This window comes from Microcoleus sp. N9_B4 (assembly GCF_036701635.1).
GTDB lineage: Bacteria > Cyanobacteriota > Cyanobacteriia > Cyanobacteriales > Microcoleaceae > Microcoleus.
Genome location: NZ_JAUBRC010000003.1, coordinates 1 through 57,671, shown reverse-complemented (window position 1 = coordinate 57,671; position 57,671 = coordinate 1). Strand labels below are relative to the sequence as shown.

At 45.5% G+C, this 57,671-nt stretch carries 59 protein-coding genes, 1 tRNA gene and 1 other RNA gene (1 of these 61 running past the window's edge); 42 read left to right on the top strand and 19 right to left on the bottom strand.

The window, feature by feature from the left end:
• The 12 genes from QUA43_RS02630 to nuoK all read left to right on the top strand — a co-directional run.
• Positions 1-267 carry the 3' end of a hypothetical protein gene (locus QUA43_RS02630; RefSeq protein ID WP_333370782.1) on the top strand. It extends 312 nt beyond the left edge of the window, so 267 of the gene's 579 nt are visible here — the last part of the coding sequence; its start codon lies off the left edge, out of view; it ends in the stop codon at positions 265-267.
• A gap of 280 nt (positions 268-547) precedes the next feature.
• Positions 548-2,575: a glycosyltransferase family 39 protein gene (locus QUA43_RS02625; protein ID WP_333370780.1), complete on the top strand. Its 2,028-nt coding sequence runs from the start codon at positions 548-550 to the stop codon at positions 2,573-2,575.
• A 42-nt stretch (positions 2,576-2,617) separates the two neighbouring features.
• On the top strand, positions 2,618-3,145 hold the full coding sequence (locus QUA43_RS02620) for a GNAT family N-acetyltransferase (protein ID WP_333370778.1): 528 nt from the start codon (positions 2,618-2,620) through the stop codon (positions 3,143-3,145).
• A 137-nt stretch (positions 3,146-3,282) separates the two neighbouring features.
• A complete protein-coding gene (locus QUA43_RS02615) occupies positions 3,283-3,525 on the top strand; it encodes a hypothetical protein (RefSeq protein WP_333370776.1) in 243 nt (80 codons plus the stop codon).
• Between the two features lie 33 nt (positions 3,526-3,558).
• A complete protein-coding gene (locus QUA43_RS02610; RefSeq protein WP_333370774.1) occupies positions 3,559-4,164 on the top strand; it encodes a hypothetical protein in 606 nt (201 codons plus the stop codon).
• A 109-nt stretch (positions 4,165-4,273) separates the two neighbouring features.
• Positions 4,274-4,513, top strand: coding sequence for a type II toxin-antitoxin system prevent-host-death family antitoxin (locus QUA43_RS02605; RefSeq protein WP_333370772.1), 240 nt, complete (start codon positions 4,274-4,276; stop codon positions 4,511-4,513).
• Positions 4,514-4,573: 60 nt separating this feature from the next.
• Entirely contained in the window at positions 4,574-6,352 is a 1,779-nt protein-coding gene (locus QUA43_RS02600; RefSeq protein WP_333370770.1) for a protein kinase domain-containing protein, read from the top strand.
• Positions 6,353-6,702: 350 nt separating this feature from the next.
• Positions 6,703-7,093: a transfer-messenger RNA gene (gene ssrA / locus QUA43_RS02595) on the top strand.
• A gap of 516 nt (positions 7,094-7,609) precedes the next feature.
• Entirely contained in the window at positions 7,610-8,728 is a 1,119-nt protein-coding gene (nuoH, locus tag QUA43_RS02590; RefSeq protein WP_333370768.1) for an NADH-quinone oxidoreductase subunit NuoH, read from the top strand.
• 103 nt (positions 8,729-8,831) lie between these two features.
• Positions 8,832-9,407, top strand: coding sequence for an NAD(P)H-quinone oxidoreductase subunit I (ndhI, locus tag QUA43_RS02585; RefSeq protein ID WP_333370766.1), 576 nt, complete (start codon positions 8,832-8,834; stop codon positions 9,405-9,407).
• Positions 9,408-9,523: 116 nt separating this feature from the next.
• Positions 9,524-10,147 carry an NADH-quinone oxidoreductase subunit J gene (locus QUA43_RS02580; protein ID WP_333370764.1) on the top strand — a complete coding sequence of 208 codons (624 nt, stop codon included), beginning with the start codon at positions 9,524-9,526 and terminating at the stop codon, positions 10,145-10,147.
• A gap of 136 nt (positions 10,148-10,283) precedes the next feature.
• Entirely contained in the window at positions 10,284-10,589 is a 306-nt protein-coding gene (gene nuoK / locus QUA43_RS02575; protein WP_228042566.1) for an NADH-quinone oxidoreductase subunit NuoK, read from the top strand.
• Between the two features lie 112 nt (positions 10,590-10,701).
• On the opposite strand, the gene folB is transcribed toward nuoK, so the two are convergent.
• The 4 genes from folB to QUA43_RS02555 all read right to left on the bottom strand — a co-directional run bounded on the left by folB (position 10,702) and on the right by QUA43_RS02555 (position 15,322).
• On the bottom strand, positions 10,702-11,058 hold the full coding sequence (folB, locus tag QUA43_RS02570; RefSeq protein WP_333070833.1) for a dihydroneopterin aldolase: 357 nt from the start codon (positions 11,056-11,058) through the stop codon (positions 10,702-10,704).
• Positions 11,059-11,229: 171 nt separating this feature from the next.
• Entirely contained in the window at positions 11,230-12,324 is a 1,095-nt protein-coding gene (locus tag QUA43_RS02565; RefSeq protein ID WP_333370762.1) for an RNA-guided endonuclease TnpB family protein, read from the bottom strand.
• 163 nt (positions 12,325-12,487) lie between these two features.
• Positions 12,488-13,855, bottom strand: coding sequence for a serine/threonine-protein kinase (locus QUA43_RS02560; RefSeq protein WP_333370761.1), 1,368 nt, complete (start codon positions 13,853-13,855; stop codon positions 12,488-12,490).
• 183 nt (positions 13,856-14,038) lie between these two features.
• Positions 14,039-15,322 (bottom strand): glutamate-5-semialdehyde dehydrogenase, encoded by a 1,284-nt coding sequence (locus tag QUA43_RS02555; RefSeq protein ID WP_333370759.1) that lies wholly within the window; start codon positions 15,320-15,322, stop codon positions 14,039-14,041.
• Positions 15,323-15,548: 226 nt separating this feature from the next.
• On the opposite strand from QUA43_RS02555, the gene QUA43_RS02550 reads away from it, so the two are divergent.
• From QUA43_RS02550 to QUA43_RS02510, 9 genes are all read left to right on the top strand, one after another.
• Positions 15,549-17,273 (top strand): zinc metalloprotease HtpX, encoded by a 1,725-nt coding sequence (locus tag QUA43_RS02550; RefSeq protein ID WP_333370757.1) that lies wholly within the window; start codon positions 15,549-15,551, stop codon positions 17,271-17,273.
• A gap of 267 nt (positions 17,274-17,540) precedes the next feature.
• Positions 17,541-18,521: an SMP-30/gluconolactonase/LRE family protein gene (locus QUA43_RS02545; protein WP_333370755.1), complete on the top strand. Its 981-nt coding sequence runs from the start codon at positions 17,541-17,543 to the stop codon at positions 18,519-18,521.
• A 159-nt stretch (positions 18,522-18,680) separates the two neighbouring features.
• Entirely contained in the window at positions 18,681-20,408 is a 1,728-nt protein-coding gene (locus tag QUA43_RS02540) for a hypothetical protein (RefSeq protein ID WP_333370753.1), read from the top strand.
• Between the two features lie 165 nt (positions 20,409-20,573).
• Complete coding sequence (locus QUA43_RS02535; RefSeq protein WP_333370751.1) at positions 20,574-21,170, top strand: Uma2 family endonuclease; 597 nt, start codon at positions 20,574-20,576, stop codon at positions 21,168-21,170.
• Between the two features lie 304 nt (positions 21,171-21,474).
• Entirely contained in the window at positions 21,475-22,938 is a 1,464-nt protein-coding gene (locus tag QUA43_RS02530; protein ID WP_333370749.1) for a DUF1565 domain-containing protein, read from the top strand.
• 353 nt (positions 22,939-23,291) lie between these two features.
• Complete coding sequence (gene psb28, locus QUA43_RS02525) at positions 23,292-23,627, top strand: photosystem II reaction center protein Psb28 (RefSeq protein ID WP_333370747.1); 336 nt, start codon at positions 23,292-23,294, stop codon at positions 23,625-23,627.
• Between the two features lie 179 nt (positions 23,628-23,806).
• Positions 23,807-24,313, top strand: coding sequence for a MogA/MoaB family molybdenum cofactor biosynthesis protein (locus QUA43_RS02520; protein ID WP_333302386.1), 507 nt, complete (start codon positions 23,807-23,809; stop codon positions 24,311-24,313).
• A gap of 280 nt (positions 24,314-24,593) precedes the next feature.
• Complete coding sequence (locus QUA43_RS02515) at positions 24,594-25,463, top strand: methylated-DNA--[protein]-cysteine S-methyltransferase (protein WP_333370745.1); 870 nt, start codon at positions 24,594-24,596, stop codon at positions 25,461-25,463.
• A 104-nt stretch (positions 25,464-25,567) separates the two neighbouring features.
• Positions 25,568-26,920 carry a cytochrome P450 gene (locus tag QUA43_RS02510; protein ID WP_333370743.1) on the top strand — a complete coding sequence of 451 codons (1,353 nt, stop codon included), beginning with the start codon at positions 25,568-25,570 and terminating at the stop codon, positions 26,918-26,920.
• Positions 26,921-26,957: 37 nt separating this feature from the next.
• Here the strand turns inward: QUA43_RS02510 and QUA43_RS02505 are convergent, their stop codons facing one another.
• Positions 26,958-27,281, bottom strand: a complete 324-nt coding sequence (locus tag QUA43_RS02505) for a hypothetical protein (protein ID WP_333370741.1) — start codon at positions 27,279-27,281, stop codon at positions 26,958-26,960.
• A 316-nt stretch (positions 27,282-27,597) separates the two neighbouring features.
• Here QUA43_RS02505 and QUA43_RS02500 point away from each other — a divergent pair, with 316 nt between their 5' ends.
• Positions 27,598-27,897, top strand: a complete 300-nt coding sequence (locus QUA43_RS02500) for a type II toxin-antitoxin system RelE/ParE family toxin (protein WP_333370739.1) — start codon at positions 27,598-27,600, stop codon at positions 27,895-27,897.
• A gap of 49 nt (positions 27,898-27,946) precedes the next feature.
• On the top strand, positions 27,947-28,258 hold the full coding sequence (locus tag QUA43_RS02495; protein WP_333026536.1) for a HigA family addiction module antitoxin: 312 nt from the start codon (positions 27,947-27,949) through the stop codon (positions 28,256-28,258).
• 186 nt (positions 28,259-28,444) lie between these two features.
• Here QUA43_RS02495 and QUA43_RS02490 read toward each other — a convergent pair whose 3' ends face one another.
• From QUA43_RS02490 to QUA43_RS02480, 3 genes are all read right to left on the bottom strand, one after another.
• Positions 28,445-28,819, bottom strand: a complete 375-nt coding sequence (locus QUA43_RS02490; RefSeq protein ID WP_333370737.1) for a DUF433 domain-containing protein — start codon at positions 28,817-28,819, stop codon at positions 28,445-28,447.
• A 335-nt stretch (positions 28,820-29,154) separates the two neighbouring features.
• Entirely contained in the window at positions 29,155-29,670 is a 516-nt protein-coding gene (locus QUA43_RS02485) for an N-acetyltransferase (RefSeq protein ID WP_333370735.1), read from the bottom strand.
• 192 nt (positions 29,671-29,862) lie between these two features.
• Positions 29,863-30,810: a class I SAM-dependent methyltransferase gene (locus QUA43_RS02480; protein ID WP_333370733.1), complete on the bottom strand. Its 948-nt coding sequence runs from the start codon at positions 30,808-30,810 to the stop codon at positions 29,863-29,865.
• A gap of 331 nt (positions 30,811-31,141) precedes the next feature.
• On the opposite strand from QUA43_RS02480, the gene QUA43_RS02475 reads away from it, so the two are divergent.
• Positions 31,142-32,044: a hypothetical protein gene (locus QUA43_RS02475; RefSeq protein ID WP_333370731.1), complete on the top strand. Its 903-nt coding sequence runs from the start codon at positions 31,142-31,144 to the stop codon at positions 32,042-32,044.
• 59 nt (positions 32,045-32,103) lie between these two features.
• On the opposite strand, the gene QUA43_RS02470 is transcribed toward QUA43_RS02475, so the two are convergent.
• Together QUA43_RS02470 and QUA43_RS02465 are read right to left on the bottom strand one after the other, a co-directional pair.
• Positions 32,104-32,400: a type II toxin-antitoxin system RelE/ParE family toxin gene (locus QUA43_RS02470; protein ID WP_333179299.1), complete on the bottom strand. Its 297-nt coding sequence runs from the start codon at positions 32,398-32,400 to the stop codon at positions 32,104-32,106.
• Positions 32,401-32,403: 3 nt separating this feature from the next.
• Positions 32,404-32,628 (bottom strand): addiction module protein, encoded by a 225-nt coding sequence (locus QUA43_RS02465; RefSeq protein ID WP_333160520.1) that lies wholly within the window; start codon positions 32,626-32,628, stop codon positions 32,404-32,406.
• Positions 32,629-32,862: 234 nt separating this feature from the next.
• Here QUA43_RS02465 and QUA43_RS02460 point away from each other — a divergent pair, with 234 nt between their 5' ends.
• On the top strand, positions 32,863-33,807 hold the full coding sequence (locus tag QUA43_RS02460; protein WP_333371031.1) for a glutathione S-transferase C-terminal domain-containing protein: 945 nt from the start codon (positions 32,863-32,865) through the stop codon (positions 33,805-33,807).
• Between the two features lie 22 nt (positions 33,808-33,829).
• Here the strand turns inward: QUA43_RS02460 and QUA43_RS02455 are convergent, their stop codons facing one another.
• The 3 genes from QUA43_RS02455 to QUA43_RS02445 all read right to left on the bottom strand — a co-directional run bounded on the left by QUA43_RS02455 (position 33,830) and on the right by QUA43_RS02445 (position 35,306).
• Positions 33,830-34,480: a Uma2 family endonuclease gene (locus QUA43_RS02455; RefSeq protein WP_333370729.1), complete on the bottom strand. Its 651-nt coding sequence runs from the start codon at positions 34,478-34,480 to the stop codon at positions 33,830-33,832.
• A 76-nt stretch (positions 34,481-34,556) separates the two neighbouring features.
• A complete protein-coding gene (locus tag QUA43_RS02450) occupies positions 34,557-34,925 on the bottom strand; it encodes a hypothetical protein (RefSeq protein ID WP_333370727.1) in 369 nt (122 codons plus the stop codon).
• A 12-nt stretch (positions 34,926-34,937) separates the two neighbouring features.
• Positions 34,938-35,306: a papain fold toxin domain-containing protein gene (locus tag QUA43_RS02445; protein ID WP_333371029.1), complete on the bottom strand. Its 369-nt coding sequence runs from the start codon at positions 35,304-35,306 to the stop codon at positions 34,938-34,940.
• A gap of 646 nt (positions 35,307-35,952) precedes the next feature.
• On the opposite strand from QUA43_RS02445, the gene QUA43_RS02440 reads away from it, so the two are divergent.
• Together QUA43_RS02440 and QUA43_RS02435 are read left to right on the top strand one after the other, a co-directional pair.
• Entirely contained in the window at positions 35,953-38,460 is a 2,508-nt protein-coding gene (locus tag QUA43_RS02440; RefSeq protein WP_333370725.1) for a DEAD/DEAH box helicase family protein, read from the top strand.
• Between the two features lie 128 nt (positions 38,461-38,588).
• Positions 38,589-39,128: an REP-associated tyrosine transposase gene (locus QUA43_RS02435; protein ID WP_333370723.1), complete on the top strand. Its 540-nt coding sequence runs from the start codon at positions 38,589-38,591 to the stop codon at positions 39,126-39,128.
• 199 nt (positions 39,129-39,327) lie between these two features.
• Here QUA43_RS02435 and QUA43_RS02430 read toward each other — a convergent pair whose 3' ends face one another.
• Entirely contained in the window at positions 39,328-40,383 is a 1,056-nt protein-coding gene (locus QUA43_RS02430) for a nucleotidyl transferase AbiEii/AbiGii toxin family protein (RefSeq protein WP_333370721.1), read from the bottom strand.
• 156 nt (positions 40,384-40,539) lie between these two features.
• Positions 40,540-41,466 carry a thylakoid membrane protein ThyD gene (thyD, locus tag QUA43_RS02425; RefSeq protein WP_333370720.1) on the bottom strand — a complete coding sequence of 309 codons (927 nt, stop codon included), beginning with the start codon at positions 41,464-41,466 and terminating at the stop codon, positions 40,540-40,542.
• 148 nt (positions 41,467-41,614) lie between these two features.
• On the opposite strand from thyD, the gene QUA43_RS02420 reads away from it, so the two are divergent.
• On the top strand, positions 41,615-43,246 hold the full coding sequence (locus tag QUA43_RS02420; protein ID WP_333370718.1) for a DUF3352 domain-containing protein: 1,632 nt from the start codon (positions 41,615-41,617) through the stop codon (positions 43,244-43,246).
• A 162-nt stretch (positions 43,247-43,408) separates the two neighbouring features.
• Here QUA43_RS02420 and QUA43_RS02415 read toward each other — a convergent pair whose 3' ends face one another.
• From QUA43_RS02415 to QUA43_RS02405, 3 genes are all read right to left on the bottom strand, one after another.
• Positions 43,409-43,606: a hypothetical protein gene (locus QUA43_RS02415; protein ID WP_006632682.1), complete on the bottom strand. Its 198-nt coding sequence runs from the start codon at positions 43,604-43,606 to the stop codon at positions 43,409-43,411.
• A 196-nt stretch (positions 43,607-43,802) separates the two neighbouring features.
• Positions 43,803-44,219 (bottom strand): tetratricopeptide repeat protein, encoded by a 417-nt coding sequence (locus QUA43_RS02410; protein ID WP_333070877.1) that lies wholly within the window; start codon positions 44,217-44,219, stop codon positions 43,803-43,805.
• Between the two features lie 87 nt (positions 44,220-44,306).
• Positions 44,307-44,660 (bottom strand): iron-sulfur cluster assembly accessory protein, encoded by a 354-nt coding sequence (locus QUA43_RS02405; RefSeq protein ID WP_333370716.1) that lies wholly within the window; start codon positions 44,658-44,660, stop codon positions 44,307-44,309.
• Between the two features lie 245 nt (positions 44,661-44,905).
• Between QUA43_RS02405 and QUA43_RS02400 the strand changes: the two genes are divergently transcribed.
• The 12 genes from QUA43_RS02400 (at position 44,906) to QUA43_RS02345 (ending at position 55,201) form a co-directional block, all read left to right on the top strand.
• Positions 44,906-46,561, top strand: a complete 1,656-nt coding sequence (locus tag QUA43_RS02400; protein ID WP_333370714.1) for a DUF6930 domain-containing protein — start codon at positions 44,906-44,908, stop codon at positions 46,559-46,561.
• Positions 46,562-46,718: 157 nt separating this feature from the next.
• Complete coding sequence (locus QUA43_RS02395) at positions 46,719-46,973, top strand: hypothetical protein (protein WP_333370712.1); 255 nt, start codon at positions 46,719-46,721, stop codon at positions 46,971-46,973.
• 4 nt (positions 46,974-46,977) lie between these two features.
• Positions 46,978-47,178: a type II toxin-antitoxin system PemK/MazF family toxin gene (locus tag QUA43_RS02390; RefSeq protein ID WP_333370711.1), complete on the top strand. Its 201-nt coding sequence runs from the start codon at positions 46,978-46,980 to the stop codon at positions 47,176-47,178.
• Between the two features lie 219 nt (positions 47,179-47,397).
• Positions 47,398-48,834, top strand: coding sequence for a 9,9'-di-cis-zeta-carotene desaturase (zds, locus tag QUA43_RS02380; protein WP_333370709.1), 1,437 nt, complete (start codon positions 47,398-47,400; stop codon positions 48,832-48,834).
• Positions 48,835-49,070: 236 nt separating this feature from the next.
• The gene (locus tag QUA43_RS02375) at positions 49,071-49,517 is read left to right on the top strand and encodes an SRPBCC family protein (RefSeq protein WP_015175311.1); all 447 of its coding nucleotides are present in this window, start codon (positions 49,071-49,073) and stop codon (positions 49,515-49,517) included.
• 106 nt (positions 49,518-49,623) lie between these two features.
• Positions 49,624-51,702, top strand: coding sequence for a serine/threonine-protein kinase (locus QUA43_RS02370; RefSeq protein ID WP_333370706.1), 2,079 nt, complete (start codon positions 49,624-49,626; stop codon positions 51,700-51,702).
• An 86-nt stretch (positions 51,703-51,788) separates the two neighbouring features.
• Positions 51,789-51,862: transfer RNA gene (locus QUA43_RS02365), tRNA-Val, on the top strand.
• A 123-nt stretch (positions 51,863-51,985) separates the two neighbouring features.
• The gene (locus QUA43_RS02360; RefSeq protein ID WP_333370704.1) at positions 51,986-52,414 is read left to right on the top strand and encodes an Arm DNA-binding domain-containing protein; all 429 of its coding nucleotides are present in this window, start codon (positions 51,986-51,988) and stop codon (positions 52,412-52,414) included.
• 13 nt (positions 52,415-52,427) lie between these two features.
• A complete protein-coding gene (locus tag QUA43_RS30750; protein ID WP_445301941.1) occupies positions 52,428-52,913 on the top strand; it encodes a transposase family protein in 486 nt (161 codons plus the stop codon).
• Entirely contained in the window at positions 52,813-53,034 is a 222-nt protein-coding gene (locus tag QUA43_RS02355) for a hypothetical protein (protein WP_333176662.1), read from the top strand. The genes QUA43_RS30750 and QUA43_RS02355 overlap by 101 nt, the downstream gene beginning before the upstream one ends.
• A 20-nt stretch (positions 53,035-53,054) precedes the next feature.
• On the top strand, positions 53,055-53,474 hold the full coding sequence (locus QUA43_RS02350) for an ISAs1 family transposase (RefSeq protein WP_333370702.1): 420 nt from the start codon (positions 53,055-53,057) through the stop codon (positions 53,472-53,474).
• A 437-nt stretch (positions 53,475-53,911) separates the two neighbouring features.
• Positions 53,912-55,201, top strand: coding sequence for a transposase (locus QUA43_RS02345; RefSeq protein ID WP_333370701.1), 1,290 nt, complete (start codon positions 53,912-53,914; stop codon positions 55,199-55,201).
• Here QUA43_RS02345 and QUA43_RS02340 read toward each other — a convergent pair.
• Positions 55,149-55,409 carry a hypothetical protein gene (locus QUA43_RS02340; protein ID WP_333370699.1) on the bottom strand — a complete coding sequence of 87 codons (261 nt, stop codon included), beginning with the start codon at positions 55,407-55,409 and terminating at the stop codon, positions 55,149-55,151. The genes QUA43_RS02345 and QUA43_RS02340 overlap by 53 nt on opposite strands.
• Before the next feature lie 584 nt (positions 55,410-55,993).
• Between QUA43_RS02340 and QUA43_RS02335 the strand changes: the two genes are divergently transcribed.
• The gene (locus QUA43_RS02335; RefSeq protein WP_333370698.1) at positions 55,994-56,149 is read left to right on the top strand and encodes a hypothetical protein; all 156 of its coding nucleotides are present in this window, start codon (positions 55,994-55,996) and stop codon (positions 56,147-56,149) included.
• Positions 56,150-56,367: 218 nt separating this feature from the next.
• Positions 56,368-57,671: DUF4347 domain-containing protein (locus QUA43_RS02330; RefSeq protein WP_333370696.1), on the top strand; the 1,304-nt coding region annotated here is incomplete at its 3' end.

The window sequence follows — 57,671 nt, the reverse complement described above, 5'->3', positions numbered from 1 at the left end:
GTGCGAGTGGCCCTGCTGTCGAAACGGCAAGCCGAGAAATCCTATGGAAAACCCGCGCACTGGGATTTTGCGCCGGGGGAAGGCGGCGGCAAGGGACTGATGCTATCGCTGCCGGAGGGCAAGTTACAAGTCAAACGGGGAGACATTCTGGTGGTTTTTGCTCAGGATGGTTCTCGCCGCTACTGGGGGCCTTTCGTCGCTGGCGAGACAGCCTCGCCCGCTTGGAACAGCACAGCCGGAGAATGGCAATTAATTTTGCAGCCGTGAACACTTAGCTGCAGGTGCGGAGATTTTGGTCGAGAAAGACGGTTGATACGGTTTTATTGAGAATGATGCGGCTATGGGAGGTTAAACTCACATAGCCGCACCCTTCTCAATAACAGGCAAGATGCCTGTTGCACAAAGAGTGAATTTTCGTGTGGGGAGTAGGGGTTGGGCAGGAGAGCCCGCCCATAAAAGCCTTGTTGAGAATGGTGCAACATCTCTGTTTAACCGGATTCGATCGAATTGGGAGTTTCGAGAATGCGAATCTTTCGGTAGACTCTCTATGCGAGCTAAAATTTTAAATCTAAAATCGCAGGAAGTTTGGGTGAAGGAAGTTATTAAAAGTTTGTCAGAGTTTAGAAATCGCCCGTTAGCGAAGCCCTCGAAGAGGATCGCACCTTTGCTGCTATCGCTGTTGTGGCTGTTTGCGATCGCCTGGGTAGGTTTCTTGTGGAATCTCGGCAACATCGGTTTAGTTGACGAAACCGAACCGTTGTTTGCCGAAGCCGCCCGTCAAATGACGGTGACAGGAGATTGGATCACTCCTTATTTCAACGGCGAAACGAGGTTTGACAAGCCGCCGTTGATTTACTGGCTGATGGCGGTGGCTTACCGCACTCTGGGCGTTAACGAATGGGCCGTGCGTCTTCCCTCGGCTTTGTGCGCGATCGGGCTGACTTGCCTCGGATTTTATACCTTATGGAAGGAAGAAGGAAGAAGGAAGAAGGAAGAAGGAAGGAGGAAGGAGGAAGAAGGAAGAAGGAAGGAGGAAGAAGAGCACGACACGGATTCGGACACGGATACACGCATGAATGTAACTGTCTTTCCTCCCTCGCTCTCCCACTCTCCCACTCCCCCACTCTCCCCCTCTCCTAGTATTCCTATTTTTCTTTCTACTCCTTGGATTGGCGCGGCGCTAATAGCTTTAAATCCCCAAACTATTGCCTGGGGACGAACTGGCGTTTCAGATATGCTATTAGTTAGTTGTATGTGTTCGGCACTGCTCGCATTTTTCCTTGGTTACACCCTCGAAGAACAGAGAGAAAAAACAGAATTTTCTAGGGTTTCCGCTGCCCGATTTCCCAATAAGTGGTATCTGACTTTTTACGTACTAATTGCCTTAGCAATTCTGGCGAAGGGGCCTGTGGGAATTGTCTTGCCAGCGCTGATTGTTGGCTGCTTCGGGCTTTATTTGGGAAATTTTCGGCAACTTTGGCGCGAAATGCGTCCGGTGTCGGGAATCTTGATTATTCTGGCGATCGCCCTGCCTTGGTACATTTTCGTTATTTTAGCCAACGGTCAAACTTATATTGACAGTTTTTTTGGCTATCACAATTTCCAGCGTTTTACTGGAGTAGTCAACAAGCACTCGGCGCCTTGGTATTTTTACTTTTTTGTAGTGCTAGTTGGTTTTGCACCTTGGTCGATTTATTTGCCCGTGGCGATCGCCCGTACCCGTTTTTGGCAGCGCAGTTACTGGCGTCGTCAACCGCGATCGGCTCAGTTGAGTTTATTTGCCCTCTTTTGGTTCGGCTGCATCTTTGGCTTTTTCACGATCGCCGTGACAAAATTGCCGAGTTATGTATTGCCTTTAATCCCCGCCGCTGCGATTTTGGTAACGCTGCTGTGGAGCGATATTATTGCAGGCAATGAAGCAGAAAGCAGCCGGGGAAAGTTAGAAAAAAAACCGAATTCTTTACAGCGAGGGCTGTTAGTTACATACATTTTCAATGTCGTATTTTTACTGATTATAGCCGGAGCAACTTTCTACTGCTACAACTGGCTGGGAGATGACCCGGCTATGCCCAATTTTCCCCAAGCAATTCAGCAGTCGGGATTGCTGATTGTCGGCGGTACGATTTGGATAATTACAGCCGTGGCGATCGCACTTTTACTCTGGAAGCGGCAACAGCGCTGGATTTTGGTTGCTAACCTCATCGGGTTAGTAGCATTTATCATCTTTGGTCTTACTCCCGCCTACAAAGTGGTTGATATCAACCGCCAGTTACCTCTGAGACAGTTAGCACAGGTTGCGGTTCAACAAAAACTGCCGGGGGAAGAGTTTATTATGGTTGGTTTCTGGAAACCAAGTCTGGTTTTTTATACCCAAGAGCCGGTGACTTACTACCGAGCTGTCGCAAAGGCGATCGACTACATTAAGCAATCTAAAAACGCAAATTCTCCCTCTATTTTGTTGCTGGGATATCCAGAGAAATTTGTGGAATTAGGATTGCAGCCAAATCAATATCAATTGTTGGAAAGTCGGGGCGCTTACCAACTCGCCAGGGTTCCGAGACAAGCGTTTCGATAGTGCCTATAGTGTGATCTCATACTTGTTAAACAAGGTAGAAAAATGATTACAACTAAGAATCTTCAACTACTTGCCGTCGAAAGGATTCACATAGAAGCTTTCTTACGAAGTAAAAGCGAGCTTGCAGCAATTTTAAATGTCATAGTGCCTAATAGCTGGCCTCTTTTCCCGGAAGCATTTTCCCTCCCGGCTGACGAAGCTTGCGAATCCAATCCGCCTCCAACTGACTGGCACAACTACTTCTTTATTCATCCAAAAAATCAAGTGCTTGTCGGCAATGGAGGTTTCACAGGCTCACCTGATGAGTCGGGGACTATAGAGATAGGTTATGAAATTGCTTCCGAATATTGGAATCGCGGATTTGCAACTGAGGTGGCACAGGGAATGATCGATTATGCTTTCGCTCACGAGGAGGTGAAAGCAGTCATCGCTCACACTTTAGCTGAAAAAAATGCCTCGAATAGCGTGTTGCAAAAAGTGGGAATGAAGTTCATTGCAGAGGTGGACGATCCTGAAGAAGGCAAGATATGGCGATGGCAAATAAGCAGGGATGAATATCATCCGACTTGAACTGTAACGCCGTTTGGCTGTTTAAGTCACTGGTTTTGGCGGTAATTTGAAGGTTATCGGTTGGAGCATTAAATCTGCCAGATTGAATAAAAGCTATAATCTAGTCATTACCTAAAACCCGAAGCTCGGAGCCTACAATGGTTTCAATTCTCAACAAACCCTCCTCGTTAATCCATGAGATTTGCATTGAAAAAGTCGATCGGTGGAAGTTGTTCAAATTTAGTGAATCGCTGCAACAGCGTATGGAAGTCTTGTTAGAGAAGAAAAAGGCCGATCAACTAATGGCAGAAGAGGTAGCGGAACTCGACGCCATTGGGGAATTAGATCGTATCTTTACCCATATCAATGCAATGATGGCGGCTCAAGATGTCAATCAGTGATCGTGAGTTAACTAGCGTTACGGAGTAGATTAGATGAATCCTGAGACAAAACAAGTATCACAGCACATGAAAGAATTTGGGCTTCATATTCTTGGGAGAGCTATTTATGATGCAACGTTTAGCGAGATGACGAGGCCTTTTGCTCATATGTTGTCGGTAGTTCATGCAGCACATGGAGCAGAAATACTTATCAAGGCACGCATTGCTGAAGAGCATCCGCTTTTAATCTTCAAGTCCTACCCTAAATCAAATACTACTAAGGATGTATTGAGTATCAAGGAACTCTTTAAGTACGGTCGAACTTTAATATATTCAGAGTTACCTGAAGTTCTTTGGGCGACAACTGGTTATAGAATCAAGGAATTAGATAGATATCAAAAATTTGGCGATCTGCGAAACATCATTGTCCATTTTTCTGCCGCTCCTGATTGCGAACCTTCCACAGAGACATTAAAATTTGCTTTGGAAGTTTTAGATTATATAGTTCAGGATTTTTGGGGTGAGAGCTTGATTTACTATTCGCAAGAATGGGACGATGCAATCATTTCAGATGGTTATCTGCAAGAACAAATTGATCGATTGAATATTCAGGTGCACCCCGACACACAGAAACAAATAGAAGTCTTGACACTCCCTTAAAATAAAATGGAGATAGAAGTCAGTAAGGGGAACGATCGCTCATAATTAAGGGAGTGTCTACAGCCACCCAACATCATCTAGAAAAGCCTATTTAGACGAGTGGAAGATTATGATTCCAATCAATGAAGCCCAAAAGCAGTTGCAGCAGTCGATCGCTCCCATGAGTCAGTCACTTCAACCGATCGCGATCGCCGGACAAACTAGCAATACAGTATTATTATCTGAATCAGACTCCGCATATGTTGAGGAAACACTGTATCTTCTCTCAGTGCCAGGGATGCGGGAATCGATTCGGGAAGGAATGGCAACGCCGATCGACGAGGATTGCGATCGCCATTTAGACTGGTAACTTGGCCGACCATACGTGCCATAATCAGCCATATTATCTGGTACGCGATCGCCTGAACCTATGGATGCGCTAATCGGCAAAACTTTACAGGGTGGAAAGTACACCCTCGAACAAGAATTGGGCCGCGGCGGCTTTGGAATAACTTTCAGGGCAAATCACCGCTATTTAGGACAGCCTGTAGTCATTAAAACCCTCAACGAATCTCTGCGGCAGCAACCCAATTTTGCTGAGTTCGATCGCAAGTTTCAAGACGAAGCGAGGCGGTTGGCTTCCTGCGTTCATCCGAATATTGTCCGCGTCAGCGATTTCTTTGTCGAAGACGGGCAGCCTTACATGGTGATGGACTACGTTCCGGGTCAGAATTTGGGCGATGTCGTACTCCCAAATCGGCCGCTGCCAGAAGAACTCGCTATTCTCTACATAACTCAAATTGGCGCTGCTTTAAAAGTTGTTCATCAAAAGGGTTTGCTGCACCGAGATGTCAAGCCGCAAAACATTCTGCTGCGCCAAGGTACTCAGGAAGTCGTGCTGATTGATTTTGGCATTGCCCGCGAGTTTACTCTGGGTGCAACTCAATCTCACACTAATATGGTGTCCGACGGCTATGCACCGCCAGAACAGTATTTTGCCCAAGGAAAATATACGCCCGCAACAGATGTTTACGGTCTGGCGGCGACGCTTTATACTTTGCTCACAGGACAAGTGCCGGTGGCTGCAATTTTGCGTACCAGCCAACCGATGCCTTCACCCCGCGACTTGCAGCCTCAGCTAAGTGCGGCTGTCAGCCAAGCCGTGATGCGGGGGATGACGGTAGAAGCTCAAAATCGCCCTGCTAGCGTGGATGAGTGGCTGTCGCTGCTGCATGGGCAGGGGGGTGCTGCGTCGCCGAGCACCGGGCCGACGGTGGCGGTGATGCCGGGACACGGGTCTCAGTCGCCTGCGGGTTCCAGAACAGCGCCTGCTGTGGTGTCTTCTGGGCAAGGCAACCGCAAGATTTGGTGGATTTTGGGGTTCGTGACGATCGCACTTATTGTGGCAGGTTTTGTCGGTATTGCTAGGGTTTTCCTCAACCGGCCGTCTTCGGAACCCGCACCTGTGGCCCAGGACGATCGCACTTCCACCCCTGCAGATCCAGACGCGCGCTCAAACCCCGCACCAATTCCCGCGCTCACACCAACGCCAGCGCCGACTCCCAGAGAAACTCCGCCGCCTGCTGCTGAAACTCCAGCGCCGACTCCCAGAGAAACTCCGCCGCCTGCTGCTGAAACTCCAGCGCCTGCTGCTGAAACTCCAACACCAGCGCCAGCGCCAACACCAGCGCCAACTCCCGAAGCTGTCGAACCCACACCAACCGAAAAACTTGTTGACAAAGAGTTGCCACCAGATCGATCGCCCGCACCCAGCGAACAACCGGGAACCAATGATCAGAAGACTCCCACAATCCCTGGGTATGCCGTTGGTACGCCGGAAAGTCAGATTTTATCCCAATTGGGAGAACCGACTGACTCTCAATCCCGGGGCTATTGGCCGAATACTCGCACCGCACTTTACGAAATATTGCCGAACCGGATTACTCTCGGCTACATTTACGATCGCGATTCGGCCCAGCTAGTACAAACAGAGGGTTCTTTTGCTCAGTCGGTGGACGATTTGGTGGTGCGAACCGCGTTAAACGGGATGGTGGGCGGCGCCAGCCGAGAGATTTTGCAGGGCTTGCGCGACGTGCAGCAGCGCCGGACTACTCGGTTTACGTTTAGGAAGGGTTCGCTCGAAGGGACGATCGAACGCAATGAGCGCGATCGGATTTACATCGGCGTCTGGGACGACAACTTGCATTAATTAGGAATTACGCACGGGTGGTCAGAAACCGGGTTTTTTGGCCAGATACTTCGTTACAGCCCTCATTAACCGCAAAAAACCCGGTTTCTTTAATCCCCAATCGAAAATCTAAAATCCAAAATCTAAAATCGACTTGACCACTGTCAATAAACCTTTCAAGGGCGAACTCTGGGGCCCACCCCAAAAAAACTGGAACTCTTGTGGAACAGGCATCTTGCCTGTTCAAAAAAATGGTGCAAGATGTAAATATTCCCGACTCAGCTTTGTGCCAAAATCGAAAATCTAAAATCCCAAATCTAAAATCTAGTTGACGCAACACGAAATATTGTCTATAATTAGAGAACGCACGAGGGGCTGTAATGGTTTCGACAGGGTGGCGAAAGCTGCTCCGTGATGCAGGTCGAGAGGGAGTCTACTCTCGTTAATATCGGCTCAAAAAAAATAGTAAATGCGAACAACATCGTTCCTTTCGCTCGCAAAGCCGTAGCTGTAGCCTAAAAACTTCTTGAGCTTGGTTTAGAGTGTATGCCACCTCACTCCGTTAAAGGTAGCATAACAACCCCCAACGGATGCCCTAGCTAAACGCTTCTAGTCGGCTAGCTAGGAAAGCAATCACTAGAAAATCCCCCCATTTGGGATAAAGATGGTTCCCGCCCCGAGGATTAGAGGGGATAAACCTGTGAACGATCGGAAGGTTAATACCCATTTTGGACGGCAGTTCGATTCTGCCCAGTTCCATAAAAAAAGTGACGTAAAATCAATGGTTTAAGCCATTTGAAAGCCACTTTAAAGCATAAAAAGGGCAGAGAATTAATTCTCTGCCTTTTTGTTTGGCTCAGATAGATCAACTCATCCGTGTATCCGTGTATCCGTGTCAAAATCCGTGCAGTGTTCTACCTTTTCCCGCGAGGGGACTGAAATATTTGCTGGTCGTTTTTCAATTTGCCTCCTCACCGCCTTGCAACAGTCAACAGCGGTGCCCTGAGCGTAGTCGAAGGGCTCAGGAACCGCGTAGTCGAAGGGCTCAGGGCGACGCAGTTAACAGTCAACCATCAACCATAAGTTAGTAACCCATTAGCTAAGCTGCGGGATCAGATAATTAGAACTTCACGCTGTCCGTGCGTTGTTGGAGCCTGTCGGGCGATATACTATTAGGCGGTAAAGCATTAAAAATCTTTACAAAGACCCCGATTTCTAAGCCTACTCCTACCAAGGACGGGTGAAAAATTATATGCTGAGCGCTCAAAAGCTGGAAAAATGAACCCAGGAATTGACTTACAAGGAAGTTTTGTAGAAGCCCTGATGAATTTGGGCTTACCGACAGACATTGCCCAACTGCTTTGGCTACCGCTGCCAATGCTGCTGATGATTGTCGCTGCCGTCTTCGGGGTACTCACTAGCGTCTGGCTGGAACGGAAAATTTCCGCCGCAGCTCAACAGCGGATCGGCCCGGAATTTATCGGCCCTCTGGGAGTGCTAGCACCCGTTGCTGATGGTCTGAAGTTGGTCTTCAAAGAAGACATTGTACCGGCAAAAGCTGACGCGCTGCTATTTACCCTAGGCCCGGTAATTGTGGTGATTCCAGTTTTTCTCTCCTACTTAATCGTGCCCTTCGGAGAGCATATGCTGATCGCCGATATGGGGACAGCAATATTTCTGTGGATTGCTCTTTCTAGCATTCAGCCGATCGGCTTGCTGATGTCCGGCTATGCTTCAAACAACAAATACGCCCTCCTCGGAGGACTCAGAGCCGCCGCTCAATCCCTCAGCTACGAAATTCCCCTTGCTTTGGCAGTATTGGCAGTTGTAATGATGTCCAACAGCCTCAGTACGATCGACATCGTACATCAACAAGCAGGCTACGGGATTGTCGGCTGGAACGTTTGGCGGCAACCTGCGGGTTTCGTGATTTTTTGGATCGCAGCACTCGCAGAATGCGAACGTTTACCCTTTGACCTTCCAGAAGCAGAAGAAGAATTGGTAGCAGGATATCAGACTGAGTATACAGGCATGAAATTTGCCTTGTACTATATCGCTTCCTACGTTAACCTCGTCCTTTCTTGCCTGCTAGTAGCAGTTTTGTACCTCGGCGGCTGGGAATGCCCGATTCCTGTCGGAGTCCTGACAAATGCCCTGGGATTGAGCGAAACGACTCCTTGGTTGCAGGTAATTACCGGCTTGCTAGGCATTACAATGACGATGCTGAAAGCCTACTTTTTCCTGTTTCTGGCAGTTCTGCTCCGCTGGACTCTGCCCCGAGTTCGGATCGACCAATTGCTAAATTTGGGATGGAAGTTTTTACTTCCAGTTGCTCTAGTTAATTTGCTATTGACCGCAGCTTTGAAACTTGCCTTTCCCTTTGCTTTTGGCGGTTAATTAATAATAGGTAAAGGGCAACAGCTAAACAAAAATAGCTGTTAACCAATTACCTATTATCAATTAGCAATTACCAAAAACTCAAGTACAGAGAGAGAACACGATGCTAAAATTCCTCAATCAAGTAGGCGAATACGCCAAAGAAACTTTTCAAGCTGCTAAGTATATCGGTCAAGGGCTATCTGTTACCTTTGACCACATGAGACGCCGGCCGATTACGGTGCAGTATCCTTACGAAAAATTAATTCCTTCGGAACGTTTCCGGGGCAGAATTCACTTTGAATTTGACAAGTGCATCTCCTGCGAAGTTTGCGTTCGGGTATGTCCGATCAACTTACCTGTAGTGGATTGGGAATTTAACAAAGAAAGTAAGAAGAAACAACTCAAGCACTACAGTATAGATTTCGGTGTTTGTATCTTCTGCGGCAACTGCGTAGAATATTGTCCGACTAATTGTTTGTCCATGACAGAAGAATACGAGTTAGCCGCCTACGAACGTCACGAATTGAATTATGACAACGTGGCCCTCGGACGTTTGCCCTACAAGGTTACAGATGACCCGATGGTGACACCCCTGCGGGAATTCGCTTATTTGCCGAAAGGTGCGATCGACCCCCATGAAGTTTCCTACACCGATCGCCGCGCCGGTCTGCGTCCAGAGGAAATTATCGAAAAGTAAGTAATTAGTCATTAGTCAGCAGTCATCAGTCATTAGTGAAATAACCAATTATTAATGACTGCTAACTAATGAGTAAAAACGAACAATAGAAAACTAATAATTGAGGATAAAAAATTGTGAATCTAGCTGAAGGGGTTCAAATTGTTTCATTTGGAATATTGTCCGTAATGATGATTGCAGGAGCATTAGGAGTAGTGCTGTTCTCCAACATCGTTTACTCAGCATTTTTGCTGTGCGGCGTATTTACCAGCATTGCCGGCTTGTACTTGTTGCTGAATGCCGACTTTGTAGCAGCAGCGCAGGTATTGATTTATGTTGGCGCTGTTAACGTCTTGATTTTGTTTGCGATTATGTTGGTGAACAAACGAGAAGATTTCCGCACTATTCCCAACGCTTGGGTGCGTCAAATAGCAACAGCAGTAGTTTGCGTAGGCTTGTTTGCACTGTTGGGTACGATGGTGGTATCTACTCCTTGGGCTATTGTCGCAACGACAGGAGCACCGGCCGAAAGTTCGATCGTCACAATCGCCAAACATTTCTTCACTGACTATTTGCTACCTTTCGAGTTAGCATCAGTGTTTTTGTTGATGGCAATGGTAGGAGCAATTGTGTTGGCGCGCCGCGATTTCTTCCCGGATGAACTGTCAAAGAAGCTATCCGAAACACCTGCTTTGAGTTTGCCGGAAAGACCTCGCGAATTAGTTTCTGCCGGAGATGTGTCTTCGCCAGAATCTAAGTAACACTCTACTCGTTCCCAGGCTGTGCCTGGGAACGCAGTTCCGGAGGCTGTGCCTCCAATTTTCCCGAAATGGAAACGAGGCAGACCCTAGGAACCAGTTAAATTTCCCTTCTTCCTTCTTCCTTAAATTTATGCAACTGCAACTCCAGTATTTCCTGTTATTAGCTGCTGCACTTTTCTGTATTGGCATTTACGGTTTAATTACCAGCCGAAATGCAGTGCGCGTGTTGATGTCGATCGAGTTGATGCTAAATGCAGTCAATCTCAATTTGATGGGTTTTTCTAACTATCTCGACCCCGTACAAATTAAGGGCCAAGTATTTACCGTGTTTGTAGTTACGGTAGCGGCGGCTGAGGCTGCGGTGGGTTTGGCAATTGTTTTGGCGATTTATCGCAACCGCAATACCGTAGACATGGAAGAATTTAACTTGCTGAAGTGGTAATTAATCAATAGTCATCAGTCATCAGTCATCAGTCATTAGTGAAAAACTAATGCAGATTAAAGACTGATGACTAAGGACTAAGGACTAAGGACTAAGGACTAAGAACTAATGACTAATGACTTCTAGTAATTTCTAGAGTAATTCTACCCCCGAAATCAGGGATGGGGGCAGCAGGTTTCGAGAGTTGTAGTTTAACTTTTTCGACTAACGGTAGTTGTAAAAGCGCTTGAGCAATAGTATCTGCTAGGCGTTCGATTAATAAAAATTTCGACTCTTGGACTAGCTTTTGAATCAGAGTAATTGCGCTGCGGTAGTCAAGAGTATGTTGAATATCATCACTTTTTCCAGCTTGCGATAAATCCAGCCAGAGAGTAACATCCACTTCAAACCACTGCCCCAAAACTTGCTCTTCCGGCAGATAGCCCGTATATCCGTAACAGCGAATTCCTGTAAGTTGAATAGAATCCATTTTGCAATAAACTAAAAGTGCGTTGCCTATACCAATTTGTATTAAACCAGATAAAGTTCTGCTTTGTAAAACTTACTTAAACTTATCTAAACTCATTTTTAGACACAGTTTGTGCTTACTTCCTACGCTGTTGGGTAGACGGCTAATCCCAAGATAAGTAGGCTATCCCCCTCAAGCCGAGGGTTCCCAATTTAAAATGTTTAGACTTGCGTTCCAGTCCCGATCTAAAGATATGCCACAAGCAGGACAGTCAAAAGTCCGAATGCTTAGTGGCATATCTTTTTTGGTGCCACAATTGGAACAAGTCTTGGTACTAGGAAACCACTGGTCTACCAATACTAAATTAGCTCCATACATTTGACACTTGTAGTCAAGTTGACGTTTGAACTCGTAGAATCCAAGGTCAGATATTGCTCCAGCTAACTTGTGATTCGCCATCATTCCATGAACATTCAAGTCTTCAATCTTAATTAGCTTGAAAGTTTTAGCCAAATAAGTGGTCAACTTGTGAAGGAAATCTAAGCGAATACGAGATATTCGGGCGTGGAGCAGACCAATCTTGTTGTAGGTCTTGCGCTGGTTTTGAGAGCCTCGCACCTGCTTTGATGCTTTGCGTTGTAAAGTGGCAAGCTTGGTTTTCGCACTGGCTTTCAACGGCTTTGGTGCGTCAAAAGTTTGCTGGGTTGACAGCGTGGCAAAAGACTTAATACCGAGATCGATTCCTACAGAATTTGCAGGCTGCTGAACAGATAGACGTTCTGCATCAACGCAAAAGGAGACAAACCAGCGATTTCCTTCTTTTGAAATCGTGAAAGTTTGAGAGACCAAGCTACATTCTAGGGGTTCAAAAAGCCTAAAAGTCCCCAATGTAGGAATCTTAATAGTTCTACCAGCAGTTAGCAAAACTTTGCCGTTAGACGAATCGACCGTAAAGGATTGACCGTCTCTGCGACTGGCGAATCTTGGATGACCTGCTTTTCCAGAACGATAGCGGCTAAACGCATCTTTGAGATCAATCAAAGCATTTTGGTAGACTCGGCTAGATAACTGGTTCATCCAATCAAATTCAGGCTTTTTCTTGACATGATTGGTCAGAACTTTTTTGACTTCGTTGAGTACCTTCGAGTCGGTGAATTTCCCCTCGCCATACATTTGAGTCCGCAGGCTCAACCCAAAGTTAAAAACTACGCGCCTAAATCCTGCGTGCTTCGCCATCAAGGTCGCTTCCTTGTTATTTAATTTGAGCGCTCGTTTAATGGCAAACATACTTAAACTTCCTCAATGGCGATTAACTATGGACAAGTTTAACAAACTATTTGACACTTAAGTCTTTCTCTTCCCTCTCTTTTTTTGCCCTTTGCCCTCTTCCTCTTCCCTCTGCGCCCTCTGCGCCCTCTGCGGTTCAATCACTCTTATTCTATCTTAAATTTCATAACTCTCCTCCTTTCTCCAACTTGTCCAGTAAATCCTCAGCAACTTCATACCATTTCCGCCTAATTTCAGCATCTTCTGGCTTTTCTGTCAAGGTACGACCTTGGAATTCGGGATATTTATTGTAATATAATTCATCAACTTTTTGATAAAAGATATCTTGATTAATGTTAAGATTTTTGCGCCGTTTACCAATCTTTTCTTGACGAATTATTTCGGCGTCCTCTAAGGATGTATCGGGAGGTTGCTGGCGCGAAGTAAATTTAGGTAACTCCGGCAGCTTGGGCAAGGTGAAACCAGATTTGACTACACTAAAAGCTAAAATTCCGGGCACCAAAATCACACTTAAACTCCCTAGGGTTTTCCAAGGAATTAACTTGAATGTGCTGTTGTTGTTAACAATTTGAGGATTTTGGTGAACAGGAGTATGATTGCTGGTAGCAGTTTGAGTGGCGTTTTTGAAAGGGCGGCCGACAAAGTTCATTGTCACCATTTGGGAAATTATACTGCCAATTTGAGAGAGTTTTGGATCTTTGAGTGCTTCGCGGACTGCTTTTGCAGATTGGTAGCGATCGCCCGGTTGTTCTGCTAACATCCGATCCAATACCGTGGCTAAATTTGGGCTGACACTGACGTGCGATCGCCAATTCCAAGTTTTATTATTGATATCGTACAATTTTTGAGGCTTTTTGCCGCTTAGCAGTACCAAAGCCGTGACGGCTAAAGCATACAAATCGCTAGCGGCAGAAACTTTGCCCAGCCGCATTTGTTCGGCTGGCGAATAACCCTGTTTGCCGATCGCCGTATCCGATTGTCCGTTAAACTGAAGTACGGCATTGGCTGCGATTTGCTTGACAGAACCGAAATCAATTAAAAATGGTAGTTTGTCAGCATCATGCTGAATAATATTATCCGGGGAAATATCGCGGTGAATTAAATTTTTTGAGTGGATGTATTCTAAAACTGGTAAAAGCTGAAATAGCAGTTGAGTAACTTCGGCTTCGGTAAAATTTTTACCTTGCTGCTGGCGCGATATCAATATTTCTTCATAGGTTTGACCCTTAATATAATCTTGGACTAAAAATAAAGATGGATTACCACCCAAATCGGTTCGCAGTAGTTCTCGAAAGCGCGGGATTTGTGGGTGTTGGAGGTTGTACAGCATACTCGCTTCGCGATCGAACAATTCGGCGGCTTTCGGGCTGTGCACCACCGGAGAAAACTCTTTGAGTACGCAATGTTCGTTGTAGCGGTTGATATCTTCGGCGAGATAAGTACGCCCGAAGCCACCGCGGCCCAATTCGCGGAGGATGCGGTAGCGTTTTTCGAGAGTCGAACCTGGGGCGAGGAGGGAGGAGTTAGACATAAACCACGGCAAATTGTTCGAGTTGGGGAGTCGCCGAGCACAGTATAGCTTATTGTAGCTAAGTTTGTTTGAATGCGAGGGCGATCGCTTTTTTTTGGGATGGATGAAGAAGAAGAGACACTTTGCTTAAGATTCAGTATCTACAGGCTTTTTTAGTGTCTGGTTTGATCGGCTATCGAAGATTTACAAATCCCGATGAGTAAACTCCTTCGCATCCTTCCCTACATAACTCGCAGCAACATGACCATCTCCAACAACTCGATACTTATAGGTAATCAACCCCTCTAAACCAACAGGCCCGCGAGGCGGCATTTGCTGCGTGCTAATCCCCACTTCTGCACCGAAACCGTAGCGGAAACCGTCGGCAAATCGAGTCGAACAATTGTGATAAACTCCGGCCGCATCTACTCCATTTAAAAATGTTTCGGCGGCTTCGCTGTCTTCGGTAACAATGACATCTGTATGTCTGGAACCGTAAGTATTGATATGGCTAATTGCCTCTTCCACAGAATCTACTATTTTGATTGACAAAATTAAATCGCTGTATTCTGTAGACCAATCTGTTTCATTTGCTTCGGCAATATTTTCGAGGATGGCGCGAGTTTTTTCGTCTCCCCGCAGTTCGACTTTTTTCTGCTGCAAAGCTTCGGCAACGGCGGGCAAGAAAACGGGGGCGATCGCACTATGAACTAACAAAGTTTCAATAGCATTGCAGGCGGCGGGATACTGAGTTTTTGCATCGACAGAAATCTCAACTGCTTTCTGAATATCCGCCCCTTTGTCTGCGTACAAATGACAAATTCCGTCGGCGTGTCCCAACACGGGAATCCGCGTGTTTTCCTGCACGAACCGCACGAAGGAATTAGAACCTCTGGGAATAATCAAATCTACATATTCATCCATTTTGAGCAGTTCGATTGTTTCTTCCCGCGTGGTAAGCAATTGCACGACTTCTGGATTAACCGCTGTTTCTGCTAATGCTTGATGAATTACTTTTGTCAAGATTTCGCAGGAACGAACAGCTTCTTTGCCGCCTTTGAGAATGACGCCATTTCCCGATTTGATTGCCAAGGATACTATCTGAATTAAAGCTTCTGGGCGCGCTTCAAAAATAATTCCTAAAACGCCCAAAGGACAGGTGACACGCTTCAGAATTAATCCTGTATCCAATTCACGGTGGATTTGCACGACACCGATCGGCTCAGGGAGTTTCGCAACGTCGCGCACGCCCGCGATCGCACTTTTCAACTTGCTCTCATCCAACTTTAGGCGATCGTACAGCGGTTTCGCAATTCCATCAGCCTCAGCCGCCTTGCAGTCAGCAGCATTCGCCGCCACAATATCCGGCGCAGCAGCTTCTAAAGCTTTCGCAATAGCTTCAATAGCTTGATTTTTGGCATCAGCGGACAAAACTGCCAATTTTCTAGCAGATACGCGCGTTTTTTGGGCAATTTCAATAATAGACATGGCAGTAACTTTTAAATAGTTTTGATTGTTGGGTTTTGGATTTTCAATTTTGCATTGAATCCGCACAAATAAATTTCGGGGCGGTTTTCAGTCTTAACAATTCTAGAGGAAATTCTATATTTTTGTTGAGACCCCTGACAGCAATCCGCATTAACAGGTTAAAACAGTGAAGTATAGATAAAATCCCACGGTCATTTCCATTTGTCAATAACCTTTGGAGATTATTATGTCATCTCATGCCCCTTTACGCAAGGCAGGGCGAGCAGCCAAAGCAGGCGTTAAACTGATACAGAAAACTGGCGGAAATCTCGTTTTAGCTTCCGGCGTCACCCTCAGCCTGCTGTTTGGTATGGTGTTAGCGCTATCTTTAGCCTCAGTTTTGATTCTCAGCAGTCCCGATCCAGTTACCGGATTGGCGATCGCACTTCCCATAACTCTGATTTTTAACATCGCTGCCTTTTTCCTATCGCCTTACTTAATGGACTTAAGCCAAAATTGGCTATATCATACTCGCTGGGTTTCCCTAGCAGAAATTGAAAGCCTAAGTCCCGAAACAGCGAAAGTTATTCAGAAGGTTTGCAAGCAGAAAAAACTCTCTTCTGTGCGTTTAGGAATTATCGACGACCAAAACCCTACTGCTTTTACTTACGGTTCCTTTCCCAACAGCGCTCGCTTAGTCGTCAGTCAAGGTCTTTTCACCTATTTAGACGACGAAGAAATTGCCACTGTTTACGCCCACGAACTAGGTCACATCGTCCACTGGGACTTTGCAGTAATGACTTTAGCTTCGACTTTGGTGCAGATTACTTATTTAATTTACACTACAACTCAAAGAATGGGTCGAAGTGGTGGCGAAAAAGCTAAAGATGCGGCGGGTACGGTAGCTGCTGTTGCTTATTTATTTTACATCGCTGGCACTTATTTATTGCTGTATTTGTCGCGGACGCGAGAATATTTTGCAGACCATTTTGCTGCCGAAACTACTGGCAATCCCAATGCTTTGTCTCGCGCTTTGGTAAAAATTGCTTACGGTATTTTGGAAGAAGGACAAAGGGCAACAGAACCCAGCATTTTGTTAGAAGGAACTCGCGCTTTAGGCATTTACGATGCCAAAGCTGCCACATCTACTGGGACTGCTTACCGGATTTCTTCGGAACCAGAAAAGATTGGGCGAGTGTTTTTGTGGGATATGTTTAATCCGTGGGGTTGGTGGATGGAGTTGAACTCGACTCACCCGCTGACTGGTAAACGAGTTCGCGCTTTGAGCACTTATGCCGAACAATTAGGCTTGGATGTTGAGTTTGACATGGGCCGGATTGTCGGCGAAGGCAACGATTTGAGCAAGCGGAGATTGTACGGCAATTTTGTGTTCGATGTGCTACTGTACAGTGCAGAAACTCTGGGCTTAGCTGTGGGTTTTGCGATCGGCATTTCCCTGTATGCTGTAAACCCGATGATGATGGTTGCTTGTCCTTTAATCGGTTTGGGTACGGGAATTTTGCTCAAGACTCTGGTGATGTTCCCGAATTACCAACAAGCAGAACATTTGGATGTTTTAACCTTAATGTCTGACCCTTATGCAAGTCCTTTACGGGGTCAACCGACGCAACTACAAGGCGAATTAATTGGTCGCGGCGATGCGGGTTATGCGTTTGGTTCAGATTTGAAATTGCAAGACAGAACGGGAATGATTTATCTGCGCTATGCTTCTCGTTTTGGGCCAATTGGTAATTTTATGTTTGGCATGAAACGGGTTGAAAGTTTGATTGGAATGGATGTTAGCGCATTGGGTTGGTTCCGCCGGGGTGTTGCACCTTGGATGGATTTGATTCAGCTTGAAAGCGATAGCGGTACGACGGTTAAGAGTTATCACCGCTTCTGGTCTTTTGTGATGGGTATCGGTGCGATCGTTCTTGGTATCGCGGCGCTATTTGTTTCATTTCCAGCTTGAAAGTTGACAGGTAAAACCTTTTAAGTTAAATATAATTAAGCTCGCATTTTCGAGCTTATTTTTTTTGTTCCATACGGTACTATTGAATTTAATACCGCTCTCAATTATCTTTTTTGCTGACCAAAATAGTGAGTTTACGAACCGCTTTAGATTTGTTAGCGAAGGGGCGCGATAGCGCTTTTGTAGAAAAGAAAGAAGAAAAGAAGAAGTAAAGAAGGAGATAGGTAATCTTATGGTGGGAAGGAAGTAATTCATTTATGAGCAAACATGACAATCAAAATTGCTACAATTAGTTTGTTGTTGATGGTATTAACTTTAGCAGTCAGCAGCCCTAGCCAAAAAGTTAGGGGTAACTTAACAAAATTGACCGCCCAAACGGAAAACCCGGACAAAAAAAACACCATGCAAAGTATTCTCGATGACAGCGCCAAATTAGAAAAACTAGCTGGCGATTTCCAATTTATAGAAGGCCCGATTTGGCATCCAGACGGCTTTTTGCTGTTCAGCGATATTCCCGCCAATATTATCTATAAATTTGGCTCAAATCAGCAAGTTGAGGTATTTCGCCGCCCTTCGGGAAAAGCCAACGGGAATACTTTAGACAAAGAAAATCGCCTACTTACTGGCGAACACGAAAATCGCCGCGTATCCCGCACAGAAAAGGACGGCAAAGTTATCACATTGGCGGATAGATACGAGGGCAAGCGGCTCAACAGTCCGAACGATTTGGTGGTTAAATCCGACGGCAGCATTTATTTTACCGATCCGTCATACGGTGTTAGTAAAGAGCAGGAAGAATTGGGTTTTTACGGTGTTTATAGGCTGGCATCCGACGGAAAATTAACTCTGCTGGTTAAGGATTTGGTGCTGCCCAATGGCATCGCCTTTTCACCAGATGAGCAAAAACTTTATGTCAACAATTCGGAAGCGGGATACATTGCCGTTTTCGATGTAAAACCAGACGGAACTGTTACCAACCAGCGGCTTTTTGCGGAGTTAAAAGATGCCAGTCAAAGCGGAGTACCCGACGGTTTAAAAGTTGATGTAGAGGGGAATGTTTACAGCACCGGGCCGGGGGGAGTGTGGATTTTCTCGCCGGATGGTAAGCTTTTGGGGAAGATTTCTGTGCCTGAGACGGCGACTAATTTGGCATGGGGAGAAAGCGATCGCAAAACGCTTTATATTACGGGAAGTACAAGTCTTTATCGAATTCGCCTTAAAATTCCGGGCGTGCGGGCTGGAAAATGATCTAAAATCGGGCGAAGTTGAAAGTAAAGCGGTTTGTCGTGAGGATTAAAATCCTCACGACAAACTCTTTTTATTAGGGGTAATTGACCGGGCATGATATAATCGTACTTTTGAAAATCAGTCATTCTCAAATCTCAAATCTCAAATCTCACATCTCACATGGTATTAATAGCTCGGTTGCACAAATTTCTGACTGCTACAGTCGATCGCACATCGCGCTCGCACACAATATTTTGGTTGACTCTCAGCCTGACATTTGCCGTTCTTTATGCTATTTTAGGACTCAAGCAAGCCTTCAGCGCCGAGTATATGGTGCAAGACGATGCGAGGCAGCACGTTTTCTGGATGATGCGATTTGTCGATCCTGAATTATTCCCCAACGATTTCATTGCTAATTACTTTCAATCAGTCGCCCCCGCAGGATACAGCACGCTCTACAAATTAGCAGCAACAGTTGGCATTCACCCGCTATTATTTCACAAAATATTGCCGCTATTTCTCGGCTTAATCTCCACTTATTACTGTTTTGGCCTTTGCCTAGAAATGCTGCCAGTGCCGATGACTGGATTTATTGCATCTTTGCTGTTAAATCAGCATATGTGGATGACTGATGATTTGGCTTCCACAACGCCAAGAGCTTTTATATATCCGATATTCCTTGCTTTTTTATATTATTTATCGCGCAGTTCGTTGCTGCCTTGTTTAGGGGCGATCGCCCTGATCGGACTATTCTATCCTCCTTACGCCTTGGTTGCTGCCGGAATTTTAGTTTTGCGCCTGCTATGCTGGAAAAACGGCGGTTTGTGCTTGTCGGGCGATCGAACTAATTACCTATTTTGCACTACAGGTTTGGGAGTAATCTTTTTAGTAATGCTGCCCTATGCCTTAGATAACTCTGGATTTGGCCCAACTTATACCGCAGCAGAAGCGAAGCAAATGGCCGAATTTGCACCAGACGGCAGAAATGCTTTTTTTCGCCCAAATCCCAAAGATTATTGGTTGACAGGGCGGGGTAGCGGGATGTTTCCCAAGTCGCTGTTTACGCCTGTAACTCACTGTGTCGCGCTGTTATTTCCGCTACTGCTGTTTTTGCGATCGGCTTTTCCCTTAGCAAATCAGATTCAACGCCAAATCTGGCTTTTGCTTCAGCTATTTTTAGCATCATCGGCGATGTTTTTTGCAGCTCACGCTACCATTTTCAAGCTATATCAACCAGGTCGCTATACAGCCTATAGCTTGCGATTTATTGTTGTGTTGATAACTGCGATTTCCCTAACTTTAATTATCGATGGAGTCTGTCATTGGGCATTGAAAAACTCAACAACATTTGATGTAAAAAATCTAGTAGCACTAATTACGACAGCGACAATCGCTATCGCCGTTGTCCTTTATCCCTGCTTGGTCGAAAAATTTCCCACAGTCGGGTATGTAGAAGGTAAAATGCCAGATTTATACAAATTTTTTGAGCAACAACCTAAAGATATCTTGATTGCTTCAATCGCGGGAGAGACTGACCATCTGCCAACCTTTAGTCAGCGTTCGGTTCTGGTGGCGAAGGAATATGCAGTGCCGTATCAGAAAGGCTACTACAGCAAATATCAGCAGCGAATTAACGATTTAATTCGCGCTCAATACACTTCAAATCGAACTGTGTTGCAAAATTTTATAAATCAATATGGAGTTGATTTTTGGATGCTCGATCGCAATGCTTTCACTCTTGAGTATATAAAGGATGATGGCTGGCTAAATCAATTTGATTCTACACCGGAGGCGAGCCTTTCTCTAGAACAAGGGAAAATTCCCGCCTTAGCTTCAGCAATGACAAGTTGTGCTGTTTTTCAGAATGAAATTGTAGTGGTTTTGGATGCGTCTTGTATTGTGAAATAGACTGGAATTAAGGCGAGGCAGAGCCTTGGGATATGTGTTCTTAGGAAGAGCCTGGGAAGTAGAAAGAACTATTCGGATTCTGAAGCTACAATTGCTGCATAGATATTCTGTAGGATCGATCGCACAATGCGTTATAATGCCAATAAGAGATAATGGTGCGGGTCAATGACACAAGTTCTCGATCGGGAAACTCTCGATGGGCGAGTGGTGCTCAACGGCACTTGGGAGCAATTCAAGTTAATCCAGAAGGTTTCGGAAGATTCCCCTGGCATAAAGTTGTCTTTTTTTGCAGGGGCGATCGAGATTCTGATGCCGGGATTCCAACACGAAAATTTTTCTGAAATCATTGGTTACTTGGTGACCACTTTTCTGCTGCAACAAGGTATTAAGTTTTACCCTTCTGGTTCAATGACGCAGGAGAAGACGGGAGAAGCTTCAACTCAAGCAGACAAATCGTTTTGTTTGGGAGAACCTAAGTTGATTCCCGATTTGTCGATCGAGGTGGTTTATACTAGCGGTGGACTGAGCAAGTTGCCAAAATATCGAGCTTTGGGCGTGCCTGAAATCTGGTTTTGGGAAGATGGCACGCTGCGGCTGTATCATCTCCGGGAAGATGGCTACGAGCAAGTAATTCAGAGTCAACTGTCAGGATTGGAAACGCTGAATATCGATTTACTAAGACGCTGCATTTTAATGGGTGAAACTGATTTGGCTGAAGCGGTTAAGGTTTTTGGCCAGGGAATTTCGATCGATCGTACATGACAGCAAGACGTTCGATTTTCCGGTGGAGGCGATCGCAATTTTAGTGGTTTTGGCAACATCGGGAAAAAATAGCATCCCTAGATCCCGGACTTCTTAAATAAGGCTGGTTCTCCTGTTGCTGGGAACGAGAAATATAGTCTTTTGTAGGGACAATCCCGCTGCAGTTGCCACTGCTGATGAGTAATGTTGCGGATATCGTGCAATTAAATAATCTCCTAAAAGGTGAATATATATCTGGGGTCTGCTTGGTAGACAATGAAAATTCCACAAAAGCTCGATCGCCAATTATCTCTTGGGCAAAAACATGACAACACTTTACGTCAACCCGCAAACAGGCAGTGATTCCGCAGCGGGAAGCCAATCAGCCCCATTCAAAACTATAGCCCGCGCGATCGTCAGTCGCGCTGCATCGGGAACTACGATTCAGTTATCACCGGGAACTTACAGCACTGCGAGTGGCGAAAAATTTCCCTTGGAAATTCCATCGGGAGTAAAAGTTATTGGCAATGAAACTAACAAAGGTAGAGGCATTCTGATTCAAGGCAGTGGCAAATTTGTAAGTCCCCCCGCTGCGGGTCAAAATATCACTATACTGCTAGCAACTAATTCGGAATTGCGCGGAGTAACTGTCACGAATCTCGATAGTCGCGGCACGGGAGTCTGGATTGAGTCAACTTCTCCGATTGTGGCTAACTGCACTTTCACACTTTGCAAGCGCGAAGGCGTTTTTGCCACGGGAACCGCTAATCCTGCGATTCTAGACAACATATTTGTGGAAAACTCAGCCGCTGGCGTAACTACGGCGGGAACTGCTAAGGGAGTAATACGGCGCAATATTTTTCAAAAGACGGGTTTCGGCATCTCTCTGCAAGCTCAGTCGGCTCCTTTGATTGTTGATAACCAAATTTTGGAAAATCGCTCCGGTATAGCTGTAGCGGGGGAATCTAAGCCGGTTTTACGCAAGAATCGCATTGAAAAAAATACGGAAGACGGTTTGACTGCGGTGGGGAAGTCGGTGCCAGATATTGGTACGGCTCAAGATTTGGGCGGCAATATTTTTCAGAATAACGGCGAATTCGACTTGCAAAACGTGACTGGGGTTAAGATTTCTGCGGTGGGAAATCAGCTCAATTCTTCGCGGGTGAAAGGTTTATTTGAGTTGAGCAATGTGACGCCAACTCCGACTCCTGTCGGGCTAAAGTTTAGCGATATCAGCACGCATTGGGCTAAGGATTTTATCGATCGCTTGGCAAAGATGAATATTGTTAGCGGGTTTCCCAACGGCACTTTTCAAGCTTATGAGATTGTAACTAGAGCTCAGTATGCGGCTATGTTGGCAAAGGCGTTTGAATTGGTGCCGCGCCGTGAGGCGACGGTTTTTAAGGATGTGGCGGCGGATTTTTGGGCCCAGGGAGCGATCGACCAAGCTAATCGAGCTGGCTTTTTGGCTGGATATCCAGACAGCACGTTTCGCCCACAGCAGAATTTGACTAAAGTTCAGGCGATCGTATCTTTGGTAAACGGCTTGCAGTTGGGCGGCGGCAACCCCAATTCTTTGAGCGTTTATGTCGATCGAGCTCAGATTCCCAGTTTTGCCACCGACGAGATAGCAACCGCCACAGAGCGCAAAATCGTGGTCAACTATCCCGCGCGCGAAAAGCTTTCCCCCGCCCACGACATCACCCGTGGCGAGATATCCGCCCTCATCTACCAAACTCTGGTAGCCACAAAGCGGGCCGAGCCCATTAACTCTCCCTACATCGTCTAAGGGAATTGGGAGACAAGAGAGAGGATAACTTGGGGTACAAAGAACTCACATCTTGCACCATTCTTAAGAACAGGCAAGATGCCTGTTCCACAAAGAGTAGATTTTCTTGTGGGGAGTAGGGGTTGAGCAGGAGAGCCCGCCCTGAAAGGATTATTGAGGATGGTGCAATATCTCAGAAGAACCAACCCATATTCCCTCGCCCTTGTCTCCGATTGCCTCACTCTCACTCACTCTCACTCACTCTCACCCACTCCCACTCTCCCAAGTCTTGATTTGCGAGTACCCGAATCGTTTTATGATTAAACATTAAGAAATTAAGTAAGCAATCCTTATTAAGGTTCGACTGTCAGATTATGGCTAAAATTCAATTCTCTCGGGGTATAGACGAAGATGCTGTGCCCGAAGTGCGCCTAACCCGTTCTAAAAGCGGAGCTCAAGGCACTGCCACGTTTATCTTTGAAAATCCCAAAGCTCTCAGCAGCACCAGTACCGAAGACATTACTGGAATGTACATGATCGACGACGAAGGCGAAATCCTCACTCGCGAGGTTAAGGCTAAGTTCATCAACGGTCAGCCTGCGGGTTTGGAAGCTCTTTATCTAATGAAAAGTCCCGAAGAATGGGAGCGATTTATGCGTTTCATGGAACGCTACTCGGAAGCAAACGGCTTAGGATTTAGCAAGGCATAATTGATGGGGAATAGGGCATGGGGCATGGGGTATGGGGCATTGGTTATTGGTTATTAGTTATTTGAGAATGAATAACTAACAACGAACAAATCACAACTAACTAATGACTTCTTCCCTCTTCCCTTTTCCTGATTTCCTCTTCCTTCTTGCTTCTTCCTTTTTCCTTCAACATCTGTTATATGACGCAAATTCCTCACCCCGACTTATCTAAGATAACCGTAAATTGCGCTATCATTACTGTTAGCGACACGCGATCTGCTGAAACAGATAATAGCGGCTTGTTAACTAAGAGGCTGCTAAAAGATGCGGGTCACTCTGTGGTAGCTTACACTGTTGTTAAAGATGATGCGGCCAAAATTGTATTGCAAATGCAGGCGTTTTCCCAGCGTGAAGATGTGGATGCAATCATTTTTAACGGCGGCACGGGCATCGCTCCCCGAGATACGACCTATGATGTGATGGAGAGTTTGCTAGACAGGATTTTACCAGGATTTGGTGAGATATTTCGGTTTTTGAGCTATCAAGAAATTGGTTCGAGGGCGATCGCCTCTCGCGCAGTTGCAGGCGTGTATCAAGGCAAGTTAGTCTTTTCTCTTCCTGGCTCTAGCAATGGTGTGAAACTAGCTGTTGAAAAGCTAATTTTACCCGAATTAGTTCACTTGGTGACGCAGTTGCGCGGTGGGTGAGAGCGAAAGTTCGGTTAATTGACTGACAATCAAGCAATTTGGTTACAAGCCCCCCGATTCATCTGCGGATCGAGAAAAAAGCTCGCTCATCCTCATCCCAAGCCCCCGGTTTGATCGGTGAGGTCGCTTTCTTCAATCTCTTCAATCTCTTCAATCTCTTCAATCTAAAATCTAAAATCGACTAACTGGATTCACCGCAAGAAACGGGTGGCTTTGAGCCTACTCTATGGCTAAAGTGAGGAAACACCCAAATTCCCTTGACTTAGACTAGATGATTTCGATGCAGAATGCGAGTGTCTATGCTAGCGAAGATTATCACCGGATTGCTCGGGCGATCGCCTTTATGCGACAACACCACCTAAACCAGCCCAATCTGGCAACTGTGGCCCAACACATAGGACTGAGTGAATATCATTTTCAACGGCTATTCACTCACTGGGCCGGCATTAGCCCCAAGCGGTTTTTGCAATATCTGACTGTTGAATATGCCAAGTCAAAAATCACTCAGACTAAAAGCCTTCTCGACCTAACATTAGACGTGAGACTATCGAGTCCAGGACGATTACACGATTTATTTGTCACCTTGGAAGCAATGTCACCGGGGGAGTTCAAAGCAGGCGGAGCAGGTTTGCAAATTCGCTATGGTATTCATGATACCCCGTTTGGCACATCTCTAATAGCGACAACTGCCCGTGGTATTTGTAATCTTTATTTCTTGGAGACAACAGACGAACAAACCGCTGAACAAAGACTGCGATTGGCATGGAAAAAAGCTGAAATTATCCGCGATGAGCAAGCCACTCAATCATTGCGTGACCTGATTTTCAATTCAGAAACTCTCAGCGAGCAAAAACCACTAACGCTCTTGGTAAAAGGCACTAACTTTCAGATTCAAGTTTGGCGAGCACTTTTGCAATTGCCCTTTGGTGCGATCGCCACCTATCAGACTATAGCTCAACTGGTAGCTCGTCCAACTGCGGCTAGAGCCGTCGGAAATGCGATCGGTAACAATCCTATCGGCTATTTAATTCCGTGTCACCGAGTCATTCGAGAATCTGGAGAACTCGGTGGCTATGGCTGGGGAGTAGAGCGTAAAACAGTTATGTTAGGTTGGGAAGCTAGCCGTACAATCTGCGATCGATCCCGATAGCATTACTATTTTTGCTACTTGCCTTCGCAATCGATCGCAGATAAATTTCAGGGTGCAAGGTCGATCGATATACACTAGAAACATTGTGTATCGCCAGTTTTTCAATGACGCTGCCTACCGGATCTCGTTCTCCTGCTTTGTTCCAAACGCTTTCGCTGGTAGCTGACCCGATCGCATTTTTTGATCGCTACTCTGCCAAATACGGCGATACATTTACCGCCCGCGTGTTGGGGCCCGCTTCGCCCCCCGTGGTGTTTCTGGGCCGTCCAGAAGCCATTCAGGCGGTGTTTACGACGTTAGCCGATGCCTTTGAGTTTGGCAAAGTGACCAACGTATTTCGCCCGCTGGTGGGAAATGAATCCCTAATTATGAATGAAGGCCCGCGACATCTGCGACAGCGACAGCTATTAATGCCCGCGCTGCATCGGGAACAGTTGCAAAGTCAAGGGCATTTGATTGTTGATTTGACGAAAAAGCAGACGATCGACTGGAAAGCCCCAGATGCGATCGCAGTCCGCGAAGAAATGTCAGAAATTTCACTGCAAGTAATCTTGCAAGTCGTGTTTGGATTAGTGCCAGGAGAGCGCTACGAACGCCTGAAACAATTGCTCAGCAAGCTTTTAGAGGCGATTACCTCTGAGCTGTACTCGATACAATTTTTCTTTGAACCGTTGCAGCAAAATTTGGGTTCTTGGAGCCCGTGGGGGCAGTTTTTGCAGCAGATGGCGGAGATTGACTCGCTGATTTATGCGGAAATTGCCGAGAGGCGATCGCATTCTCTCGATTCGTCTCGCACGGATATTCTGTCGGTGTTGATGATGGCCCGCGACGACACCGGCGAATCGATCGGCGATCGAGAATTGCGCGATCAGTTGATGACGCTGTTGTTATTGGGACATGAAACGACTGGATCGGCGTTGACTTGGGCGTTTTACTGGCTGCATCAGTTTCCCGAATGCCTTGCTAGGTTGCGGAAGGAATTGGATGAATTGGGCGAGAATCCCGATCCGATCGCACTTTCGCAGTCGCCCTACTTAACAGCAGTCTGCAAGGAAGCGCTGCGGGTTTATCCAATTGCCTTAATTTCGCAGCCGCGCAAGGTGAAACGGACGATCGAACTCGAAGGCTATACATATCAACCGGGAACGATTTTAATCCCCTGTGTCTATTTGGCGCACCGTCGCCCTGAAACCTACGAAAATCCGGCCGGGTTCAATCCCGATCGCTTTTTAGATCGCAAGTTTTCCGCCTCTGAATTTTTACCGTTTGGAGGCGGGAGTCGAAGCTGCATCGGGATGGCGTTATCGATGTTTGAAATGAAGCTCGTTTTAGCCACGGTGCTGTCTTCCCGTGAGTTTGTATCGAATCTCGATCGGCCAATTCGTCCGGCGCGCCGGGGAATCACCTTTGTGCCGCCCGATCGATTCCGATTAACGGTTGTGGGCGATCGGCGTTAGATTCATTGCAGTAAAACGCCGTGTCAAGCAAGATATATTATTCGATGAAAATCCCAGCAACTTTGTCTTCATTCATCGTCATGTGTGCCACAAATTCATCTCCACCATCTTCAAAACTCAGCTTCCACAAATAAATCGGAAAATTACCTTGTTTTATCTCACCAAAATAAGTAATTGAATATCCCTTTTGCAGGCGTGAAGCCAGCAGCTCGCTAACATCGTCAAACATTTGTTGTGTAATGCTCGCTTTGTAGCCTGCATCGCCCACTGTGGTAAAAAGCTCGTAATTTTTCGATGCAGTGGCATCCAAAATAACGTGCAAACAATTGATGACGTTTTCAGAGGGGGCTGTCGAGTTCATGATGATGTCCTTCTTTTAGGATTTTATTAAAATGTTCTAGCTCAGACTGCTGTCTAACGCTTAATTGTACCGCAGTTGCGATCGAATCCAGTTTTGGAGCGTCATTGACCGCCAACACCATCCGCTTAGCTCAGCCGCTACGATCACTTTTTCGTTCTCCCAGATCCAGCCCTGTTAGTAGATGGGAGCGATTTTTGATTTTGCAATCCTTTAAGGCTTGACATCTGTAACCTCATAGGTTACATTAGTAAAGTAATCTCAAAGCTTACAAAAACTTTTTATTTATATATAAGTGCTATGAACTGGATATTCAGCCTTGATTGAAGGATTATTTCAAATGATACAAAGTTTTAAAAATAAAGCATTAGAAAGATTATTGAGGGAAGGTAATGCAAAAGGTATTCCTAAAGAATTTGAAAAAAGGACAAGAGCAAGACTTGAAGTAATAGATACAGCAATAATTATAGATGATATTAGAATACCAGGCTATGATTTACACGAGCTTAAAGGTGATAGACAGGGAACTTGGTCAATAAAGGTATCAGGTAACTGGCGTATAACTTTTACATTTGAGGATAACAACGCATACGATATAGATATCGAAGATTATCACTAGCCCATAAAACAAAATCTAAAAATTTAACTTAAACCGAAAGGAGAGTTGCATGAAAGACATACAAAACATTATTCAAGGGAGGAAAGTCAGACCAGTACATCCGGGCGAGGTCATTTCAGATGTGCTTGAAGATATTGAAATGACTCAAACCAGGTTTGCTGAGATACTTGGTGTATCCCGCCGTAGTGTCAACGAAATTGTTTTAGGTCAAAGACCAATTACAGTAGATATGGCAATTCGCATTGGAAAAGCGTTAGGAAATGGCCCTCAACTTTGGCTGAATCTTCAGCAAAAAGTTGATATCTGGGATGCAGTGCAAAAACACAGTGAAGAGTACGAAAAAGTATCTACGGTAGCATAGCGCGATATGTTAATCTGAGATTGCTAACCAAAGTTTAAATTGCGGTCTGCACATCTTACCTCCTCCGGCAAGTGGTCTCACCGCATTTTGCTCAAGATTTTATGAGTTCAAACCAGCCGAGTTTTGTCAAAATTCCGAGAAAAAGAAGAGCATAGCCGTCAAGATTATAGTCAACTAAGAAAGTCATCATTTCTGTGCGGCACGTCTCGCTTTTTGCTCCTCAAGTTTTGCCCATAGAGCTTCTTGTCCGGGCTTGTGCGGCATCATTGCAATGCGATCGAACCGTTCGCGGTTGCGATCTTCCCAATAGGAGCGAATTTCTGCTCTTGTTTGTAATACCTGTTGATACTCAGTTTCGATTTGATCGCGGTTTGCTTCAATATAAGACAGAGCAGCGTTAAGTTGATCGTCTGTCAGGTTAAACTTATTACGAATCAATTTTGGTGAATATTCAGCTTTCAGAAAATCTATGACATCGTATAGAGTCAATCGAGTGGTTGAAATCGTCAGTCCTCGCTCTGTACGGATAATAGTCGCTTGTTTGTCGGATACCGGAGTCATACCTATAACCTTTTAGGCTTCGCTTTTATTGTATCTCATACTAAATCGGGGTTAGTTAAGCTGTTCGGCATTTAAAAGAGGATAGTAGGGTGCGGAGCGTCAATAAGCGTTTCCCATGTATAGTCAGTGTTCTAGCTGACGCACCTTACCTGGATCGTTAATGGTTTAAATGCGTAACAGCTTATTCCCTAGTTATCCTTAAGCCACCTAACGACCAAGCTCACCCGCCGCCGGAAGCCGGAGCTCGTGCCTCGCTCCGGCTTCCGGCGGTCGGGTGCAGCGCCTTGTTGTGCTGCGGTTGGTGACGTTAGATTTGTTTGAATTGAACACATGCTTTAGCCAGTTGCGTGGAATCCCTCATGGAACGCCACGTTACCCTGTGGATAATGGCCATCAAACGAAAGAGCAAAAAATACTTCATCAGGCACGCCAGTAAGAGCAAGCCCGGCTACATTCTCAAATCCAAATTTCTTATAGTACTCTGGATGCCCGACTAAACAGCAACCTTTAGCTCCTCTCTGCTTCAGTCGCGATAGTCCTTCCTGAATCAGAGCTTTACCAATACCTTTGCGCTGATATATAGGCAGCACAGAAATAGGGCCGAGACCATACCAATCATTGGTGCCATTGGAAATGGTTATAGGAGAAAAGGCAACATGACCAACAACACGGCCATCGATTTCTGCGACTAACGATAAGGTCAACACCCCTGCGTCACGAAGGGCCTCTACGATGAAATGCTCGGTGTGATTGCTGATTTCCAGAGACTCGAAGGCTGCAACAGTCACTTCAGTGATGTGGCGAGTATCATCCGCCGTCTCATCTCTTATCAGAATATCTCGTACTGTCATAGCAATCTTTCCATGTGTTGGTTGGGCAGACAAGTACTTTGGTATGCACTATCGCAGCTCTTTTGCTCTATTTTAATTGTTAAGCGCCGCACTTGCAACCAAGCCGCGCGCCGCAGCACAACTATTAATTCTACCGCAGTTGCGGTATAATAGACTTAAAAGTTTTATTATACCGCACACATTTTCTTAACATCAAACTTGACTATTTACTGCTTCCGCAACAATAGTCCGGTGTCGGACTGTATTGCAAGTGATTGTCGGCTGTGCAAAACCGGAATCTACCAAAGCTTGCTCAATATCCAACCCAAAATACTGATCCAAATAAGGCTCCGTACTCTTGAGCAAAGTCAAAATATAAGGAGGCATTTTGGCATAAACTTCCGACTGAGGATTCATATCCATAATTGTCAAATGTCCGCCAACACGCAGCAAACGTCTCGCTTCCCGGAATATTTCTCTAGTAGCTTTCTGCGGCAATTCGTGACAAACTAAACAAATAGAAACTAAATCAAAAGCAGCCGCAGGCAAACCAGTAGATTCAGCAGCAGCGTGAACCCAAGTCGGAGATTTTTGATTTAAAGATTGGGATTCTCGCTGTTGGGAACGGTATTTAGCAACTGCTAAAAAATAAGGCGACAACTCCACCCCAGTCATCTTCGCTTCCGGGTAAACCTCCCCAAGAGCAAACGTACTCATTCCCACACTGCATCCCAAATCAACAATATCTTGCGGTGAAGAACCAATTTGAGATTTGATAATTTCGTGATAGCTAGCACGGAGTTTAGGATCGCCTTCTGCACCCGCTTCCGGCCAAATTGTGGCGTGAACTGTGCGGGCGGCAACTTCAACTTCTGTTGCAGCTTCCCAACTCATATTACCTTTTTCATAAGCGTGAAATGAAGTTAGATAATATTTCGGGTAAACCAGATCGGGATTTTGAACGCTGAGCAATTCTGCATCCCAATTTCGAGCTAAAAGTGCTTGGGATTCTTGTCGCCAATGCACTCCGATTTTTTCTCCTCTTTTTATCATCATTTCCCGCGCTTGGTGCTTGGCTAGATTAGCCAAAGGCTTGATGGAAAGGACGCCATTTACTAAACGCGAGGCTAATCCCGGAGTTTTGTTAACTGCAACAGTCATCTTTTAGGTTTTTCTATTTTGCGCCACCTATTTTAACACAGTGCGAGGATTTTGAGTCGCTCGATATAATGAAACTTAACTTGGTGCTGGCGAGTGAAATGCAAATCTTTTGTGGAAAAGACTTTTTTTAATGAACCGCAGAGGGCGCAGAGAACGCAGAGTTAGAGAACAGAGAAAAGATCAGAGTAGGGCAAAAGTGGATCGGGTGGTATAATATTTATTTGTGCTTACCTACTTAGTTGTGGGGAATTCATCGGGAATCTGGAATCGGATTGGCCGAAGTTGGAGTATTTGGAAGAACACTTTAAATCTGGCTATTCAGGAGTTTGTCGTGAGCAAATCTATTGTGGAATTGGTTGACAATTTGCCGTCTGGTGGCGTCACTGTGATGATGCTCAAATCTCTCGATTTTGTGGTTCCGGGGGAGTGGAACAATCTCACGGGTTTTGATAATACTATTCAAGCGGTGACTGGGGAAACAAAGCGCAAATTAGTTGAGAAAATTCGCGATCGCGCGATCGAGCTTTACGCCAACCCCAACGAGCCATATCAAGGCGTCGTCAGGCTTTACCAGTTAGCAGACAGCGCCGACAGTGCGTTAGGTGCAACGGCTATGGCGAATAAAATCGGCGAAAACATCGGCTTTCTTTCCTTTCTCAACCGCCTCACTCCCAAAGCAGACACAACTCAAACGATCGACTTGTGCGTCAAAGTGGCGATCGAGCTAATTGCCTTCTGCAAACTTAACAATATTTCCCTTGACAATGTGGGAAGCTTTGGTAATTATTTATCTCATTACAAAGGCGAATCTCTGATGCGGATGGCTGCTTTAGTTTGTGCTGACGGTTTAATTCCCCTTGGCCCGGACTTCATTCGAGTAGCACAAAATACCCTAGGCGGATTGAATCCTTCAACCTTGCAGCAAAACTCAACATTTCAAAATATCAGCAACCTAATTCCCGGCGCAAATAATTCACAAAAGTTCGGATTTGTGACAACTACTTTCGCATCAGCGCAAGGTTGGATGAACAATTTAGTACAGTCTCGCGGCTTAACTCCCGCCGTAGTTTTAGGCCATCTGAAGCAATACATTGATATTACCGATGACAAATTGGATTATGTGGCGGCGTTTTTAGACATGACTACTAATTATTACGAACATACGGGAATTCAGACGGTTGCTCGCCGATTGATCGATCGAGCTTATGCTGAAATAGCCTCTGGCAGATCCTAGAAAACTCGTTCTCGGGTGAGGGAACAGAGCGAGGCAGAGCATGGTAACGAGGGAACTTGTTAGGTTCGCGTTTGCCATGCTGTTGAGTCTCTGCGACCATGAAAAATGGCGGTCACTATCACTCGGCTGGATACAATGCGATAATACACAGCATAGGGAAAGCGACGCACCACCGATCGCCGAACATCGCGATAGACAACTGGATAGGACTCCGGCATCTGGCAAATTCGATCGAGCATTTCCTCAATACAGTCTAAAAACTCGTCACCAAGCCCTAGTTGCTGACTTTCATACCAAGTGTATGCTTCATCAACTTCTTCACGAACTTCTGGGCGGAATACTAACGCATAATTCATAGTTTATTTTCGTGCTTTGACTGAAGCTTTAACTTCTTCCCAGGTCAGCACATTATCAGGATTTGCTTCAGTATCATCAATTCGGCGATCGAGTTCCTGCTTTTGAAAGTCTGTCAGATCGGGGTGAACCTGTTCTGCCGCTATACTCTCTAAGATTGCTTGTACAAGACGAATCCGATCTTGAACGCTGAGGGCGACGATCTGATTTAAAGTGCCTGTGAAATCCATAAATTTAAGTTAAGCGCCAAGGACTTAGTAGATTATTATAACTCAAAACCAACATCGAGGCAGAGCCAAAGCATCTGCGTTCCCACGCTCTTCCTGGGAACAAGGGAATAAACCTCGCAATGTGAGTTAAAATAAGCTGATTATGTTTAGCAAACCTCTTTTAATCGCCTTGTGAAAAACAAATCGCTTCCTTCCTCCGTAACAGTCAAGCTCGGCAAATTTGTCTGGACATCAATGTGGCAATTAATGATGTCAAAACTAGCGCCGCCCGATCGCACGGGAGCATACATTCGCCCCAGCAGCAGTTTCCGCAACTTTGTCAGCACTGCACCAGACAACCCTCACGGGCCCGCTGCGGGACGGTATCGCCTCTTTGTGGGTACGGGATGCCCTTGGGCGCACCGCACTCTGGTGACGAGGGCGCTCAAAGGGCTGGAAGATGCGATATCCGTATCTATTGTCTATCCCTCTGAAGGGGGAATGTGGGTGCTGGAGTCGGAGACTTTTGGCTGCAACACGATGCCGGAACTTTACCAGTTGGCTTTACCGGGCTATCAGGGGCGGTGTACGGTGCCGGTGCTGTGGGATGACTCGAAAAAGGCGATCGTCAATAACGAGAGTTCGGAAATTATTGTGATGCTAAACTCGGAGTTTAACGAGTTTGCTAGCAATCCTCAAATGGATCTTTATCCTCTGGATTTGCGCTCGCAAATTGACGACTGGAATGAGAAGATTTACCAATCGGTGAATAACGGCGTTTATCGCTGCGGTTTCGCGCAATCTCAAGCTGCTTATGATTCGGCTTGTAGTGAATTGTTTGGTGTTTTAGACGAGATCGATCGATCGCTCTTGAGGAGTCGTTACCTTTGTGGCGATCGGGTGACATTAGCAGACGTGCGGCTTTTTACTACTCTATTCCGTTTTGATGCAGTTTACTACAGCTTGTTCAAATGCAATGTGCGCCGCATTCAAGATTACGAGCATTTGGGAGCTTATCTGCGCGATTTGTACCAGTTACCGGGAGTTGCTGGCACTTGCGATTTGGAGGCTGTGAAGCGCGATTATTACGGCAATTTGTTCCCGCTGAATCCCGGCTGCATTATCCCCGCTGGGCCCGATCCGGCGAGTTTGCTCAAAGCTCACGATCGAGAAAAAGTGGGACATAAACCAGGTGTTTGAACAAGTTGGCGCAGACTCCATCTTATTCTTGAATTTCACTTGTTGGCTGGTTTAATTCTTCGTCTTCAACTTCAAAATTAATTCGTTCGTAAATCTCTCTCAGCGGCATTTGAAATTCTACGGATTCTAGGGTTAATACAGATTCGTCTGAATCATATTCTGTTAATACCCATTTCCCATTAGAATTTTTAGCAAATTGTTCAATGTGATAGCTGTATTGGTCAATTAAAATGTATTCGCGAAATTCCGGGATTGATCGATAGGCGAGAAATTTACCACCTCGATCGTAGTCTTTGGTTGAATTGGATAAAACCTCGACGATTAGCAGAGGATTTGTGACAATTGTTTTGTTACTTCCTTGATAGACTGGTTCTCCTTGAATGACGATGACATCGGGATAGACGTAGCGGCGAGTTTGGGGTATCCACAGGCGCACATCATTGATAAATGTCTCGTAATCTTGACCATTCACAGTCAAGGGGAATTTGCGACAAAAATTCAGTGCGAGTTTGTTGTGGTTGGTTGTTCCGCCTGTCATTGGTACTATATCCCCATCATGGTATTCACTTTTGTCGATCGCAACTTCTTCTAAGGCCAGATATTCCTCTGGCGTGTAGTAGCGTTTCTCAGTTGGTGGTTGCTTTTCGATTGCTGGTTTTTCTTGGGTTGGCATTGTCATTCCCTTCTGCTCTCAAGTGATTTTATGATAGCATGAAATAACATTGAAGAAATTAAGATCGCGATCGCACTCAAGCATTTTTTTCGGTTTCTGCTACACCGCTATTCAACAAAAATGGGTCAATATCCTGGATGTTACTGCGGTTGCGAAACTTCTCTAAAAGTCGGAAGAAATAGGCAAAAGCAGCTTTTCCATCAACGCACTTGAACAGGATAATTGTGTCCCAGGAATTGGCAGTTTGAATGGAAAAGTTGATTTGTAACCAGGGTTGGAATTCCTGGTAAAAATCCAATTCTTCCTCTGTTGGCATAATTCCCATTTCCTGGCGAGCAAATTTGTACCCGACTAGGAATTGTCGCAACGCGGTAACGGAAGCTGTACCAATATAAAGTCCTGGCTTCTGTTCTATTTTTTCGAGGAGTTCAAAAATATTACTCATGTTCAGATACTTTTATAAATTATCTAATTCTGTCATAACAAATTGATCGCTATGACAATGAAAGTCTTTTAACCAATCCTCTTGGGATAATCCTTGTGAAGAAAGGTTATCGAAGACTTTTTCCCTAACTTCCACAGCAAAGTGTTGACCATTGACTGTGATGGAGTCGTCAATTCCCTGTTGTCCCAGGCGATCGCTGAGAATATAGTCTTCACCATATCGTGTCCTCAGTCTGAAAATCTTTCCCTCAATTCCTTGCTGGCGCAACCACCCGATTACGGCTCTAGCACAGTCAGCACATTCGAGAATGTCAAATTGAGACGTGATTTGCCCAACTTCCCGATAAACTTCCTCGTCAGTCCAGTCGCTGGGATGTTTGATGCTGATAGAACCTCCTCTTCAAAGGCTTGATTCAATAGTCATTATACCAGCCAGATTTTCCATAGGATGCGAAAATTATCGCAGAAACCCGGTTTCTTGGATTATGGGGCGCGCGGGCCTCAGAAACCGGGTTTCTCACCCAAATCTCGGTGAGGATGCCAAAATTATCGCAGAAACCCGGTTTCTTGGATTTACCTCGTTCCCCGGCTCTGCCTGGTAACGCATATCCAGAGGCTCCGCCTCGCCCAAACCCACCAACAAACCCTCCATTCTCTCCTTTACTTAAACCTCACGATCGACAAAATATTGATGTTATTTTGAAGTGAGATTAAGCAATATTCAAAATCAAATCATGTCTGGCGATCGCCCGATTCATCTCAAAAGGCGATCGTACTTATATACAAAAATCTAAACGTCGCCCTCAAAGCCGAAACAGTCTACGCCCTACCCGCCTAAGCAATGCACTTCCTCGCCAACGAAAACTTTCCTGGCGGTAAGTAGAAGCCCTACGACTAGACGGACACGATATTACCTGGATTCGCACTGATGCCCCTGGCATTACCGACATAGAAGCGCTTCCGCGTAAATATACGTACTGTTGCTGTATAATGAGTAATTAGGCTTAAAGAGAATAGGAAATATCATCATGAGCATCGACTTTGGAAAAATTAATAGCGCAAACACAAGTAATACGGCTGTTCATCCTAGAGAAATATTTACAGCTCTACCAGCTAAGAAAGAAGGTAAATTTGAATATCCGAGAGATGTTCAAACACAGGTGTGGGAGCATTGGTTCTTAAGGAGAAATGAGAAAGATCTAGTTCTCAAAATGAATACTGGCAGTGGAAAAACCGTAGTCGGATTACTTATTCTAAAAAGCTGCTTAAATGAAGGTAAAAGTCCGGCAGTTTATGTCGTTCCTGATAACTATCTGATAAAACAGGTTGCTGCGGAAGCAAAAAATATTGGAATTGAAGTCACAGAAGATACTGATTCCCCTAGATTTGTGTCTGGCAAAGCTATTTTAATTGTTAATATCTACAAATTGGTTAATGGAAGGTCAGTTTTTGGTGTGGGTGATGAAGGCATAAAAATCGGTATTGGTAGCATCATTATTGATGATGCACATGCTTGTCTCGACACGGTAGAAGATCAATTTATGTTAACAATCGATAGTCAACAACTTGCCTACAAAGAAATTTATAATTTGCTTAAAGAATCGCTTCATATTCAATGCGATACAAAGGCAAATGAAATTGAAAATCGCGATCGTGATTCTTATATGCAGGTACCTTTTTGGACTTGGCAAAGTCAGATATCAGAAATATCAAAGATATTAATTAAATATAAAAATGAGGAATGGATAAAGTTTGTATGGCCCTTAATAAAGGAATCACTGACTCTATCAAGATGCGTTGTTAGCTCAGACAAAATAGAGATTTCACCACACTGCATACCAATTCGTATGATTCCGAGTATTACCAACGCTTGTAGAAAGATATTTATGACAGCGACTTTAGTAAATGACAGCATTTTGTCTAGCCATTTTGGTATTACAGAAGAGTCTATAAATCAAGCTGTCATACCTAATACTGCAGGTGATATTGGTGATAGGATGATTCTACTGCCACAAGTCATTAATACTAAACTAACTGATGATGAAATCAAGGAATTTTGCAAGTCTATTTCACAAGATGTGAATGTTGTTGTTATCGTTCCGTCAGACCATCGAGCTCAATACTGGAAAAAGGAGGCTGATTTAATTTTAAAGAAGGATAATCTGTATGAAGGAGTAACTCGTTTAAAAAAAGAAAAGGTTGGTCTGACAATATTAGTGAATCGTTACGATGGAATAGACTTGCCAAAAGATGCGTGTAGATTTCTTGTAATTGATGGACTGCCTGTTGCTAGACGGCTGATTGATAAAGTTGAAAATAACATACTAATGGGAAGCTCAAAAAAAGCAGTCCAACTCATTCAAAAAATAGAACAGGGAATGGGACGTGGGATTAGATCGAGTGACGATTACTGTGCTGTATTTTTAATGGAAAAAAATCTTACTAGACTATTGTATTCTGGAGATGGAATCAATATGTTTTCTCCTGGAACTAAAGCGCAAATAAAGCTGTCAGAGCAGATTTCAGAGCAGATTCAAGGAAAAGATTTGTCTGAGATAAGAAAAGCAATTATGTATTGCTTACATAGAGACCAAGAATGGGTATCTGCTAGTAAGGGGGTTTTGGCATCACTTTCATACGAAAAAGGTAATACACCTGATTTGATAACAATTGCACAAAGGAAAGCCTATGATTTTGCCTACATAAACAACTATAATGCGGCTGTCAATGAGCTTGAAAAAATTGTAAATGCAGTAGATGAAAAACCACTCAAGTCATACCTCAAACAATGCTTGGCAGAGTATATTAATTTATACGATCAAGTAGAAGCGCAAAAAACTTTGATGTCAGCCGCCAACGACCACTCAAAAGTAACTAAACCACTGGAGGGCATTTCATATCACAAGCTTGAATCAAATGTTATGGATCAAGCAAGAATATGTGGGGATTATTTAAGAAAAAAATTTGACAATCCAAATAAAGTAGTTATTGAAATGAATGGATTGTTAGAATCATTGAAATTTAAACCAGAGACAGCAGATACATTTGAACAATCCTTGAACATAATTGCTGAGTATATTGAGTTTAATAGTCAACGTCCAGAAGCAGACTATGGGAAAGGTCCAGATGTATTGTGGGCAGTCGGAAAACTAACATACTTTGTGATCGAGTGTAAAAATGGAGCTACTACAGATACTATTTCAAAGCACGACTGCAATCAGTTAAATGGCTCTGGCGAGTGGTTTACTAATCGTTACGATAACACTTGTACTTTTACTCCGATTTTGGTTCATCCATCAGTCAGGTTTGAATATGCAGCCTCACCTAAACCGAACACGCGAATTATCACTGAAGAAAAACTGAGTCTCTTGTGTAAAAATATATCTAATTTCATCAATTCAGTGTGTGTAGACAACAAGATTCACGACGATAACAGTATTAGGGAGAGATTGATATCCTACAAACTGAGAGCTGATGATTTTTGCAATACTTATACTACTAAATTTTACGTAAATCCGAGTAATAGCAGAGCCTAGCTTTAACCCTTTAGCAAACTCTCGATCGACAGAATGCCTCGTTCCCTCGTTATTACGCAGAGCCTGGTAATGGAGATAAGCGAGGCTCCGCCTCGCCCTAACCCACCAACAAACCCTCAATCGCCCCAATGGGAAGAAGTAGATACAAAGTAATATATTCCGACAATCAACCGCACTTTGTCACCTCTACAATTATCAACTGGATTCCTGTATTCTGTCAAGCAGAAATAGCACAAATAGTCTTAGATTCCTTAAGTTTTATGCAACGGGAGAAGCGTTTAGCCTTACACGGTTACGTCCTGATGGAAAATCACTTGCACTTGATCGTAACTTCTTCTGAATTGTCCACGCAAATGAGAAATTTTAAATCATTTACAGCTCGCTCCATAATTGACTTGCTTGAAAAAAATCAAGTTACCAACATCCTCGATCAACTCGCATTCTATAAAAAGCTACACAAAAAAGACCAAAAATATCAGCTATGGCAAGAAGGGTTCCACCCGCAAGCTATTTTGGATGAGGCAATGCTGTTGCAAAAATTGGAGTATATCCACAATAATCCTGTTAGGCGCGGCTATGTTGACGATCCAGCTTGTTGGAGATATTCTAGTTATCGGAATTATATGGGTCAGGATGGATTGTTGCCAGTTGATTTGATTGATTTGTGAGTCGGATGATTTGTTTGAAGGAGCGAGGCAGAGCCTCTGGAAATGCGTTAACAGGCAGAGCCTGGGAACGAGAGGAGCCTGGTAACGAGGGGAAAAAGAAGGGAAAAGAGCGAGGCAGAGCCTCTGGAAATGCGTTACCAGGCAGAGCCTGTTAACGAGGAGAACGAGGAGAGGAATACCAAATCTAGCATCAAGGCATCTAATCTTCAAGCCTGCCGGGGAATGAGGAAATGGTCTCGCTAAATGTCCTGACTGTGATTTCCCGGCCTAAATCCTGAGCTAGTAAATCGATACCGTCAATAACTTTATTTGGCTCTGCGATACTCAAAACCTCATAGCATTTTTCCCGATAATCGGGACGATCTTGGAAATACTGAATTGCTCGATCGAGCGGTTCCATAACTTGATAAGCTGCTTCCGCTTTGTCGATCGCCTCTTGGGGAATCGGAGTCGCTAACCTTTGCATAGCCAAGTCGATTAAATCTCTAGAATTTACGCGATCGCCCGGCTGTCGATCGGCATTTGCCAAAAGCTTTTCTGCTATACTATCAATTTGATTCAAACAAGGAACAGGCGACCAATTTGGATAATTGGGTTCGCCAAACTCAATTCGCCCTTCACAAACCATCTCGAACTTAATAGTAGTGCCGCCCACAATAACTGGAAATCTTATCCCATACTGGTTGGCTTGAATATCGTTCGGGAGAACAATGCGTGAAGCGAAGCTATCCCCAAGGGAATCCCGACTAGCAAAAATCGCATCATAGCCCCCTTCGGCAACTTTGCGGCGCAGGAGACGGTAGCCATCATCCATCGGACACATAAAGTCAATATGCTGGCTCAACCGATATTCTCCGTGTTCCATACTTACCAACGTTCCGCCGCCAAAATACGCCCGACATTCCTGTAGAAATTCGACATTCAAGTGGCTGAGTACAGTTAATATCTTTTGATGAATTTCGCGTTTAAACATTGCTTGAGAACTTACCCAAGTTTCGGGATTTTTTGGCGGACAACTGCTTCTCAGTTCCGCTATTAACCAAGACTGATAGTGTTGGCTGATTTGTTGAATAAAAGCCAGTTCCTCAAAGCTAGGTGTTCCCAACACTCCCCTATAATGCCAGCCGGATTCGTAGCGGCATAGCATTTCCTTGAAACTCAATTTTTTGACATCAGCAATTTGCCAGCAAATAGCTTGAAGAAATGGGAGTTCTGCGGGAACTTTAAATGCGGTTGCTATTTCTTGATTGTTCATCTGCTTTCGGGGAAAGCGAGGCAGAGCCTCTGGATATGCGTTACCAGGCAGAGCCTGGTAACGAGGAATTTTCTTCCAGTCCGCAAAGGCGGACTTTGTTTGTGGAGCATCCGAATTCTATTCGGCGCCTTTTATATTCGGCGGTTTTTCAAGTTCCTAACTGCCCGATAAAATCTCTTCGAGTGCTAATTTTAGCGTCGGATATTGATATTGAAAACCGCTAGCTAAAGTGTGTTTTGGCAACACTTTCTGCCCTTCCAAAACAAGTTTTGCCCCGTCTCCCAAAAGCATTTCTAAAGCAAAACCTGGCACCGGCAACCAAGAAGGCCTCTGCAAAACTTCCCCTAAAGTTTGGCACAATTCATTCATCCGCACCGGATTCGGTGCTGTCGCATTCAAAACACCTTGAACTTGCGAATTTTGCAAAGCGTACAAAATTAAATCAACCACATCCTCGCGATGAACCCAAGAAAACCACTGTTTTCCAGTCCCAATTGGGCCGCCTGCAAATAGTTTAAAAGGTGGCAGCATTTTTGCCAACGCGCCTCCCATTCCCAACACTATCCCCAGCCGCAAAATTGCTAACCGCGTTCCCGCATTTTTTACAGGTTGGGCGGCTGCTTCCCAGTCTTTGCAAACTGCTGCTAAAAAATCGTTTCCCGCGAGGCTCGTTTCGTCAAACTCAGCGGTTTCGCTGGTTCCGTAATAGCCGATCGCCGATGCGCTCACTAACACAGATGGTCTAGGATTAGCATTGACGATCGCCTCCACCAATTTTGCCGTCGTCAATCTGCGACTGTCCAGAATTGCTTGCTGGCGCGCCTCCGTCCACCTTTCCTCCGCAATCGGCACTCCTGCTAAATTGACAACACCATCGCAGCCCGCGATCGACTTTTGCCAATCACCAGACTCCGCAGGAGTGTAGGCGACAACTTCCAAATTCGGATAAGCTGAAGCCGGAAAAACTCGGCCAGCCTTCGCCGCATCCCTGCTCAAAACCACAACTTGATGTCCCGCAGCTTGCAGCTTTTCCACCAGCCGGCTACCTACAAATCCCGTTGCTCCCGCGATCGCTACTTTCATCTTTTACCCGCAATGCACATTTTTAGTAGTTTAGACGATCGTCCAAACTTGTGTTAAATCATACAAAAATAAAAAGCAGCCTCGATCGCCTCCCCACAAGCTTTCTGTATTTTCATTAAACTGATAAAGGACGCGAGGAAAACAAACCATGCCTGCAAAAAAATCAAAGCTTCTAATTGCTGCCTCCATCGCCGCAGCAGGTAGCGCTGCGGTCTACTTTTACTTCCAGGGTTTGAGCCAACAAGTATCCAACCCTCAAGACAGCGCCAAAGTTGTACCCGACGAAGCAATGATGGCCGCGTTCATCTCCCCCAATCCCCAAGCGTTGTCACAATTGCAGCGATTTGGCACGCCAGGGGCTCAAAAGTTGGTCGGTCAGGGTTTGAAGGCCTTTCAAGAACAAAGCTTGGCAGGCACTCAAATCGACTTTGACAGGGACTTAAAGCCTTGGTTAGGGGGGGTGATGGTCGCTTTGCTGCCCCCTGATGCTGCGGCAAAAACTGAGCCTCCTAAGCTGCTGGTTGTAGTCAGCGTCAAAAATAAAATTAGCGCTTGGAATTTTGCTAATAAATTAAAATCTCAGCCCGGTGCAACTACTCAAGAAACCGAGTATAAAGGAGTTAAAATTTTTGAGATTGCAGAGCCAACCGGCAAGCGCTACAGTGTGGCTTTGCTGAACGACCAATTAGTGATGGCTCCTTTGAAAAAGCCTGTGGAATTGGCGATCGATACTTTTAAAGGAGAACCCTCCCTCGCTACGCAGCAGAGTACAACTAAGTTTTTTTCTGAGAGTGCTGGTGTCAAGAATCCCATCGCAACTGTTTATATTGCTGACTATCCGGCGGCAATTGAGCAATTGAAAGCTAATTTGCCCGCAGATATTCAGTTGCCTTGGACAGTGTTTTCGCAGTTCAAACAAGTTAAGTCTTTGGTTGCGGGAATTGGGGCGGATAGTGAGGGATTGAGGGTAAAAACTATTGCTCAGTTAGACCCTAAATTCGTTCAGCAAAATCCACAATTCGCATCGAAATTGTTGCCCAGATTTCCGGATGAAACTATTGCTTTAGTCGGCGGCAAGGGAATCGATCAAATTTGGTCGCAAGCAACCGCTGAGGCACAAGATAGCCCGGAAGTTGACAGGGGAGTTCAGCAGGTGAGGGATAGTTTTAAGCGGTTGGATTTGGATGCGGATCGAGAGGTTTTTGGTTGGATGAATGGGGAATTTGCGATCGGGGCGATCGGTTCCAATCAAGGGATTTTGTCTCAGTTGGGGATGGGGGCGGCGATGATTTTTGAAACCAGCGATCGCCCTGCTGCTGAAGCAACTCTGAAAAAACTCGATGCGATCGCCAAAAGCAATCCTACAGTCAGTGTCGCCCCTAGAACCGTTGAGGGCAAAGAAGTTACGGAGTGGCAAATACCCCAGCAAGGAACTTTATTCGGGCACGGTTGGCTGAATGAAAATTCTGTATTTGTAGCTTTCGGCGGGCCTTTAGTTGATGTGATTACTTCGACGCCACCGCAACCGTTAAGCAGCAGTCCGAGTTTTCAGGCGATCGCTACTTCTTTACCGCGGGCCAACCAAGGTTACTTTTACATAGATATGGAAAAAACCATGTCTTGGGCTAACCAATATTTGCTTGCAGTACAGCCAAATTTAGTTTCCCCGCCCGCCGCTGAATTGCTGAATTCTCTCCGAGGAGTTAGCGTAGCCACAGCTTCTACGCAACCGACAACTGCTGAGTTGGAGATGCTTTTTGCCTTGAAATCTAACAATTAGGGAATTTGTAATCGGTAATTTTTCCTTCTATCCTTCTATTCCTTAAATAAATCCCGTACACGACTTCGTGGCCGGAGTTTTTTATGACCAAAAAAAGATGCTGCCCTCAATGGAGGGCAGCTACTCAAATAAAGCATCTTAAAGTCTCTCACAACTTCAGAATTAACCTTCAGACATTCCTGATTTATTCGGCAATTGCAAATCATCCGGGTCTACGTAGTGACAAACTGCTTTGTCCATGCAAATCAATGCCCAGCCGGATTTATCGATGCTCATCAACTTGTAAGAAGCTGGCTGAATAAAGAAACCTTTGTGGTTGCGGGTTGCGGGTTTGATGTTAACGTGGCTGTCAGTGCTCATGTTCTTACAACTCCTAGTATTATCGTAGTAAAATCTGAAAACCGCTGAGCGGGTTTGTCAATCGTCTAAGTTTTCAAATACTAGCACTGACTTTCTGAGTTTTCCATAAAGTTATTTATTGATTTATTACGAGATCGTAATAAACCGCAAAGCCACTTTCGTCGATCCCCGCCCAAAAATCGACTTGTTTGCGTGGTTACGGCTCCAGAAGCCACTGTTTAACGCGGGCGAGACTCTTCCAGTCGGGTTTTCTCTTTAATCCTTCTTCAAAATTTTTTTTAACTTCGTCGAGCAACTCTTCGGAAGCCATCAGAAGTTGCTGAGCCACTTCTACGTGGGGGCGCACTCCTTTTTCTTTGAGATCGAGGATCGCTACTGCTAGGTTGATGCGAGCTTGGGGGTCATGAGGGTTCAATTTAACGGCGGTTTTCGCTGCTTTTTGAGCCGGTGCGGGTTTATTTTCCAACAGGTAAAGCCACGCGAGGCTAGCCCAGGCATTGCCATTTTTGGGAGCTTTTTCGCACACTTCTTTAAACACGGGGATCAGATTAGCCGGGGCTTCGCCAGCTTGGTAGCGATCGAAACCGTCTTTAAACAATTCTTCAGGGGTCATTCGATTTTAGATTTTGGATTTGGGATGTTGCATGGAAAAGGGCATGGGGCAGTTAACAACTTTCTGCCCCATGCCCTCTTTTCCGATTTATGTAGAAAAAGAACTGCCACAACCGCAAGTTTGAGTTGCGTTGGGGTTAGTAAACTGAAAACCGCCCCCGATCATAGCATCGCTGAAGTCGAGAACCAAACCGTAGAGATAAAGAATGCTCTTGCGATCGCAAACTACCTGAAAACCGTCGTAGTCGAACACTTCATCGTCGGATTTCACTGTGCTGGGATCTGCGAAATCCATCACGTAGGACATTCCAGAGCATCCGCCCTGGCGCACCCCTACCCGCAAGCAGAGGTCTTTACCTTGTTTTTCTCTGAGGCTTAAAACTTGACGGACAGCAGAGTCCGTCATTTGAATGCCGCGCTTTTCAGAAATGGCTTGAGTCATAATTTGCCGAACTCCTGAGACTGTCTAATGCTAAGAGTTTAATCTTATCCCTCCATTGTACAAGCATTCGCCAGAAGGCATAAGGTTAGATGCTGAAGGCAGAATTTTTACCTTCTAATTTTTAATTCCCGTGGAGCCTCGTTCCCCAGCTTGATGTCCTCTCCCCCTATAGGGTTTATGATTGAGAAGCAGCGGTTGACCGGCTACCGGCACCGCAACAATGCTTCACCCAACGGGCTTACTCTATGGCAGCGCTGAATCGCTCTACTCTTCGTCGGCTACAAAACTTACCTCAAATTCCCAGCGTGTGGGAGGGCGATCGCCGACCCTTATCTAATGCTGACTCGCACATGATGCTAGATGACGATGACGTTCTAGAAGCTGGTGGCGAGTGCATTCTCTGGGTCGATGGCTCCGAAGGAGTCGTGAGGGCTATGGACATGGTAGGCCCAGATGCCGGCCCAGAGGCGATCGTCCGGGCCCTGCTACGCGCAATGGAACATCCCCAAAGTCCGGCTCCCGCAGTCCGCCCCCAAAAAATAGTAGTCAAAAACCGAGAAATTCAATTTTATCTGCGGGGCGTACTTCAAGATTTAGGCATTTCCATTGACTACGTGCCGGAATTGCCCTTAATTGACGAAATATTTCGCGGCATGGAAGAGGTCGCAATCAACAGACCTCCTGAGTTGCCCCCTCAGTATGCTGAAGTTTTAATGGAAAAAGCTGCTCAAATTTGGCAAGATGCTCCGTGGCGGACTTTGAGCGAACACCAAATTATATCTATTGAAATCAATCAGTGGGATGTAGCCAGCCTCTACGTGTCCGTATTGGGGCAAGGCAGAATGGATTACGGAGTTTTGCTGTACCGTTCTCTAGAATCCTTGAAACGGTTTCGAGAACGAGTCGTCAACGATGAATCTTTTGAAGATTTAGAACAGGCTTTTTTAGGGCAAGACTGTTTGTTTGTTACCTTTGAAAGTGCAGCAGATATTGATGAGGACGACGATGACGACGACGAAATTGATTTAGCCGATTTGCCTCCATCGGAAATTGAACCCAATTTCGGCAACCTACATCCTTTAGAAGGATTGCGATCGATTCTTTACGAAGAAGAAGCCCTCACGATGTTAGTTGCTCTCGAAGCATTTCATCGATTTTTCCGCAACGGTCGCCGGAAATTGGGCTCAGACACTTTTCCCAGTCTTAGCAGCCGCTACCGCATCCCAGTTCCGCAGCCTGACGGAGAAATTCAACAGGTATCCGTTAAAGTTTCGACGATGCCCGAGGTATCAGACGAATTATTTCAGATGCTCGGTGATGACGATGAGGACGATGAGGACGATGATGATGAATTTGACAAGCCACTGCTGCGGGACGATTTGGTGCCACAAAATTCATTTTTGAGTCTCGGCGCCGTACCTTGGGAAACGGTAGATTTCCTGCGCCAAAGTGTCCAGTTTCACCAAGGTGCAGAAGTTGATATTAATACCGCCGGAGATGGTTTGCCGGTGGTGATGATCCAAACTTCTCATCCGAAGGCAAAAACTATGATTCAGGATTTGAAAGAAGCTGGAGGTGTGAAGGGGATTGGTTTTAATCCGGGCGAAAATCCTTTTCAGGATGAGCAATACGACTTGGGTATTTTGCAAACTAAAAATGGGGAGCTGTATTTGTTTGGGGAGTTTAATGAAGACGATCCGGTGCATCAGGAAGCTCGCAAGAAGTGGGATCGCCGCTGTAAATTAACCAACGGTTGGTGCGGTTTGATTATTGCTAAAGGGTTGATGGGTGCTTCTCGCGGTCAGCCTCAGTTTAAGGATATGATCGCTTTGCTTGAGGTGCGCTGGGTGTCTGCTAAAGACTTGGGAATTGGGCCACTTCAATTGATGCCGATGTTTTAAAGTTTGTTGACTGTTGGCAGTTGACTGTTGACTGTTGACTGTTGACTGTTGACTGTTGACTGTTGGCTGTTGACTGTTTTGAGAAGAAAGAGGTAAAAGTAATTTGTAAGGTGCGCCGCAGCGCACCCTCGTTTTTAAATTATTAAGGAGAATGATTATGTCACATTCTGCTCAAAAGCGAGAAGTGTTAGTCGCCCTTGATGCTGAATTCGCTGATAAAATAGACCAGCTTACTGATGATTGGACGGAGGCGATCGAACAAGCTCTCCGTCTCTGGTACGCTAAGCAAATAGAAGATAAGTTGCGGAAGTTTTATCAAAACCGCAGCCCAGAAGATATTGAGTTTGAGGAAGAATGGGCAACATTTGCTCAGGAACAAATGGAAGAAATTTTAATAGAGGAAGGTCTTTGATACAATGACAGAAGCTTATCCGCGACAAGGCGAAGTTTATCTTGTTAGAGCTTTGCGAACGATCGGAGATAGCAAAAAGCGTCCTGTTGCTGTCGTTTCTATAGATAGCCGGAATAAATTGAGCCGTACTGTACTGATTGTCCCTTTTACTAGCGATTTGATAGGGGGCGAAACTCCGACTCGGGTTTTGATTACGGCACGGTGAAGGAGGGTTAGAATCTGACTCGCTGGCTGTCTGCGACCAAATTTTAGCTGTCCAAAAGACTTATCTGGAACAAGGCCCTTACGGTCAACTTAGTGCCGATGTCCTAGCAAGAATTCAGAGGGCTGTACAAGTGTCGATCGGCATTTACGAACTTTAATAATATTTCTGATATTCTAAATTTTGTTACAATCTGTAAAAATACTGTAAAGGATAGGTAAAATGCGGGTTGCGATCGCAGGTGCGGGACTGGCTGGAATGACCACAGCAGTCGATTTAGTGGAAGCCGGCCACGAAGTAGAAATTTTTGAATCCCGCCCCTTTGTTGGCGGCAAAGTTGGCAGTTGGGTAGATCCCGACGGCAATCACGTTGAAATGGGTTTGCACGTCTTCTTCGGCTGCTATTATAACTTATTTGCCCTGATGAAAAAAGTGGGAGCTTTTGACGATTTGCTCCTCAAAGAACACGTCCACACTTTTATTAATCGAGGCGGCGAAACTGGTTCTTTGGATTTTCGCTTTCCCGTGGGTGCTCCTTTGCACGGATTGAAGGCATTTTTTACTACATCCCAGCTATCCGTACAAGACAAAATTCAAAATGCGATCGCCCTGGGAACTAGCCCGATCGTCCGAGGTTTGATAGACTTTGACGGGGCAATGAAAACTATCCGGGATTTGGATAAAATTAGCTTTGCTGACTGGTTCCGCAGTCAAGGGGGCAACCAAAACTCGCTCAAAAGAATGTGGAATCCGATCGCCTACGCACTGGGTTTTATCGACACTGAAAATATTTCAGCCCGGTGTATGTTGACAATCTTTCAATTCTTTGCATCAAAAACCGAAGCCTCTGTCATGCGGATGCTGGCTGGTTCTCCCAACGAATATTTGCACAAACCAATTGTGGAATATTTGGAAAAGAAAGGAGCAAAAATTTACACGCGGCGCAGAGTCCGAGAAATTCAGTTTGAAGCAGGCGAAGAAACCCGCGTAACAGGCTTGGTAGTAGCTAACGGCGAAACGGAAGAAAATATTACCGCAGATGCTTACGTTTTCGCCTGCGACGTGCCAGGAATTCAGAAAATATTGCCCCCAGCTTGGCGCAAGTGGTCGGAATTTGACAACATTTATAAATTAGATGCGGTGCCGGTTGCTACAGTACAATTGCGGTTCGACGGTTGGGTAACGGAATTGGAAGACGAAGCGAAGCGCAAACAGTTAAGTCACGCTGTAGGAATCGATAATTTGCTATATTCAGCAGATGCAGATTTTTCTTGTTTTGCAGATTTGGCACTGACAAGTCCGAAGGATTATTATAAAGAAGGACAAGGTTCGCTGTTGCAGTTGGTGCTGACACCGGGAGATCCGTTTATCAAACAAAGCAATGAGGCGATCGCCCAACACGTACTTAAGCAAGTTCAGGATTTATTTCCGTCAGCGCGGGAATTAAACATGACTTGGTACAGTGTAGTTAAGCTCGCTCAATCTTTGTATCGCGAAGCACCGGGAATGGATGTTTTCCGCCCGGCTCAAAAAACTCCGATCGCCAATTTCTTTCTAGCAGGAAGTTACACTCAGCAAGACTACATTGATAGTATGGAAGGAGCGACACTTTCAGGCCATCAAGCGGCTAAGGCAATTCTCGAAGCTTACGGTCATTAGTCATTAGTCATTAGTCATTAGTCATTAGTCATTAGTCATTAGTCATTAGTCATTAGTCATTAGTCATTAGTTGATTTAGTGAAAAATGTCAAATGCTAAAAGTTAATGATTAAGGACACGGCAGCGCTGTTTCTCTACAGATATCCTCGTTACCAAGCCGAGCCTGATAACGAGGATAAACCAGGAAAAAGAAATAATCCACAATCTAAAATCTAAAATCTAAAATCTAAAATCGCATGACTGATTGGTTAGAACACAGTGTCCAAGTAGAAGTGGCAATTCCCATCGAATTAGCGTGGCAACTCTGGTCGGATTTAGAGCAAATGCCGCGCTGGATGAAGTGGATAGAATCTGTTCATGTTCTCGAAGAAGATCCAGAATTGTCTCGCTGGAAACTCGCAACTGGCGGGTTAGAATTTAGCTGGCTTTCTCGGATTCTCAAATTAGTGCCGAATCAGATAATTCAGTGGGAATCGGTAGACGGCTTACCAAATCGAGGTGCCGTAAGATTTTACGATCGCAAAGACAGCAGTATCGTCAAGCTGACAGTGGCTTACGGAATTCCCGGCTGGCTGGGAAAATTGATGGATAACCTATTTCTCGGCCGCGTGGTTGAATCGACAATTCAGGCTGACTTGGAAAGGTTTAAAGAGTATGCTCTGAAAGTAAAAGCGACATCTTAAATTCTGAGGACTAAAGTCCTTTGGTTTTTAATTGTAACGCGAGAGTTGATCGCGCTTAGGCGTCAGTATCATAGACATATGCTGCTGATTCCTTCTCGCTTCAGTTATGAGTTATTGCCTAAACCCCGCCTGTCAAAACCCGCAAAATGCCGATCGTACCCAATTCTGCCTGAATTGCGGCTCCAAACTCTTGCTCAGAGAGCGTTACCGCGCCATCAAACCCCTTGGGCGCGGTGGTTTCGGCCGCACTTTTTTAGCAATAGACCAAGACAAACCCTCAAAACCGCGCTGTGCAATTAAACAGTTTTTCCCCCTATCCCAAGGTACCAGCAGCAGCGAAAAAGCAGCAGAATTATTCAACAGAGAAGCGGTGCGGCTGGACGAATTGGGGAAACACCCGCAAATTCCCGAACTGCTGGCGCACTTTCAGCAGGAACGCTATCAGTATTTGGTACAGGAATTTATAGAAGGTCAAAATTTACAGGAAGAGTTGGCGCGGACTGGGCCTTTCAGCGAAAGTAAAATTCTCAGTCTGCTGAAGGATTTATTGCCAGTATTGCAGTTCGTGCACGATCGCAGTGTAATTCACCGAGATATTAAACCGCCCAATATTATCCGCCGCCGCCTTTCTCAAACTCCCATAATTTATACTTACCCAGCATTAACCGGCGAATTAGTTTTAGTTGATTTTGGCGCTGCAAAAGTTGTGGAGGGTTTGAGAGAAACCGGTACAGTCATCGGTTCTCCCGAATTCGTCGCGCCGGAACAAATTAGAGGTCAAGCAGTTTATGCCAGCGATTTGTACAGTTTGGGAGTAACTTGCATTTATTTGCTGACTCAAATATCTCCTTTTGATTTGTTCGATATCAATCAAGATGCTTGGGTTTGGCGAGACTTTTTGAAGGTTCCAATTGATCCGAAATTAAGTCGCATCCTCGACAAAATGATCGAATCGAGTCTCAGTCGGCGCTACAAATCTGTAGCTGAGGTATTGAAAGATTTGCAGCCGCCGCAGTCGGCGGGGGCGGGCACGGGGGCATCGCCCCTACCAGCGCCTAAAATTTCCGTGCCGCAGAGGACGCCTGGGGTGCAGAATGCAGTACCCTCAACGGTTGCAGGCACAATTTTACCTGTGCCGCCCATGCAGCGGGTTGTGCCCGCACGCGCGCCTACTTGGAGGTGTGTTCATACTCTGGTAGGGCATTCTAATGCTGTTACGTCGGTAGCTTTCAGTCCTGATGGCGCGACTTTAGCTAGCGGCAGTGAGGACAAGACGATTGAGATGTGGAAGGTGGATGCGGGTAAGCGGTGGTACACTCTTACGGGTCATTCTGACTGGGTGACTTGTGTGGCGTTTAGTCCTGATGGCGCGACTTTGGCTAGTGGCGGCCGGGACAAAATGATTCATATTTGGGATTTGAATAAGGGTAAGTGGTGGTACACTCTCACGGGTCATTCTGACAGGGTTTATGCTGTGGCGTTTAGTCGGGATGGTCAGGTTTTGGCTAGCGGCAGTCGGGACAAAACTGTGCAGTTGTGGAATTTGAATAAGGGAAGGCCGATGTCGGCTTTGACTGGTCACGCTGGCGGGGTGGAGGCTGTGGCTTTTAGTCCTGGCGGGGAGTTTTTGGCTAGTGGGAGTCGGGACAAGACTGTGCAGTTGTGGGATTGGCAAAATGGTCGATCGATTTGTACTCTGGCGGAGCACGGGGATTGGGTGCGGGCGATCGTTTTTGCTGCGAACTCCCCCAACTCCCTGGCCGGCCCGACCCCCCCCAGCCCCCCCTTGGTAAGGGGGGGAGATGGAGAAGGAGCGCCCCCCCCCAGACCCCCCTTGGTAAGGGGGGGAGTAGCAGAAGGATTGATTTTGGCGACGGGGAGTCGAGATGGTACGGCGAAGCTGTGGCGGGTGGATGCACAGGGGCGAGGGACGCTGTTGCGGAGTATGAGGGACAATTCTGGGGATGTTTTGTGTGTGGCGTTCAGTCCCGATGGTCGGGTTTTGGCGACGGGGAGTCGGGATGGCACGATTTATTTGTGGGATGCGGGTACGGGGGGTTTGCTGGAAATTCTGACGGGTCACGGGGGGGAGGTTTTGTCGGTGGCGTTTAGTGCGGATGGGGGGAGTTTGGCTAGCGGTGCGGGCGATCGAACTGTGAAGATTTGGCGGGGGATTGGGCATTAGGGGCGATGTCAAGAGTGCCACCCTAAAAAATCTTATATTTATGCTTGACAGGCGATCGAATGTTCTGCTACATTAGGAATTCGTGAGGACGCATAGCTCAGTTGGTTAGAGCACTACGTTGACATCGTAGGGGTCACTGGTTCGAGTCCAGTTGTGTCCATCCCAAAACCCGCTTTCTAGGCGGGTTTTGAGTTTTCTATAACCTAATGGGCTGCTATAGTATTCTCCATCAGGGGTGACAATAAGTGACAATCCCAGACATTAAATGCGATAAATCTGCGATATGCCCAAAGGTTCTGTAAATGTAGCAGTTTTCAAGGATCGGCTACGGTTAGCGTGGTCGTGGGAAGGTAAACGCTTTTGGCTCTACATTGGTTTGCCTGATACGATCGTCAATCGTAAAGTCGCTTCTATGAAAGCCAGCCAAATCGAGCTAGACATTGCTAGTGGTAATTTTGACCCCTCCCTCGCCAAGTACAAGCCCCAGAAACAAGAATCTATTTCTGTTTCTGAGCTTTTTGACCAATTTGTCGAATATAAACGCCGTAAAATTGAGCCTGATACTTTTGCTAAATATACTGCCTTTCAGAAACACGTTTCTGTGTTTTTCAAAAGCAAAACAACAATTTCTGTTTCTGAAAGTGTTGCTGAAAATTTTAGAGATTGGTTATTGTCTGATCGCTCCCTTGAACCCAGGGCTATTTCATTCTAGTTAAGTAGCTGATATGATAATAAACTATCGTAGTCATTCACAGGATCTGTTATGTCTCAAATTGCTATTGTCAAAGCCTTTGCAGACCTACCCGATACCCGTCGAAGAGCAGGGCAACGCCATCATCAAGCACTGTGACACCGCCTTGTTTACGTTAGGTGTTGCTGCCGGAAATCGTGGATTTTTGGCGGTTGGGGATTGGTTAAAAGCCCATCACGAGCAATTAGTAACTTTATTTCAACCGCCTTCGGGGCGCTTACCCTCCTACAGTACGATTCGGCGGACATTACTGCGGTTAGAGTATCAGACTTATTCTGGTTGTTTATCGAGGTTTTTTGGGATTCAACCAATGCCCGTAGAAACGATTGCACTGGATGGGAAAGTATTACGTGGGTCCTATGAATGTCCCACTAACGACCCAACGGTCGATTCCCATCCAGCAATTATGCTGGGTTTGTGCCTACATTGTGGAACGTGGGTTGATTCTCGAACCCTATGAGGTAGATTCAAAAACGAATGAAATTACGGCAATCCCTGCTTTTATTGAGCAGATGGCACTCAAAGGTGTTGTGTTCGCCTTTGATGCCATCAGCACCCAAAAAAAACTGCTCACACCATAATTGATAGTAGCAATCATTACGTGGGCGCACTCAAAGGCAATCAATCTGGATTATTGACCGCAGTATCCGCCACCTTTCAACCGCAAGAAACGTCATTCCAGATTAATAAAGGGCATGGTCGGATTGAAAAACGTACCGTCAGCATCAGTCAAGACTTGACGGGAATTCCTGATTTTCCGGGACTAAAAACCTTAATTAGAGTTGAATCCGAACGCCATGTCTATCGAGCGAACATCATTGAATTCTCTACCGAAACTCGCTACTACGTCACTTCATTAACTGAAACAGCCGCTTGCCTTGCTCAAAGAATTCGAGGCTATTGGGGAGTCGAAAACAAAGTCCATTATGTCCGTGATGTCACCCGGCGTAGAAGATGCTTGTCGCATTCGCACCGTTGGACTCGTTCAGTCTTGGGCAATCGCACGAAACTTTGCCCTTAATTTGTATCGCGATCATGGCTTTCAAAACATGGCTCAAGCTCAACGTCTCGCTGGCTTTAGTTGTAGCATACTCAAAGATATATTTAGAATGAAATAGCCCTGAATTCAGATTCATTAATACTATCTTGCTTTACAGCAGCCCAAACTTTCAGAAATATAGCACTCGCTGTTTTCCAAAAAGTAAGCACTGTATATCAAACCAGCACTCATAAATATCTAAAATTCTGATAGTCGTCTTGGCAGGCTTTTTTTACGCCTCACCGCAAAGGTCTCCCACACTTCTTTGAACTCAGAACTCGATCGCTCCAAAATCGATCTGTGACCAAGAAAATGGGATACAAGCCCCGTCCTTCTAGGACGGCTTTAATTAAGAATTGTGAGTAATCGCATTGGCGTTTAGCCAAACTTCTATAATTAGGATAGGAAGGACAGAGCAAATGTTTAACTTAACCTACGAATTTAAACTGAAACCAACAGCGGTGCAAACAGCCATCTTTGAAGATTGGCGAAAGCAGTGCCGTCGCGTCTACAATTACGCGCTAGCTGAACGCAAACATTGGTTTCAATCTCGTAGCTGTCAAGTTAACGCTTGCTCTATCCGTTCTGAATTCATCATCCCTGCGGAAACAAAGCGACCGACTTACGCAAGTCAGTGCAAAAACTTAACCGCAGCCAGGGCAAACATTCCTGCTCTCGGTGCGGTTCAAGTCCACGTCTTGCAGCAAACATTGCGAAGGCTTGAGAAAGCATTTGTTAGTATGTGGGAACAGAAACACGGATTTCCGCGCTTTAAAAAAATTGGTGGAATGCGTTCTTTTGTGTTTCCAGCAATGGGCGTGAATCCAGTTCAGGGCGGCAAAGTTAAACTGCCCAAAATTGGTTGGGTAAAATTCCATCAATCACGACCCATCCCTGACGGGGCAACTATCAAACAAGCCAGAATTGTCAAGAGAGCTAGTGGTTGGTATGTAATGCTAACCCTGCAATGGGATGTTTCAGTTCCAGCGGTTGTACCCCACGGTGAAGCGCTGGGGATTGACGTTGGGTTAACTAATTTTATTCCAACTTCCAACGGTCTTTTAGTTAAACGCCAAAAGTTTTTCGTTGATGCCGAACGCAAGCTTAAATTGCTGCAACAGCGCGTCAGTCGAAAGAAGTTAGGCTCGAATAACCGAAAAAAAGCTCAGAAGAAAGTTGCCAAGCTGCACGAATATATAGCCAACTGTCGCTCATACTGGCACTGGAAACTAGCACACCAACTTTGCGAAGATGCAGGAATGATATTTGTTGAAGATTTGAACTTGATTGGTTTGTCTAGAGCAATGCTCGGTAAGCACTGTTTAGATGCTAGTTGGGGGCAATTCTTTACTATCTTGCAGCAAACCTGTTTTAAGCATGGTGTGTGTTTTCAGAAAGTAAGTGCTCATAAAACAAGTCAAATTTGTCCTAATTGTGGTGTGGAGACAGGCAAGAAAGAACTGTCGGAGCGAACCCATTCTTGTTCTAGCTGTGGGTATACAACAGACAGAGATGTTGCAGCAGCACAAGTAGTTTTAATTAGAGGGCTTGCAGCCGTAGGGCATACGGTCAAGATGCTTGGTGAGGGTAAATTCGTTGGAATCCCTGTGAACCAAGAATCCTCGTACCTGATAGTCGAGGAGTGTCAACATCGCTCTAAATCTTGCCTTCAAACCTCTGATGCCAGAGGATATACCCCGACACGGTAACAACCAGAGTGATGCCTCCTCCTACCCAAGCCAGCATAGGATTGTAACCGCTACGGCTGAGGGTCTGCATCCATAGATGGGTGCGTTCGGAGGATATTAACCAATCTGCGACGACCGGAAAAAGATACATCAAAGATGCACCAACGATAAGCCAGCCCACCATAGAGGCGAGGAGAAAGATAGTTTTGGCTGTAGATTGGCTACCCATGAGCAATTGCGGTAAAGAACTAACTTTGAGATTAGCAAAGGAGATGCCTTATGTCAGCACAGGTATAGACCGAGACAGCGGGCGATGCAAGCGTGAAACTGTAGAATTGATTTGAAGCGAAAGGTAAAGGGCTTTGCTGATGCCAGGGTATGACTGGCTCAATATGCAAGTCAGAGAAACCAGTATCCACAAAACTTCGGGATTTTCAAGTTATTTTTTTCATCCCCTGATTAAGCAACGCCCGGAAATTTATGTTGATTTAACATTAACCCATTACTGTGCATCACTACCCGAATGACTAATGGCTATTGAGTTTTGAAGCACGGGCCTAGATTTGGATTCTTTTTTAGAAGTGGTATCACCAGTAGGATATCGGATCTATCGGTAATTGCGCGTTTGCCAAAAGTCAGGGAAAACACGCAGATATAATTCCGTGCAATCGCGGATGGCAGCGCTGCAGAAATAGAGGAAAATGATAGAGAGGTTAAATAAAAATGAGCGAAATAAACAAGGTCGCTGGCAGTTTCAGAAGCTCTGAATCCAAGGCTGTATCTATTCCTAAACTCACTTTTGGAGGACGCAATATGTTCGCTTCTTTAAGGGAAACGACTGGCGCCTCGGAATACGCAAATTCCCCATCCAAAAGCTTTGTAGTCAAGGACTCCACCATCAATGAAGGTGGATATTTTGTTTCCAGATTTGGGGCTAAGGAATCTGGCTACACCGAGAAAATTACTTAGGCACTTCAACAATATGTCTTTATCCTTAGAGAGAGTGACCAAATTCGCACAACTTATGACAACAGCTCGAACCAACGGCAATTAGGCTTTGTTATCCTCAGTCAGATTACCTCAATCCATACAAAAATTAATTGCCAAAAGCGCATAGTTATCAAATAAACTTGATGAGATTACTCCGGGGCGTATCTACCAATAATGCCCTTAATGGAGTCTCCAATATGAATTCTACATTCGCTCAAGTTAACTCACAATCTTCTCTTGAAAAACCGCTACTGCGCTCCTTAGTCTTCATTGACTCCGGCGTGGAAGATTACGAGTCAATTGCAGCGGGAGTGCTGCCGGGACAGCAGGTAGTAATACTCGATCGCACCAAAAACGGCATCGAACAAATCACCTCCGAAATTTCCACATATGCCTCTACTAACGGGGCGATAGACTCAGTTCACATTATTTCTCACGGCAGTTCTGGCAGCCTACAATTAGGCAATACCGCTCTGGGTTCAGATAACATAGAGCAATACAAAAGCCAGTTGGAAAAGTGGCAAACTTCACTAGGCTCAGAAGCAGACATCATGCTCTACGGGTGCGATGTAGCAAGCGGTACAGGTGCTAATTTCGTCGATCGCTTCAGTCAATTAACCGGGGCTGACGTTGCCGCTTCCACCAACATAACCGGCCGCGGAGGCGACTGGAATTTAGAATTTGCTAAGGGTCAAATTGAATCTTCCTTAGCCTTGGAGCCCGATGCGATGGCAAGTTACCGAGGTGATTTAGCTACGATCGTAGTAGCCAACAATAGCGATAGCGGGCCGGGTTCATTAAGGGCTGCGATCGCCACCGCTGCTGCAGGGGATATAATTACCTTCGCTCCAGGTTTAGCCAGCCAAACCATTACCCTCACCAGCGGTCAACTCGATATTCCCGTTGGCAAAAACATCACCATTGACGGCGCCGCTGCACCCGGTTTAACTATCAGTGGCAACAACGCATCCCGCGCCTTTTTTGTCAATGCCAACGTTGCGACGGCTACTAATTTTGTCGTCAAAAACCTGATTGTTGCTAACGGCAAAACTACCGATCGAGGTGGCGCGATCGGCACAACCGACGAAGTAAACCTCACAGTAGAAAACGTTCAGTTCAACAACAACGTCGCCGATCAAGGCGGTGGCGCAATTTTTGGTAATTTCAACAATACCCTGACTGTTACCAACAGTAAATTTAACGGCAACGTAGCCACCGCCGCTAACGATGAACGCGGTGCAGGTGCGATCGGCTTTTTGAGTTTCAAAACTTTTACAGTCACCAACAGCGACTTCACCAACAACAAAGGAATTAACGGCGGGGCAATTAACAGCCTTCAAGGTAAGCTGACAATTGACAACTCCCGATTCATCGGCAACGACACCACAGCAGCCGTTTACGCAACAGGCCAAGATAATCCGTTTTTAAGGGGTTTTGGCGGCGCAGTTTACACAGACAGAGCCAGCAATCCGAGCGAAGCTTCCGGCACAATTAAGATTAC

Coding starts and splice junctions, on each gene's coding strand:
- QUA43_RS02625 (WP_333370780.1), top strand. CDS start 548: ATGCGAGCTAAAATTTTAAATCTAAAATCGCAGGAAGTTTGGGTGAAG.
- QUA43_RS02620 (WP_333370778.1), top strand. CDS start 2,618: ATGATTACAACTAAGAATCTTCAACTACTTGCCGTCGAAAGGATTCAC.
- QUA43_RS02615 (WP_333370776.1), top strand. CDS start 3,283: ATGGTTTCAATTCTCAACAAACCCTCCTCGTTAATCCATGAGATTTGC.
- QUA43_RS02610 (WP_333370774.1), top strand. CDS start 3,559: ATGAATCCTGAGACAAAACAAGTATCACAGCACATGAAAGAATTTGGG.
- QUA43_RS02605 (WP_333370772.1), top strand. CDS start 4,274: ATGATTCCAATCAATGAAGCCCAAAAGCAGTTGCAGCAGTCGATCGCT.
- QUA43_RS02600 (WP_333370770.1), top strand. CDS start 4,574: ATGGATGCGCTAATCGGCAAAACTTTACAGGGTGGAAAGTACACCCTC.
- nuoH (WP_333370768.1), top strand. CDS start 7,610: ATGAACCCAGGAATTGACTTACAAGGAAGTTTTGTAGAAGCCCTGATG.
- ndhI (WP_333370766.1), top strand. CDS start 8,832: ATGCTAAAATTCCTCAATCAAGTAGGCGAATACGCCAAAGAAACTTTT.
- folB (WP_333070833.1), bottom strand. CDS start 11,058: ATGGATTCTATTCAACTTACAGGAATTCGCTGTTACGGATATACGGGC.
- QUA43_RS02565 (WP_333370762.1), bottom strand. CDS start 12,324: ATGTTTGCCATTAAACGAGCGCTCAAATTAAATAACAAGGAAGCGACC.
- QUA43_RS02560 (WP_333370761.1), bottom strand. CDS start 13,855: ATGTCTAACTCCTCCCTCCTCGCCCCAGGTTCGACTCTCGAAAAACGC.
- QUA43_RS02555 (WP_333370759.1), bottom strand. CDS start 15,322: ATGTCTATTATTGAAATTGCCCAAAAAACGCGCGTATCTGCTAGAAAA.
- QUA43_RS02550 (WP_333370757.1), top strand. CDS start 15,549: ATGTCATCTCATGCCCCTTTACGCAAGGCAGGGCGAGCAGCCAAAGCA.
- QUA43_RS02545 (WP_333370755.1), top strand. CDS start 17,541: ATGACAATCAAAATTGCTACAATTAGTTTGTTGTTGATGGTATTAACT.
- QUA43_RS02540 (WP_333370753.1), top strand. CDS start 18,681: ATGGTATTAATAGCTCGGTTGCACAAATTTCTGACTGCTACAGTCGAT.
- QUA43_RS02535 (WP_333370751.1), top strand. CDS start 20,574: ATGACACAAGTTCTCGATCGGGAAACTCTCGATGGGCGAGTGGTGCTC.
- QUA43_RS02530 (WP_333370749.1), top strand. CDS start 21,475: ATGACAACACTTTACGTCAACCCGCAAACAGGCAGTGATTCCGCAGCG.
- psb28 (WP_333370747.1), top strand. CDS start 23,292: ATGGCTAAAATTCAATTCTCTCGGGGTATAGACGAAGATGCTGTGCCC.
- QUA43_RS02520 (WP_333302386.1), top strand. CDS start 23,807: ATGACGCAAATTCCTCACCCCGACTTATCTAAGATAACCGTAAATTGC.
- QUA43_RS02515 (WP_333370745.1), top strand. CDS start 24,594: ATGCAGAATGCGAGTGTCTATGCTAGCGAAGATTATCACCGGATTGCT.
- QUA43_RS02510 (WP_333370743.1), top strand. CDS start 25,568: ATGACGCTGCCTACCGGATCTCGTTCTCCTGCTTTGTTCCAAACGCTT.
- QUA43_RS02505 (WP_333370741.1), bottom strand. CDS start 27,281: ATGAACTCGACAGCCCCCTCTGAAAACGTCATCAATTGTTTGCACGTT.
- QUA43_RS02495 (WP_333026536.1), top strand. CDS start 27,947: ATGAAAGACATACAAAACATTATTCAAGGGAGGAAAGTCAGACCAGTA.
- QUA43_RS02490 (WP_333370737.1), bottom strand. CDS start 28,819: ATGACTCCGGTATCCGACAAACAAGCGACTATTATCCGTACAGAGCGA.
- QUA43_RS02485 (WP_333370735.1), bottom strand. CDS start 29,670: ATGACAGTACGAGATATTCTGATAAGAGATGAGACGGCGGATGATACT.
- QUA43_RS02480 (WP_333370733.1), bottom strand. CDS start 30,810: ATGACTGTTGCAGTTAACAAAACTCCGGGATTAGCCTCGCGTTTAGTA.
- QUA43_RS02470 (WP_333179299.1), bottom strand. CDS start 32,400: ATGAATTATGCGTTAGTATTCCGCCCAGAAGTTCGTGAAGAAGTTGAT.
- QUA43_RS02465 (WP_333160520.1), bottom strand. CDS start 32,628: ATGGATTTCACAGGCACTTTAAATCAGATCGTCGCCCTCAGCGTTCAA.
- QUA43_RS02460 (WP_333371031.1), top strand. CDS start 32,863: ATGTGGCAATTAATGATGTCAAAACTAGCGCCGCCCGATCGCACGGGA.
- QUA43_RS02455 (WP_333370729.1), bottom strand. CDS start 34,480: ATGCCAACCCAAGAAAAACCAGCAATCGAAAAGCAACCACCAACTGAG.
- QUA43_RS02450 (WP_333370727.1), bottom strand. CDS start 34,925: ATGAGTAATATTTTTGAACTCCTCGAAAAAATAGAACAGAAGCCAGGA.
- QUA43_RS02440 (WP_333370725.1), top strand. CDS start 35,953: ATGAGCATCGACTTTGGAAAAATTAATAGCGCAAACACAAGTAATACG.
- QUA43_RS02435 (WP_333370723.1), top strand. CDS start 38,589: ATGGGAAGAAGTAGATACAAAGTAATATATTCCGACAATCAACCGCAC.
- QUA43_RS02430 (WP_333370721.1), bottom strand. CDS start 40,383: ATGAACAATCAAGAAATAGCAACCGCATTTAAAGTTCCCGCAGAACTC.
- thyD (WP_333370720.1), bottom strand. CDS start 41,466: ATGAAAGTAGCGATCGCGGGAGCAACGGGATTTGTAGGTAGCCGGCTG.
- QUA43_RS02420 (WP_333370718.1), top strand. CDS start 41,615: ATGCCTGCAAAAAAATCAAAGCTTCTAATTGCTGCCTCCATCGCCGCA.
- QUA43_RS02415 (WP_006632682.1), bottom strand. CDS start 43,606: ATGAGCACTGACAGCCACGTTAACATCAAACCCGCAACCCGCAACCAC.
- QUA43_RS02410 (WP_333070877.1), bottom strand. CDS start 44,219: ATGACCCCTGAAGAATTGTTTAAAGACGGTTTCGATCGCTACCAAGCT.
- QUA43_RS02405 (WP_333370716.1), bottom strand. CDS start 44,660: ATGACTCAAGCCATTTCTGAAAAGCGCGGCATTCAAATGACGGACTCT.
- QUA43_RS02400 (WP_333370714.1), top strand. CDS start 44,906: ATGGCAGCGCTGAATCGCTCTACTCTTCGTCGGCTACAAAACTTACCT.
- QUA43_RS02395 (WP_333370712.1), top strand. CDS start 46,719: ATGTCACATTCTGCTCAAAAGCGAGAAGTGTTAGTCGCCCTTGATGCT.
- QUA43_RS02390 (WP_333370711.1), top strand. CDS start 46,978: ATGACAGAAGCTTATCCGCGACAAGGCGAAGTTTATCTTGTTAGAGCT.
- zds (WP_333370709.1), top strand. CDS start 47,398: ATGCGGGTTGCGATCGCAGGTGCGGGACTGGCTGGAATGACCACAGCA.
- QUA43_RS02375 (WP_015175311.1), top strand. CDS start 49,071: ATGACTGATTGGTTAGAACACAGTGTCCAAGTAGAAGTGGCAATTCCC.
- QUA43_RS02370 (WP_333370706.1), top strand. CDS start 49,624: ATGAGTTATTGCCTAAACCCCGCCTGTCAAAACCCGCAAAATGCCGAT.
- QUA43_RS02360 (WP_333370704.1), top strand. CDS start 51,986: ATGCCCAAAGGTTCTGTAAATGTAGCAGTTTTCAAGGATCGGCTACGG.
- QUA43_RS30750 (WP_445301941.1), top strand. CDS start 52,428: ATGATAATAAACTATCGTAGTCATTCACAGGATCTGTTATGTCTCAAA.
- QUA43_RS02355 (WP_333176662.1), top strand. CDS start 52,813: ATGAATGTCCCACTAACGACCCAACGGTCGATTCCCATCCAGCAATTA.
- QUA43_RS02345 (WP_333370701.1), top strand. CDS start 53,912: ATGTTTAACTTAACCTACGAATTTAAACTGAAACCAACAGCGGTGCAA.
- QUA43_RS02340 (WP_333370699.1), bottom strand. CDS start 55,409: ATGGGTAGCCAATCTACAGCCAAAACTATCTTTCTCCTCGCCTCTATG.
- QUA43_RS02335 (WP_333370698.1), top strand. CDS start 55,994: ATGTTCGCTTCTTTAAGGGAAACGACTGGCGCCTCGGAATACGCAAAT.